This is a genomic window from Eikenella sp. HMSC071B05, from assembly GCF_001811325.1.
GTDB lineage: Bacteria > Pseudomonadota > Gammaproteobacteria > Burkholderiales > Neisseriaceae > Eikenella > Eikenella corrodens.
Window position 1 is genome coordinate 508,356 of sequence record NZ_KV804551.1, and the last position, 57,671, is coordinate 566,026.

Genomic DNA, 57,671 nt, shown 5'->3' on the forward strand with positions numbered 1-57,671 from the left:
AAAGGCTACCTGAAATCTTTCAGGTAGCCTTTCAGCTTAACCAACTACCCTCACTCTGCCTTATCTTCCCCCAAGCAATCCTCCCTAGTTGCCGCTGTGCCGTTTTTGCAGGCGTCTTGAGCCGGAGCAGTCGAGCCTTCTTGTGCTCCTGATTCCGACCCCGCCTCTTTCGATAAGGCGGCCAGCACCCGGGCGTATTCGGGCGATTGGCGCATCAGCACGCGGGCGGCTTCTTTCAGGTTGTTGATGTCCTCACGCGGCAGGTAAAAGCTGGTGGAAATATTGAGCACGTTTTTGCGCAGGGTGGAGTCGGGCAAATCGCGCAAGCTTAGGCTCACGAAATGCAGGCTGATCGGCTGGCCTCGGCGACTACCGGCCTGGCTGTTCCATTGGTCGGCCACGGCGCGGATGCGGCGTAGCGACTCTTGCGAATTTTGGTCGATGGGCACGTTGATGATGGCGCCCAACACATCGTAGAGGCCGGGCACTTTGGCACTTTGGTCGATGGTGCTGTCGAGCTGGTTTTGCGCGTTCACGCTGATCACGATGATTTTGCGCACGTTTTGATTGGCCAGCTGGCGGTGCAGAATTTGGCTGGTATAGATTTCAGTGGCTTCCAGTAGGCCGCGCAAACCGAGGTTGTCGGTGAGTCCGCCATCGAGCAAATGGACATAAGGCCGGTTTTTGCTGTCTTGATATAGCGCCAACTCTTGGCCGAACTCGCGGCGGGTTCGGGCTTGCTGCTGCTCGTCGCTGCCGTGTTCCAGCGCGTTTTGCAGGCGCGGCGGCAGGGTGTAGCCGCAGTTGCCGCCGTTGTTGTTAATCGTAATCGGGCTGAACACCACCGGCACGGCGCTGGAGGCGGCCACGGCGCGCGCCAGGCGCAAATCGGAAAGGTTGAGGCACATCATGTCGAAAAACTCTTGCGTGAAATCAAAGCGCCGCCCTATCGACATATCGGTGGCCGACACCACGGCAAACGGGCCTTTGCGACGGCTGGCCAAATCGCCGAAGGTGGCGTGGCCAAACAAAGTGGCTTCAAACTGCTCCTGCAGCAAATCGCCGCGCCCGAATTCAGGCGAGGTCAGACGCGGCAGGTTGGCCAGCGAAAACACTTGCCGGCCCACCAGTTTTTGGAAATTCTGCTTCAAGAATTGCTGTTCAAATGTGGGGATGGTATCGTGCCCGTGCAGCGAATAATAAGTAGCCAATACCGAGCCGCCGGACACGCCGTACACCAAGTCCACGCTATCGAGCAGCGATTTCTCCCGCCCTTCGATATACACCGGCTGCTTGGCCAGCTCTTCGAGTACACCATAGCCCAAAGCCGCCGCACGCGTACCGCCGCCGGAAAACAGCAGCACCACGAATACATCGTCGTTCTGCTGCGCGATGCTCTGCTCCAGCCGGTAGCCCTGCGTGGTATCTACTTTCGAAATGGTGGCCACCGGCCGATAGTTCACCAGGGAGCAGGCCGAAAGCAGCGCCAGCAAGGCAGCGGCCGAGCCGCGTTTGAATATTGTGTGGGGTGTTTTAATCCGCATCAGTCTGTTTTCCGTTTATAGTGAATTAACAAAAACCAGTACAGCGTTGGCTCGCCTTGCCGTAACGTGTGTACTGTCTGCGGCTCGCCGCCTTGTCCTGATTTTTGTTAATCCACTATATTTATTGTGCTGCAACATGACGAGGCTACCTGAAATTTCAGGTAGCCTTGATTTAGAGCGGTATTATACTCATCCCCGCCCCGTAATGACACACTCCCCGCAGCAAGGTAAGATATACGCCTGCCGCCCGGCATACCCGATAGCGGCTTCACCCTGTTTCCGCTACGGCCACAGCCCGCCTTGCCGTATTGTGATTCGGCCCACCGCCCTGTATCGAAAGTGAATTGAATCCCCATATGACCATCCCCGCCAATATGCTGGCCGCGGTAGACCTCGGCTCCAACAGTTTCCGCCTGCAAATCTGCACCAACCACAACGGGCAGCTGCAAATCGTTGACTCCATCAAAGACATAGTGCGCTTCGCCGCCGGCCTGGACGAACACAAACAACTTGACCAAGCCGCCCAAGAGCGGGCACTAGCCTGCCTGGCCAAATTCCACGAGCGCCTGCGCGGCTTCCCGCCCGAGCAGGTGCGCGCCGTGGCCACCAACACCTTCCGCGTGGCCAAAAATATTGCTCCCTTCATGCCCCGTGCCGAAGCCGCTTTGGGCTTTCCCATCGAAATCATCGCCGGGCGCGAAGAAGCCCGCCTCATTTACACCGGCGTCATCCACACCCTGCCGCCCGGCAGCGGGCAGATGCTGGTGGTCGATATTGGCGGCGGCTCTACCGAATTCGTAATCGGCAGCCTCCTGCAGCCCGACATCACCGAAAGCCTCAACCTCGGCTGCGTGAGCTACAGCCTGCGCTTCTTCCCCAAAGGCAAAGTGTCCGCCGAATCCTTCAAGCTCGCCGTCAACACCGCCCGCAGCGAAATCCAGCGCATTGCCAAGCTGTTAAAAAGCACCGGCTGGCAGTTGGCCGTGGGCACTTCCGGCACCGCCCGCACCCTGCGCGACCTCATCGCCGCCGCCAATCCCGAAGACAACCGCATCACACCAGCCGCCCTGCAAAAAATTGCCGCCCGCCTGATTGAAGCCGGCAGCGCCAAAAAAGCCAAATTCGAAGGCATGAAAGCCGACCGCATCGAAGTATTCGCCGGCGGGCTGGCCGTGATGAGCGCCGTATTCGCCGAGCTCGATATCGACAGCATGACCGTAACCGACGCAGCCCTGCGCGACGGCGTGTTCTACGACCTCATCGGCCGCCAGCTCAACGAAGACATGCGCGAGCAAACCATCGCCCATTTCCAACAGCGCTACCACGTCAGCCAAAACCAAGCCGAACGCGTGGCCACCCTCGCCGCCCAATTCTTCGACATGCTCGCCGAACGCGAATCCGAAAAAGAGCGCCACTATTGGCAACAATACCTGCGCTGGGCCGCCCTCGTGCACGAAATCGGCACCGATATCGCCTACACCGCCTACCACAAGCACTCCGCCTACATCCTCGAGCAGGCCGACATGCCCGGATTTTCCCGCCAAGAGCAGCAAATTCTTGCCACCTTGGTGCTCGGCCAACGCGGCGATTTGAGAAAAATGGCCGAACTGCCCATCAGCCCCACCATGTGGCTTGCCGTGGCCGCCCTGCGCCTGGCCGTACTATTCTGCCGCGCCCGCCTGCCGCACACCCTGCCCGCAGGCACCCGACTGAGCTACGAAAACAAAAACTACACCCTCGCCATCAGTCGTCAATGGCCGGAAGACAACCCCCTCACCGCCGGCGCGCTGGCTGATGATGCCGCCCAATGGCGCAAAATCGGTATCCGCTTCGGGCTGCTGCTGCAATAGCAATGGTATGACGCAAACTTTCAGGTAGCCTTCCTCCGCCACGCCAAACAAAGGCTACCTGAAAACCCAACCCTCCTTTTTCAGGTAGCCTCCCCCGGCCAGAGAAAGGCTACCTGAAAACTACGGTCTCAACGATAGCCAAGCAATGCTTCCTTCTCCCAAGTGTCGGACTACCAACAGCATGCGTGGTGAGCCACTGCCGCAGGAAGTAAACTCTTTAGCTGTAAAAGCAAAATTTCCCGCCACAGCTCGCCACGGCGGGTTAGAATACTGTTATCCATCTCCTAATCAAGGAATCCAAATATGAAACCCCTGATTAAACCCATCCTCGCCCTCCTGATCGCGGCCTCAATGGCCGCCTGTGGCAAAGAAGAAGTCAAACCGGCCGCCCTCAGCTGCCAAGCACCCGAAGCGCTCGAACAGCTCAAAGCCCAAATTCAGGCCACTGCCTTCCCGCCCAGCGACAGTGAACTGCCCGTCCCGCAGGTTGGTGCCGCCGAAATCCAAGCCGCACTCGACCAACTCGGCTTCGAAATCACCGACATCCGCACCACCCAAGCCGCTTCCGAAGGCAACAAACAGCTTGCCTGCGAAGCCACCTTGCGCTTTGCCCCCAAACCGGAAGCCCAGGCCCGCCTGAAACAAAGCATTTCCGACTACATGGAAATCAATGAAAGCGACGGCATCGAATACAATGAAATGATGACCGCTGGCGACCCTACCCTCAAACCGGACGGCCAAGGCGGCTACATCCGCCCGCTCAGCTACACCGTCAGCCAAACCGACAGCGGCGACAAACTCGTTATCAATGTAGACAGCAAAACCGCCTCCTCCGGTCTGCAGCCACCCCTGTCTTTCTACCTCGCTGCCCCCGATTTGGCCAAACAAGTAGCCGAAATCCGCCAGAAATCTGCTGCCGAGGAAACCCGCCAGCAAGAGCTGAACACACTCGACCAAAACCGCCTGCAAGCCCGCATTGAGCTCTTGCGCACTCAAAACAAACAGGCACACGACGAACTCAATAAAGCCTGGCAAGCCCTACCCGCCGCCGCCCGCACCCAGCTGAAAGATGCCCAAAACCAGTGGAACCGCCTGCGCGAAAGCCAATGCGCCTACCAAAGCAAGGCCGACTCCACCGAACCGCTGGAGCAGGAAGCCCTGCGTATCGAATGCGACACCCGCGAGGTGCAGCAGCGCATCCCCGCCCTCAAACAGGAAGCCGAAACTTTCACCGGCAACCAGCTCACTGAAGCCACCCAGCGCGCCCAAGCCGCCCAGCAGGAATTGCGTAATGTGTGGCAAAGCGTTCCGGCCGACGTGAAAGATATCATCGGCCAAGACTACCAATCCTGGGCCGCCAGCAGCGCAGCCAAATGTGCCCAAGCCGCCCAACAGGCCGGCGGCGGCAACAACGGTCAGCTCGCCCGCCTCGAATGTACCGCCACCGAGGCCCGCAACAAGGCCAAAGAACTGCGCGGCTACGTTTCCCAATAATCTGCTTCTAGAAAAGGCTACCTGAAAATTTCAGGTAGCCTCACCATACTGCAATGAACCTCACCGAAACCCAACTCTCTTCCGAGCCGATTTTCGACGGCAAATTCGTTACCATCGCCCGCGACACCGTACGCCTGCCCAACGGCAACCAAAGCTACCGCATCGTGATCCGCCACCCCGGTGCCGCCTGCGTGCTAGCCGTTACCGAAGCAGACGAAGTGGTGCTGGTGCGCCAGTGGCGATATGCTACCGGCCAAGCCCTGCTCGAGCTGCCCGCCGGCAAACTCGACGCCAACGAAGACCCGGCCGTGTGTGCCGCGCGCGAATTGGAAGAAGAAACGCCCTACCGCGCCCAATCCGTGCGACTGCTGCATACCTTCTACACCGCCCCCGGCTTCTGCGACGAGAAAATGTATCTCTACCTCGCCGAAGGCATCACGCCCACCAGTACCCGCAAGCCTGACCAAGACGAATTTGTCGAAACCGTATTGCTCTCGCGCCAAGCCGTGCGCGAAGCCATTATCAACAACCAGATTCAAGACGGCAAAACCCTGGTCGGCCTGCAATATTGGCTGCTCAACAGCAAATAACACTCACAACTAAGGCTACCTGAAATAAAAGGCTACCTGAAAATGCGCCAATTCACCCTCAGCACCCCCAACGGCACCCTGCTCGGTTTCCTCGTACTCATTGCCGACAACGACGATGAACCCATCTCCGGCAGCGCCATGATTCAGGCGCATACAGCCGCGCTGCCGCCGGAAGATGCCGCACCTGCCCGCGCGCTGGAAGCCCTGGCCGGCCAGCTGCTGGTTTGGCAGCCGCATGGCGACGGTATCGCCCTGTATGATGCGGAAGGCGGCCTGGCGGCCGATGTCCGCCAGCAATACCTGCATATCGGCGGCCACACCCTGCTGCTCACCGATTTGGAAGGAAACCTGTAATGGACAGCGTGTTTATCCTGATTCCCATCAGCATCGTGCTGGCCTTCGTGATCGGCTATTTCTTCTGGTGGTCCGGCCACAACGGCCAGTTTGACGATTTGGAAGGCCCCGCCCACCGCATTTTGATGGACGATGATTCCGTGCATCCCGACTCCCCACCCCCGCAGGACAAACCATGAATCCAGGCTTCAAATTTGCCGTATCGCGCCGCTTTGCCCCGCTGTTCGGCACCCAATTCCTCGGCGCGCTCAACGACAACTTATTCAAAATCGCGCTGGCCACCATGATCAGCTTTTATGGTTTGGGCAAAAACGGCTTCATCGAACCGGCGCAGATGATTAATGTGAGCGCACTTCTGTTTGTGCTGCCCTTTTTCCTGTTTTCCGCCCTCTCCGGCCAGCTGTGCAACAAATTCGACCGCAGCCGCATGGCGGTGGCGGTGAAAGTGGCCGAAGTGCTGATTATGCTGCTGGCCACGGTGGGCTTCCTCAGCCAATCGCTGCTGCTTTTGCTGCTCTGCATTTTCCTGATGGGCCTGCATTCCACGCTGTTCGGCCCGCTCAAATACGCCGTGTTGCCCGATTATTTGGACGAACACGAACTGATTGTGGGCAACAGCCTGGTGGAAGGCGGCACGTTTCTCGCCATCCTGTTCGGCCAGATTTTGGGCACCATTCTGGCCGGCATCGGCGGCACCACGGTATCCGTTTTCCTGCTCATCATTGCTGCCGGCGGCCTCGCCTCCAGCCTGTTTATGCCGCGCGTGGCACCAAAAACCCCGGAAGCAAAAATCGACTGGCACATTGTGCGCAACTCCAAAGCCATTCTGAAACAGGCCTTTGCCAACCGCGAAATCTACGCTGCCATCATCGGCATTTCCTGGTTTTGGTTTATCGGCGCGGTGTACACCACCCAACTGCCCACCTTCACCAAACTGCACCTGGGCGGCAACGATAATGTGTTCAACCTGATGCTCACCCTGTTTTCCATCGGCATCGGCAGCGGATCGGTGCTGTGCGCCAAACTCAGCCACCGCCGGCTCAACCTCGGCTGGGTGGCCGTGGGTACGGTGGGCATGGCCATATTCGGCCTGCTGCTCGTTTCCCTCGTGCATGGCACGCACTATCACGAATACAGCGGCATCGGCAGCTTCTTGTTGCGCGGCGACGCCTATGCTGTGATGCTCTGCATCGTGTTGCTCGGCTTCTGCGGCGGCTTTTTCTCCGTGCCGCTCTACACCTGGCTGCAAACCGCCAGCAGCGAAGAATTCCGCGCCCACGCCATCGCCGCCAACAACATTATCAACGGCCTCTTCATGGTGGCCGCCGCCCTGCTCTCCGCCATCCTTCTATGGCTGTTCGACAGCATCAACCTGCTTTACCTCATCGTGGCAGCGGGCAATATCGTGGTGTTGGTATACCTGCTGAAAATCGCCCCGCCAATCCGCGAAGGCTGGCAACGCTGGTTTGGCAAAGAGGAAGAATAAGCTTCGGCCTGCAAACCACAAAAAGGCTACCTGAAAAATAAAAAAGCTGTTTCAGGTAGCCTTTACCTGCCCTCCAAATCAACCGCGCCGCTTCGCATCCGAACCACCCTGGGCTATACTGCCGCCCTTTAATCGGCCACACCGAAACCCATGCTGAAAAAAATCCTCTACTCCCTGCTTACCCTTATCCTGCTGGCCGCCGCCCTGTTTGCCGGCCTGCTCTTCGCCCCCAAAGACACCCACAGCCAACGCCTACGCGTAGAGCGCGGCAGCGGCATTGGTAGCGTGAGCCGCACGCTGGCCGCCAACGACGCCATCTACAGCCGCTGGGTGTTCGTGGCCGCCGCCTACCTCTCCGGCACCCACAAACAGCTCCTGCCCGGCAACTACCGCCTCCAGCCCCGCGCTTCCTCCTGGCAAATCCTGCGCCACCTCAAAAACGGCCGCCCCGACACCATCACCGTGCGCATCATCGAAGGCATGCGTTTTGCCCAAATGCGCCGTCTAATCAACCAAACCGCTGACATCCGCCACGACACCGCCGGCTGGAGCGATCGCCAACTCCTCGCCGCCATCGCCTCCGATGCCGACGTGCAGCATCCCGAAGGCCGCTTCTTCCCCGACAGCTACGAAATCGACTACGACAGCAGCGATTTACAAATCTACCGCCTTGCCTACCGCCGTATGCAAAGCCAGCTGCAATCCGCCTGGAGCGACCGTGCCGGCAATTTGCCGTATAAAAACCCCTACGAGCTGCTCACCATGGCCAGCATCATCGAAAAAGAAACCGCGCACGAAGAAGACCGCGCCAACGTGGCCGCCGTATTCGTCAACCGCCTCAACCAAGGCATGCGCCTGCAAACCGACCCCACCGTGATTTACGGCATGGGCAGCGCCTACAACGGCCGCATCCGCCGCGCCGACCTCCAGCGCGACACCCCCTACAACACCTACACCCGCGACGGTCTGCCCCCCACTCCCATCGCCCTGCCCGGCGAAGCCGCCCTCCAGGCTGCTGCCCACCCCAGCGGCGCCGACTACCTCTATTTCGTCTCCCGCATGGATAACACCGGCAAAAGCGAATTCAGCCGCACATTAGACGAACACAACGCCAACGTCCGCCGCTATATTTTGAAAAGACCGTAACATGACCGCCCTGCTCGACCTCCTCCCCCTCATCGCTTTTTTCATCGCCTCCAAGAAATTCGGCCTCTTAGCCGGCGCAGCCGCTGTATTGGCCGCCACCCTGATTGTGTACGGCATCCACCTTATGCGGCAAAAATGGCGGCTCACCAAACAACAATGGGTGGTGCTCGTGCTCACCATCCTCTTCTGCGGCGCCACCATCCTCCTGCGCGACGACCTCTACCTGCGCTGGAAAACCCCCATCATCAACCTCAGCTTCGCCCTCGCCCTGGCCGTGAGCGCCCTTATCGGCAAACCCCTGATGCAGCCCGTAGCCAAAGACGTATTCCGCTTCAGCCCGCAAGGCTGGCAACGCCTCACCTACGCCTGGGCCGCCTTCTTCCTCCTGCTCGCCGCCCTGCACTACTGGTTCGGCCTCTACCACTACGACGCCTCCGAGCAGGCCAAAAACCTGTTTATCCACTTCAAAAGCTACGGCCAGCTCATCCTGATGGGCATCTTCCTCGCCGCCCAAGCCTTCGTATTGCGCAAACATCTTAATATTGAAAGCGACACCGCGGGCGAAAACGAAACAAGCTAACAGCCAAGCCAACAGCAGCACTGAAACAAAAGGCTACCTGAAATCCCATCCGTACATTTTTCAGGTAGCCCCATCCGACAGCCGCCATAGGAGCTTTATCATGCAAACCTTCAAAGGCATCCAAACACTCATCGCCGCCGTCGGCAGCCTGCCCGACTGCGGCTTCCTTTACATAACCGGCAATTCCGACACCGACACCCCGGCCGGACTACAAAGCTGCAGTTTCCTCCTGCCCGATACCGAAGAAGACGAGTTGTTCATTGAAGACAATTCCGACTACAACTCTTGGCTCGAAGCACCTACCTTCTCCGACATCATCGAAAACTACACCAGCAAGCATCCTAACGCCTCAGAAGCAGATCTCATCTGCGCCGTTCTGCACTATTGGGAAAAAAATGATTTTCTCGACTAAGCCACTAACACCTTTTCAGGTAGCCTCAAACTGAAAAAAGGCTACCTGAAAACGCAAATTCAACGCAGTAAAAGATGTTTTGCGAAGCAAGTCTGGGTTTCTGCAAAGCTGAAATATAAGCCTCAACGGAGTTAAAAATGACTGCCCATTTCATCACCCTCGACGGCATCGACGGCGCCGGCAAAACCACCCAACTGGCCGTGATCCGAGAATGGTTTGCCGCACAAGAGCGCCCCGTCTTGTTCACCCGCGAGCCAGGCGGCACACCCTTGGGCGAAGCCTTGCGCCGCCTGCTGCTCAACCCGAAAACCCAAGCCGGGCTGCGTGCCGAAACCCTGCTCATGTTTGCCGCCCGCGCCCAGCATATCGAAAGCGTTATACTGCCCGCGCTGGAGGACGGCATATCCGTGGTATCCGACCGTTTCACCGATGCCACCTTCGCCTACCAGGGCGGCGGCCGCGGCCTGCCTGAGGCCGATATTGCCCAGCTCGAACAATGGGTGCAAGGCAGCCTGCGCCCCAGCCTCACCATCTTGCTCGACGTGCCGTTGGAGGTTTCTCTGGCGCGCATCGAACGCAGCCGAAACAAAGACCGCTTCGAGCAGGAGGAAGCCGATTTCTTCACCCGTGTGCGCCAAAGCTACCTCGAACGCGCCGCCGCAGCGCCCGAGCGCTACACGGTAATCAACAGCAACCGCGGCAAAACCGTGGTGCGCCGCGATATTGAAGCTGCACTGGAAAAACTGTTCGCCTGATGTTTTGAACGACACGGCCAAAAGTGCGATAATTTGCGCCGCTTTGCGGCATTCGTTCACAAACAAACCGACACTCCTAAAAGCACACCATGCAACCAGCCTTCCAAGACAAAGCAAACCGCCTTTTCTCCGCCATCACCGGCGATCCGCGCTGGGATATCAACGACGAACTGCTGTTCCAAGTGGCGGGCTTCATCTTCTACGGCTACTGCTTCGGCTTCGGCCGGCTGGTGTGCCTGATGGATGCCGACGATATTGATGCCTATGTGGCCGGCAAACTCACCGGCCTCGGCGCGGGCGCGAAATACGTGCAAGGCATGATAGCGCGCGCACGGCAGGATTTTGTTACCGGCGAAAATGCCGAACCCGCCGATACGGACGACCCGTTAAGCCGGCTAATCGGCATCGGCCATGCCCATTTCTCCGCCGATGACTTTAGCCCGCTCGTCGAATCCGTTTACGAAAATTACGCCCTGTTAAGCGGCGAATAACCCGCTGCCTTTTTCAGGTAGCCTCATTACTCTTTAACCAAACCATTAGGAAACACCATGCCCTCCCAACTTGCCAACGCCATCCGCTTCCTCTCCGCCGACGCCATCCAAAAAGCCAACTCCGGCCACCCCGGCGCGCCCATGGGCATGGCGGAAATGGCGGAAGTATTGTGGACGAAATTCCTGCGCCACAACCCCGCTAACCCCAAATTCTACAACCGTGACCGCTTCATCCTCTCCAACGGCCACGCGTCCATGCTGTTGTACAGCCTGCTGCACCTGACCGGCTACAAGCTGAGCATTGAAGACCTGAAAAACTTCCGCCAACTGCACAGCAAAACCCCCGGCCATCCCGAATATGGCTACACCGACGGCGTGGAAACCACGACCGGCCCGTTGGGACAAGGCATTGCCAACGCAGTGGGTATGGCATTAGCCGAAAAAATCCTTGCCGCCGAGTTCAATAAAGACGGTTTGAACATCGTCGATCACTACACTTACGTCTTCATGGGCGACGGCTGCCTGATGGAAGGCGTATCCCACGAAGCCTGTTCGCTCGCCGGCACTTTGGGCTTGGGCAAACTGATTGTTTTATATGATGACAACAATATTTCCATCGACGGCAAAGTGGACGGCTGGTTTACCGAAAACATCCCGCAACGCTTTGAAAGCTACGGCTGGCACGTCGTTCCCAACGTAAACGGCCACGACACCGCCGCCATTCAAGCCGCCATCGAAGCCGCACGCGCCGAAACCGGCAAACCGTCCATCATCTGCTGCAAAACCTTAATCGGCAAAGGCAGTGCCAACAAAGAAGGCAGCCACAAAACCCACGGCGCACCTTTGGGCGCAGATGAAATCGAAGCCACGCGCAAACATCTGGGCTGGGCTTACCCCGCCTTTGAAATCCCGCAAGAAATTTACGCCGCATGGAGCGCGAAAGAGCAAGGCGCAAAACTGGAAGCCGAATGGAACGAACTGTTCGCACAATACCAAGCCAAATATCCTGCCGAAGCTGCAGAATTCGTGCGCCGTATGGAACACAGGCTACCTGAAAACTTCGACGCCTATATTCAGACGGCCTTGCAAGAAGTGTGCACCAAAGCCGAAACCATTGCCACCCGCAAAGCCAGCCAAAACAGCATCGAAATCCTCGCCAAAGCGCTGCCCGAACTGGTAGGCGGTTCTGCCGACCTGACCCCGTCCAACCTGACCGACTGGTCAAACAGCGTCTCCGTTACCCGCGAAAAAGGCGGCAACTACATCCACTACGGCGTGCGCGAGTTCGGCATGGGCGCCATCATGAACGGCCTTGCCCTGCACGGCGGCGTGAAACCGTTCGGCGCGACCTTCCTGATGTTCAGCGAATACGAACGCAACGCCCTGCGTATGGCGGCGCTGATGAAAATCAACCCCGTTTTCGTCTTCACCCACGATTCCATCGGCCTCGGCGAAGACGGCCCGACCCACCAACCTATCGAGCAAACCGCCACCCTGCGCCTGATTCCGAATATGGACGTATGGCGTCCGTGCGACACCGCCGAATCGCTGGTGGCCTGGGCGGAAGCGGCAAAAGCCGAAGACCATCCGTCCTGCCTGATTTTCAGCCGTCAAAACCTGAAATTCCAAGCGCGCAACGAACAACAACTGAACGACATCAAACGCGGCGGCTACGTCATCAGCGAAGCCCAAGGCAATGCCCAAGCCGTCGTCATTGCCACCGGCTCAGAAGTCGAGTTGGCTTTAGAAACGCAAAAAGCCCTCGCCGCGCAAAACATCGCCGTACGCGTTGTTTCCATGCCGTCCACCAACGTCTTCGACCGCCAAGACGCCGCCTATAAAGCCGCCGTCCTGCCCGAAGGCCTGCCGCGCGTTGCAGTAGAAGCCGGACACGCCGACGGCTGGTACAAATACGTCGGACTGAACGGCGCAGTGGTCGGCATCAACCGCTTCGGCGAATCCGCCCCTGCCGAACTGCTGTTCAAAGAATTCGGCTTTACAGTGGACAATGTGGTCGATACTGTGAAATCAGTGTTGTAGAACAGTCTGATGCTGTGTTTAGAGAGGCTACCTGAAAGCTTTCAGGTAGCCTCTTCGTACTTGAGCCAATATGGTTTCAGCTAGCTTTCACTCCTCACTTCTGCACCCTATTTGCCCGTATCTGCTGCCATCTCTGCACAACTCCTTATATTTCTTACAATCATAAAGCGTAAGAATTTGTAAAAAATTCATTACCTGCACAACACATATTTCCTGATTAATGATTTTTATACTTAATATAACAATATAATTTTTTATAAGTAAATTATCACTATTAAAGCATATAGATATTTTCATTTATAAAAAACCACCAAGTAAACTTAGCTAATTTGTAAATAAAAATTTACATTTGCAATATTTTTCTTGACATAAACCTCATATCGAAAAAGAATGCAACCTCGTTTCAACCAAAGGTAAAGAAAATGTCTCTATCCACCCATGATCCTTATGCCAATTACAGGGAGCTTACCCTGCGCGGCATGGTGTTGGGCGCGTTAATCACCGTGGTGTTTACCGCTTCCAATATCTATTTAGGGCTGAAAGTAGGCCTCACGTTTGCCTCTTCCATCCCGGCTGCCGTGATTTCCATGGCGATTCTGAAATTCGCCAAAGGCAGTAATATTCTTGAAAACAACATGGTGCAAACCCAGGCTTCTGCCGCGGGTACGCTCTCTTCCGTGATCTTCATCCTGCCCGGCCTCTTAATGAGCGGTTATTGGACAGGATTCCCGTTTTGGCAAACCACTCTGCTGTGTATGGCCGGCGGTATTTTGGGGGTGATTTTCACCATCCCGCTGCGCTATGCCATGGTGGTGAAAAGCGATTTGCCCTATCCCGAAGGCGTGGCGGCAGCCGAGATTTTGAAAGTCGGTAGCGGCGACGGCGTGGTGGGTGAGGAAAATGCAGACACCACGCAAAAAGCTGACAGCGGTATTGGTGAAATCGTTACCGGCGGTGTGATTTCCGGTATTTTCAGTTTCGCCAGCAACGGCTTGCGCGTAGTGGCCGACAGTGCCAGCCTGTGGTTTAAAGCCGGCGCGTCTATTTTCCAAATCCCGATGGGCTTCTCATTGGCTCTGCTCGGCGCCGGCTATTTGGTCGGCCTGGCCAGCGGTATTGCCATGCTGGTGGGCATTGCGATCGCCTGGGGCATCGCCATCCCCTATTTCTCTGCCACCAATCCGCAGCCGGCCGATATGGAAATGGTTGCTTTCGCCATGCGGTTGTGGAAAGAAAAAGTGCGCTTTATCGGCGCCGGCACCATCGGTATTGCTGCAATCTGGACGCTGATTACCCTGCTCAAACCCACCCTGGAAGGCATGAAAATGTCGTTCCGTGCCATCAAAGGCGGTGAAGGTGCTGCACTGGAGCGCGTTGAGCAAGACTTGTCACCCAAAGCCATGATTGCCTATGCACTAGGCATGATGCTGCTCTTGGGCTTCTCCTTCTACCACTTCGTGGCTGATGCCAACTTGCCTACCGGCACGGCTTGGCTGCTGGTAGTAGTCTGCACCTTGCTGGCTTTCGTTATCGGTTTCCTAGTAGCGGCTGCCTGCGGCTATATGGCCGGCTTGGTGGGCTCTTCTTCCAGCCCGATTTCCGGCATCGGCATTATTTCCGTGGTGGCCATTTCGCTGGTGCTGTTGGGCATCGGCAATGCCAACAACCTGTTTGCCGATGAAGGCACGCGCAACTTCCTGGTGGCGCTCACCTTGTTCTGCGGCTCTGCTGTGGTGGCCGTGGCCTCTATCTCCAACGACAACCTGCAAGACCTGAAAACTGGCTACCTGATTAAAGCCACCCCGTGGCGTCAGGAAGTGGCGCTGATTATCGGCTGCGTGGTGGGCGCGTTCGTGGTGTCTTCCGTGCTCGAGCTGCTCTACGCCGCCTACGGTTTCACCGGCGCCATGCCGCGCCCGGATATGGATCCGAGCCAGGCTCTGGCCGCACCGCAGGCCACGCTGATGACCACCATCGCCAAAGCCATCTTCTCCGATACCCTGCAATGGAACTACATCCTCACCGGCATCGGCATCGGGGTGGTGCTCATCATCATCAACGAAGTATTGAAACGCAGCGGCTCCAAACTGATGCTGCCCACCCTGGCCGTGGGTATGGGCATCTACCTGCCGCCGGCCATCAATATGCCGATTGCCATCGGTGCCATCATGGCTGCCTTCCTGAAACGCCGCATCGGCAAAGATGAGGCCAAACAGAAAGATGCCGAGCGCGTGGGCACCCTGTTTGCCGCCGGCCTGATTGTGGGCGAGAGCCTGATTGGCGTGATTATGGCGCTGATTATCGCCCTGTCCGTTACCAGCGGCGGCTCGGACTCCCCCTTGGCCTTGAACCTGGACAACTGGGGCACCATCGGCGAATTCCTCGGCCTAGCCTTCTTCATCGGCGGTATGCTGATTTTCATCCGCCGCGTGATGAAAACCAAATAAACGCGTTGCCGCAAATGCAAACCGCCCGATAGATATCGGGCGGTTTTTGTGTGTTGCTTCGTTTTAAAACTCAGGGTTGGTGGCACACATTCAGCAAAAGGCTACCTGAAAATCTAGAGCATCAGATTTTTCAGGTAGCCTTTTTAGATATATCAGCAGCGTAGGCAGCTCATTGCCCATACAGAAAGCATATCAGCTTGAATATCCCAGCAGCCCGTTAAAGCACTCCAAACAGCATTAACCATATGGCTTGGTATTCCTACCGAATCTATTTGATACGGTCAAATAAAAGGCTACCTGAAAAACCGAGCAAAACATTTTTCAGGTAGCCTCTAGCATTACTTTACTTTGCCGCCGATTCTGCCTGCCGAGCTTCCCCTTCCCGCAGCAGCTCCTCACGCACGCGCTGGCGGAAACGTCCTGCCGCAAAATGGTAGAACGGCTGTGGGCAAAACTGGCGGGCAATCACTGAAGCGGCAATCGACGATACCAACATCCAAAACAGCAGCGACTGGCTGCCTGTCATTTCCATCACCACCACACTGGCCGTGAGTGGCGCTTGCGTGGCTGCCGCTAAAAACGCAGCCATGCATAGCAAGGCCAAAATCGCTGCCGGAGCTTCCACGCCGGCAACTTGGGCGATGTGTACGCCCAAGAGCGCACCGATGGCCAGCGAAGGCGTAAAAATCCCGCCCGGAATGCCCGCCCAATAGGAAAGCATCGTGGCTGCCCACTTCGCGCCCGCCAGGCCATAAGTCAAATCCGTCTGCCCGTGCAACGCAGCGGCTGCCACATCATAGCCCGTGCCATAGGTTTGCCCATCAAACAGCACGCCCAAGGCAGCCAGCATCAAGCCGAACACGCCCGCCAGCCAAATCGGATGTCGGCGCATCCAATTGCGCCATTGCGGCAACGCCAACCAGGTTGCGCCCTTGCTTAAAAAACGCGCAAACAGCCCGCCCGCCACACCACACACTGCGGCACACAGCAACGCCCAACGCAACATATGCTCCGCCGGCTGCCCGGCATTAAACCCTTGGAAATAAGTGCTGTTGCCCTCAATCGCTACCAAAAAGAAACCGGAAGCCAGCACGCCGATAAAAATCTGCCGCTCCCAATGCAGCGACACCGAACGCCCCAACTCCTCAATCGCAAAAATAACCCCGGCCAGCGGCGCATTGAATGCCGCCGCCAAACCGCCAGCCGCACCAGCCGCCAGCAATTCCTTGTCTTGTAAGCGCTTGAATGCCAAATTGTAGCGTTTACACCAAGAACCCCAGGCCAGCATCACTGCCGCGCCCACCTGCACCGAAGGCCCTTCACGCCCAATGGAGGCACCGGCCAACATACCCAAAAACGTGAGCGGAATTTTTAAAGCAGTGCGCCACAAAGCTACCAAACGGTTGCCGCCCTTCACTTTCGGCATTGAAAGCGTGGCCAACACCTGCGGAATCCCGCTGCCCGCCGTATAAGGCGCATACCGGCGCGTGAACCACACAATCAGCATCAGCGATATTGGCAACACTGCAAACGCTGCCATCGGATATTGCTGCGACCACCTAGCGTTCAGATGCAGCGCATAATCCGCCAATTTGGCAAATCCTAGCGACACCAACGACACCAAAGCAGCCCCCATCAACAGCAAAATCACCGCCGCCGTTTTGCGCGACAGGCGCTGCGTTTGCTTGATTTTGTGCGACAGCGCCCTGCCGATACCGCTGCTGAGCTTCAAACCCAATCGTTTCATATTGATCTATCCGTTGCGGCTGGAGAATTTGCCTGTTGGCACACGCCATTCCCAAGCGCAATAGCTTGTTAAATTATCAAAACATTTCTTTGCATATTATAGCAAATAGTAATAAAGCGGTAGGCTGGTGTGCATTTATGCCGTTCATCCGTTGTAAACTGCCTGCCACCCTGCCAACTAAAAATCTTTACGCTTCAACCCTATCAAGCCAAAATGCCCGCTTTTAGCACAAAATATCTTGCCTTTTTGGCACGCTTCCTATATTATCCGCCGTTCTGAACACGGAGTAGTGGCTGAGAGGTTGAAGGCACACCCCTGCTAAGGGTGCATATGGGCTAAAACCTGTATCGAGGGTTCAAATCCCTCCTACTCCGCCAGATTAAAACTCCCCAATCCGCAAGGTTGGGGAGTTTGCTTTTGCCTGTTTGATGCGTAAGCTTTCAGGTAGCCTCCAAACAACAGGCTACCTGAAAACTGCGAAGGCTGCTTTTTCAGGTAGCCTGCTGCCCGGTCTTAAAGCCCATTTGGCAGACAATCCCATACCAAGCAAATAGACACTCACTCCAGTACGCAGCCATCCTCTCCATATAACAAAATCAGCCCCGCAACATCGAACCAAGCTATAAAAGGCTACCTGAAGACCAAATCAATCATCCGCTGCTTACTGCCAAGCCGGCAAAAAGGCTACCTGAAACTTCAGGTAGCCTTCTATTCAATCAAGGTTCAAGCTGCGGCATATTAAGCAGTTTTCTTGCCGGTGCCTTTGCTGAACACGATTTTAGTTGCCTGCCAGGCCACGCAGCAGCCGCCGGCGATAAATACCAAGTCGGAAATGGTGCGAATCCAACGCAGCATCACCAGCGAATCCTGCTGCATAAAGCCTTCGCTGCGGGCCATCCACAAGCCGTCGTGGATAGCGGCATAGATTTGAATCACACCGGCAGGCAGCAGGCTGGTGGCGATCATGCCCACCAGGCCGAGGTTCAGCATCCAGAAACCGTAGCTCATCAGTTTTTCTTCAAACTCATAATCCGGTTTCAGGTAGCGTGCCACCAGCAGCACGAAACCCAAGGCGAGGAAGCCGTATACACCGAACAAAGCGGCATGGGCGTGCACGGCGGTGGTATTCAGGCCTTGCAGGTAGAACAGGGAAATCGGCGGGTTGATCAGGAAGCCGAACACACCGGCACCGATCATATTCCAGAAAGCCACGGCCACGAAGCACATCAGCGGCCAGCGCAGGCGCTTCATCCACGGAGTGGCGTGCTGGTAGGCCCAATGCTCATGCGCTTCCTTGCCCAGCAGAATCAGCGGCACCACTTCCAAAGCGGAGAAGGAAGCGCCCACGGCCATAATCGGCGTGGTGGTACCAGCAAAATACAGGTGGTGGAACGTGCCGGGCACACCGCCGACCATAAACAGCGAAGCAGCAACCAATGAGGCCACAGTGGCCGATTTGCGGCTTACCAAACCCAAGTTGTAGAAAATAAAGGCCAGTGCCACGGTGGCGAACACTTCAAAGAAGCCTTCCACCCACAGATGCACCACCCACCAGCGCCAGTAGTCCATCACGGTGAGGCTGTCGTGCTCGCCGTAGAGCAAGCCGGGTGCGTAGAACACGCCCACGCCCACCATGGAGGCCACAAAAATGGCCAGCAGGTTTTTATCGGCATTTTTGTCTTTAAACGCAGACACGGTGCAGCGCAACATCAGGAACAGCCACAGCAAGAGGCCGACCATCAGCAGAATCTGCCAGAAGCGGCCCAAATCCAAGTATTCGTAGCCTTGGTGGCCGAACCAGAAATTCAGATGCGCAGGCATGGCGTGGCTCAAGGCCAGGAAGTTGCCGCCGTAAGAGCCGCCCACCACAATAAACAGCGCCACGAACAGCGCGTTCACGCCGAGCGCCTGGAATTTCGGGTCTTTGCCGCCGTTTACCACCGGAGCCAAGAACAGGCCGGCAGTGAGGAAGCCGGTGGCAATCCAGAAGATGGCAGATTGCAAGTGCCAAGTGCGCACCAGCGCATAGGGGAACCAGTCAGACAGCGGAATGCCGAAGAAACGCTGGCCTTCCACGGTGTAGTGCGCGGTGAGGCCGCCGAGCAGAATCTGCACAATAAACAGCGCCACGGTGAGGAACACATATTTGCCCAGCGCTCGTTGCGAAGGCGTGAGCTGCACTTTGCTGATCGGATCGGTATCCGGCAGCTGCGGCTCGATTTCGTGTTTGTGCAGGAAAGACCAGCCCCACACCAAGAGGCCGATACCGGCCAGCAGGAACACGATACTGGCCACAGACCACATCACGTTTTCCGTAGTCGGCACGTTGTTGATCAAAGGTTCGTGCGGCCAGTTGTTGGTGTAGGTGGCGTCGTGGTTCGGGCGGTTGGTGGCGGCGGCCCAAGACGTCCAGAAGAAGAAATTGGTCAGGCGCTGGCGGCGGGTTTCATCCGGCAGCGTGTTGTTTTTCATCGCGAAGTGCTCGCGGATTTTCTCCATAGACGGATCATTGCCGTACAGCGTGATGTAGTACGGGGCAACCGCTTCAATGGCTTTGATGCGGGTGTCGCTCAACACCACTTTGCCGTCGGCGCCCACGCGGCTGCCGTTCCGGTATTCTTCCGTGAGCGCGGCTTTCAGCGCAGCCTGTTGGTCGGCATTGAGCTCGTCGAACATCTTGCCGTGCTGCTCTTGCGCACTGATGTTCAACCAAGCCACCAATTCGCGGTGCAGCCAGTCGGCCGTCCAGTCGGGAGCTTGGTAAGCGCCGTGGCCGAGAATCGAGCCCAGCTCCATACCGCCAGTACTCTGCCAGGCAGACTGGCCGGCCAGCACGTCGTCTTTGCTGATTACGGTTTTGCCGTCGGCCGATACATAGGCTTCCGGGAACGGAGGCGCCTGACGGTATACCTCCACGCCCAAATAGCCCAATATTGAAAAGGTTATCGTTAAAACTACAATTAGCGACAACCATAATTTCTTATATTGTCCCATTATTAATTCCTCTAAAATTATTGTGGTGATTTCAAACCGATGCCGCCGCCTGCAAAGCGTTGCCGCCCCCCAATGCAGAGACACCGGTTCCCATGCTCACTATAGCCATTTCTTGTCATGAAATATCTAGCTAAAAAGTATTAATTTGCGTCAACAGGGCTGGCGGCAAAACAAAAAACCGTATTCTTGGGAATACGGTTTTTCAGGTAGCCTTCGTTTTTCAAACAACCCGCTCACGGGTGTGCGCAATCCCGCAATTCCTTCGCGCGGCAGGGATTGTGTTTCAGCAATACCGCCGCGCAGGCGGCCTCGTCGGCACAGTCTTCCCAGCCTTCGGCATCCCGCACATAGATACCTGCCGTCCGATGGCATTCCAGCTTGGCTTCAAGCATGGCGTGCAGGCTGTCGTAGCACAGGATGGCGCCGTGGAAGTCGAACCACACCGGGGCGCGGGGCTGCTCCGTATCGCCGCATTCGACGCAGTAAAACTCGCCCTCAAACTCGAACACCGGCAGCAACCGCGGCTCGAACACAGGGAAATCCGGCTCGTGGCGGTTGGTTTCCATGCGCCATGCCCACTCGGCCAGCGCCGCTTCCACAGGAAGGAAGCAATGGTAATGGAACAGCGGTGTGTCCAAAGGCTGTTTGTCCAGCTGCACGCTGCCGTTGTGCCAGCCGTAGAGCGCAAACCATTCCTGCGGCGGGCGGTGGGCGAAACCGGCGGTATCGAGTTTAGCCTGCAAATCCGCACGGCTCAAACCGGCCTGCAGGCTGGCCGGAAAGTGCGGGTCGTGTTGGGCGACAATGGCGGTAAGTTCGGTGAGGGTATGGTGAAGCTGCATGGGGCTACCTGAAAAATGGATGCGGGTTAAAATGTGTTGCCGTTTGCTGCTTCGGGCAGCCTTTCCAGCATTTCGTATGCCGATAGGCTACCTGAAAATAGGCTACCTGAAAAGTGGATAAACCGTTTTCAGGTAGCCTCATTTGCACCCGGGCCACCTGAAATTTGCCGCCGCTACATCTCGCCGTAGTTCGGCCCGCCGCCGCCTTCTGGGCAGGTCCAGGTGATGTTGGCGGCGGGGTCTTTGATGTCGCAGGTTTTGCAGTGGATGCAGTCGGCGGCGTGAATTTGCAGGTGCGGCCGGCCGTTTTCCTGCACGATTTCATACACGCCGGCGGGGCAGTAGCGCGTTTCGGGCGCGGCAAAGCGGCCATAGCCCACCTCGATGGCAACCTGTTCGCTAGCAAGCTTCAAATGCGCCGGCTGGTTTTCTTCGTGGTGGGTGTTGGCCAGATACACGCTGCTGGCACGGTCGAATGACACTTGGCCGTCCGGTTTGGGGTATTCGATGGGGCGGCACGCGTCGGCAGGCTTCAAGCTCTCGCGGTCGCTGCCGTGATGGCCGATGGTCCACGGGGCGCGGCCGCGGAACAAATACGCATCCAGCGCGTTGAGCCCCATGGCCGGCCAAAAGCCCCATTTGAAGGCGGGGCGGATATTGCGGGCACGGTAGAGCTCGTCGTGCAACCAAGATTGGCGGAAGGCTTCGGCATAGGCCGCGGCTTCGGCGCCCTCTTCCGCCGCACTGTTTTGCAGCACGCCAAACACGGCTTCGGCGGCCAGCATGGCCGATTTCATGGCGGTATGCGCGCCTTTGATGCTGGACACATTAAGGAAACCCGCCGCATCGCCCACCAGCACGCCGCCGGGGAAAGTGAGCTTGGGCAGGCTCTGCAAGCCGCCCTCGGTGAGTGCGCGTGCGCCATAGGCAATGCGCCGCCCGCCTTCAAACACGGGGCGGATGGCGGGATGGGTTTTAAACCGTTGAAACTCTTCAAACGGCGAGAGATAGGGATTTTGATAGTCCAGTCCCACCACGAAGCCGACTGCCACCTTGTTGTCGGCCAAATGGTAGAGGAAAGAGCCGCCGTAGGTGCGGGTATCCAGCGGCCAGCCCACGGTGTGCATCACGTTGCCGGGCTGCGACTGTTCGGGCCGCACTTCCCAAATTTCCTTCACACCCAGGCCGTAGGTTTGCGGCTGGCTGTGGCGGTCTAATTGGAATTTGGCAATCAGCTGTTCGGAGAGCGAACCGCGGCAGCCTTCGGCAAACACCGTCTGCCGCCCCCACAGCTCCATGCCGGGCTGGTAGCTGTCGGTGGGCTGGCCGTCTTTGCCGATGCCCATATCGCCGGTGGCAATGCCTTTCACGCTGCCGTCTGCCCGATACAGCACTTCGGCGGCAGCAAAGCCAGGATAAATCTCCACGCCCAAGCCTTCGGCCTGCCCGGCCAGCCAGCGGCAGAGCACACCCAAGCTGATGATGTAGTTGCCCTGATTGTGGAAGCTGGGCGGCAAGGGCAGCGGCAGCGCGGATTGGCTCGTGAGATACATCAGCCGCTCGCCTCTCACCGGCTGCTTGAGCGGCGCACCGCGCTCGCGCCAATCGGGCAGCAGCTCGCTCAGCGCCTTGGGGTTAAACACCGCGCCGGACAAAATATGCGCGCCCACTTCCGAGCCTTTTTCCACCACGCACACGCTGATGTCATTGCCCGCCTCGACCGAGAGCTGCTTGAGTCGTATCGCCGCCGACAGCCCGGCCACGCCTGCACCCACAATCACCACGTCATATTGCATACTCTCGCGTGTTGTTTGTTCTGTCATATCTGCCAAACTTTCCTGATTACGGGCCGTTTTTGCCCGTTTCCATACTAAAAACCGAAGGCTGGATTTTACCACTTCGGCGCTATTCCTGCCCCGCTTATCAGGCTACCTGAAAAGTTTCAGGTAGCCTTGATGCAGATTGGCCGAACTTAATGTCTACTTGCAGTGAGACTACCTGAAAACTAAAAAAGGCTACCTGAAACTTTCAGGTAGCCTTTGTTCACAATCGGCTGCTTACTCCTGTCCGCTGCCGTGGTCTTCCGGCAACCGCATGATCGACACGATCAAGCCGCCCCAAATCACCACCAGCGCCACCACCATCATCACAATCGCAATCGTGCTCATTGTCCGTCTCCTTCGGTTTCAACAGGGGTTTCTTGCAGCTTGTCTTCGTGTTTCCACGGCAGGCCGGAGAGCAGGAAGGCAAACACCACCACCCCGATGGCCGTGCCCCAGCCGTAGATGTTCACAAACCAAGCCGGGTAGCCGCCGTAGCCTTCGGTGAGCAGCGAGCGCGTGTCGGTGAAGAGCATGGTGCCCAGCACCAAGGGCGTTACCGCGCCCACAAACAGCAGCCAGGTTTTGCCCACTTTCAGCGAAGAAGTCTTGTTGATGTGGCGGGAGAGCACGCCCAGATGGCGGCTCAGCACCACGCACAACACATACAGGAAGCCGGCAGCCACAATGCCGTAGGTGTTCACGAATTTATCCAGCACATCCAACACCGGCAGGCCGGTAGTGGTGCCGAACAGCAGCACGGAAGCCGTCATCATCGGCACGCCCACCGTCAAAGTGGCGGCCACGCGGCCGATTTTCAGTTTGTCCTGTACCGCTGCAATCACCACTTCCAGCACGGAAATCAGCGAAGTGAGACCGGCAAACACCAGCGAGCCGAAAAACAGCAGGCCGATCAGCGCGCCGGCCGGCGCCTGGTTGATGATGGTGGGAAACGCGATAAAGGCCAGGCCGATGCCGCCGGCGGCCACATCGCCCACCTGCTGCCCGTTGGCCGTAGCAATAAAGCCCAGCGCGGCAAACACGCCGATACCGGCCAGCAATTCGAAGCTGCTGTTGGCAAACGCCACCACCATGCCCGTGCCGGTTAAGTCTGAATCACGCTTCATGTAGGAAGAATAAGTGATCATGATGCCGAAGCACACCGAGAGCGAGAAGAAAATCTGCCCATAAGCCGCCACCCATACTTCCGAGCTGGCCAGCTTGCTCCAATCCGGGGTAAACAACACGTCCAAACCCTTGGCCGCGCCCGGCAAAAACAGCGCAATCCCCACCAAGAGCACAAACATCACCACCAACAGCGGCATAAAGAAAGTGGACGCGCGCGCCACGCCTTTTTGCACGCCGAAGGCCAAAATCAGCAGCGTAGCCAGCCACACCAGCACCAGCGGCACGGCTACCTGCGCCACAAACTGCATCTGCGCCGACACATCCGAAGCCACCTGCAAATAGTCTTTAAAGAAGAAATCGGCAGGATTTGCGCCCCAGGCTGCATTGAGCGAATAATAGGTGTAGCTGGCCGCCCAACCCAAAATCACCGCGTAGTAAAGCCCGATGAGCACGTTTACCAACACATTCCACCAGCCGATGGTTTCAAACCGGCGGTCAAGGCGGCGGAACGCCAAAGGCGGCGAGCCGCGGTAGCGGTGGCCCACCGCATAATCGAGAAACAAAAGCGGAATGCCCGCTGTGAGTAGCGCCACCAAATACGGCAGGATAAACGCCCCGCCGCCATTTTTATACGCCACATAGGGAAAGCGCCAAATATTGCCCAACCCCACCGCCGAGCCGATGGCGGCAAACATAAACGCCCGCCGGCTGGAGAAGGTTTCGCGCTTGGGATTTTGCGGATTAGACACGTTTGAATACCTCTTAAAATGTGAATGGCGGCCATTTGCCAAAGCTCAGCGGCCGCCGCAACTTACATCAATAACGATTTTGCAAGCAATCGTAAAGAATCGCCTCCATCCGGTCAAGCACCATATCGCCAAATATCGGCAATTTTATTTATTTAAACCAAAATTTAAAGCAATAAAACACCACACATACGCCATAAAACAAGGCTACCTGAAAACCAAATGCCATGCATCGGCAGGAATATGGCTTTAATCGACCAAGCAGGTTTTTACTTCGCAGAAACCCGCCACATGCATTTTCAGGTAGCCTCAAGCCGTGTTTTTCTTCAGCGAACCCAAATAAATCGCCGCCAAAGTCAGCGCCGCTCCAACCCACTGCCAGCCGTTAATCGGCTTGCTCAGCAGAAAATAATCAATCAGCAGCGCCGCTACCGGCTCGGAAAGCAGCAGCAGCCCGGTGAGCGAGAGCGACAGCAGCGGAATCGCATAAGCAATCAAACCCCAAGCAAAACACTGCATCACCACTCCATACACCAGCACCAGCCCCACATCGCGCCAGTTTGCCGGATACAGCGTCCCGCTGTCGAACAATAGCGCCGGCACCACCAATGCCAGCGCCCCGCCCGCGCTGAGCACCATCATCATCGGAAACAGCGCCACCCGCTCTACCTCATGCATTTTGCGCACAAACACCATCGACAGCGCCAACATCGCCCCCGAAGCCGTACCGCTCACAAAACCCCACACCGCCCGGCCGTTGTGCCCGAACTCCGGGCTGCCGATAAGCGCCACTCCGGCCACCGCCAACAGCAGGCTCGCCAGCTGCAATTTGCCCAAGCGTTCACTGTAAAAAATCACGCCGATGGCCGACAAGAAGAAAATCTGCAAGCTGTTGAGCAGCGTAGAAATACCCGGCCCCACCGCATGGATGCTCTCGTGCCACAACGCCAAATCGACAGCCAGGAACACCCCCGCCAACGCAGCAAAGCGCAACGCCCGCCGGCTGTGCGGCAGCTTCTGCCCGAAATGGCGCATCAACAGCCAAAACCCCACCGCCGCCACAGCCAGCCGCCAAAACGCCACCGCATACGAGCCCACCTGCACAAATTTCACAATCAGGCTGCCCAGCCCGAACACCACGCAGCCCAACACCAACAGCGGCGCGGCATAAGAAATAGTTTGTTGTTTCATCTGATTTTTCCAAAGACAAAGGCTACCTGAAAACTTAGCTTCGGTTTTCAGGTAGCCTTTATGGCAACCACCCGGCGCGCCTACACAATCCTCGCTTTGAGCAAATCATGCATATTCAACGCGCCCAACAGCCTGCCCGCCTCATCGCACACCGGCAAGCCGTTTACGCGGTTTTGCTGCATGGTTTTCAGCGCCTCGGTAGCCAGGCGGTTCGGCGTGATGGTTTTCGGATGCGCCCCCATCACAGCTTGGGCGGTGAGGCCGGAGAGGTCACGCTGCTGCTGGAACAGGCGGCGCAAATCGCCGTCGGTAAAAATGCCTTTCAGGTAGCCTGCCTCGTCGGCCACGGCCACCATGCCCAAGCCTTTTTCGCTCATGCATACAATCAGGTCGGCAAAAGGCGTATCCAGGCGCACCACGGGCAATTCGTCACCCGTGTGCATCACGTCGGCCACTTGCAGCAGCAGGCGTTTGCCCAGGCTGCCGGCAGGGTGGCTCAGCGCAAAATCATCGGGCGTAAAGGAGCGGGCACGCAGCAGCGCCACAGCCAGCGCGTCGCCCAAAGCCAATGCGGCGGTAGTGCTGCTGGTGGGTGCGAGGCCGAGCGGGCAGGCTTCCTGCGGCACAGCCACGGTGAGGTGGATGTCGGCATGGCGCGCCAGCGTGGATTCGGGGCGGCCGGTCATACCGATCAGCGTGATGTTCTTGCGCTTGAGCGCGGGCAGGATCACGGCAATTTCGTCGCTCTCGCCGGAGTTGGAAATGGCCAGCACCACGTCGCCATCCACAATCATGCCCAAATCGCCGTGCGCGGCTTCGGCCGGGTGCACGAAAAAGGCGGGCGTGCCGGTAGAGGCCAGTGTGGCAGCGATTTTGCGCCCGATATGTCCGCTCTTGCCGATGCCGCTCACCACCACGCGGCCTTCGCAGGCCAGCACGGCTTCGCAGGCGCGGGAAAAACTGCTGTCCAACGAGTCGGACAGGGCACGCAATGCATCGGCTTCTATCGCCAGCACTTCGCGGGCGTGGGCGAGATATTGTTGTTCACTCATCATTCTTCTTTCTTCATTCCGGCTTGCAGCGGCCGCCGGAATCGGGTAATTTCCAAAATTTACACATTCAGCAGAGGCTCAAAATATGGCTATTTTGCAGGAAGTCAAACAGCTCGGCCAGCAAATTTGGCTCGACAACCTTTCCCGTTCGCTCGTGCGATCCGGCACACTGGCCAAATGGCAGCAAAGCGGCGTGAGCGGGGTTACCTCCAATCCGGCCATCTTCCGCCAAGCGCTGGCCGGCGACGCATTATACACAGCCGAAATCGCCCAATTAAAGCAGCAGCCGCTTTCTGCCAAGGCGCGCTACGAAACCTTGGCCGTGGCCGACGTGCAAGCCGCCTGCGATGTATTTGCCGCGCAGTTTGCCGCAGAAGGCAACAGCGGCTTGGTGAGCCTGGAGTGCGACCCTGCGCTTTCGCACGACACCGATGGCACCATCGCCGAAGCGCGCCGCCTGTGGCGTTTGATCGGCCGCCCCAACGCCATGATTAAAATCCCCGCCACCGATGCCGGCCTCGCCGCCCTGCCCGCCTTAGTGGCCGACGGCATCAACATCAACCTCACCCTGCTGTTTTCCCGCGCCCAAACCGTGCGTGCCTACCAAGCCTATCAACAAGGCTTGGCGCAACGCGCCGGCCAGGCCGCGCCGCAGCTGGTGGCCAGCTTTTTCATCTCCCGTATCGACACCGCGCTCGATCCCCAGCTGCCGCCGCAGCTGCAAGGCAAAACCGCGCTGGCTCTGGCTCAGGCCGCTTATCAGGATTGGCAGCAATTCTTCAGCCAACCAAGCAGTGCCGTACCCACCGCCCGCCTGCTCTGGGCCAGCACCGGTGTGAAAAACCCTGCCTACCCCGACACCCTGTATGTGGATAATCTCATTGCCCCGCACACCGTCAACACCCTGCCCGATGCCGTGCTGCAAGCCTTTACCGACCACGGCCGTGCTGCCGATGCTCTTTCCCACCCCGCCGTGCCCGCGCAGCCGATTCTGGACGAAGTTACCGCCCTCGGCATCGACCTCGAAGCCTTGGCCGCCAAGCTCCAGCAAGACGGTCTCGCCCAGTTTGAGCAAGCTTTCGCCCAAATGCTCGCCCCGCTGGCCGATTAGGCGAAAGGCTACCTGAAACCGCCACTCCGTTTTTCAGGTAGCCTTCCTCCAATCATAAATACATCACACGCATGAATAACCCGATCGAAATCTACCAAAGCGCAGACGGGCAAACCCAAGTGGAAGTCCGCTTCGACACCGACACCGTATGGCTGTCGCAAGCGCAGATGGTTACCCTGTTCGGGCGTAACCAATCCGTCATTTCCCGCCACATAAACAACGCAATAGCCGAAGGGGAAATCAACGAAAAAAGCAATATGCAAAAAATGCATATTGCTTCCGCCGACCGTCCCGTTACCTTCTACGACCTGGAAACCATTATTTCCGTAGGCTATCGCATCAAATCAGCACAAGGTATCGCCTTCCGCCGCTGGGCCACCGCCCGCCTGAAAGACTACCTGCTCAAAGGCTACGCGCTCAACCAACAACGCCTGCAACAAAACGCCGACGAGCTCACACATGCCTTGCAGCTGATTCAAACCACCGCCGCCTCACCCGCCCTCACACTGGAAGCCGGCCGCGGCTTGGTTGATATCGTCAGCCGCTACACCCACACCTTCCTCTGGCTGCAACAATACGATGAAGGCCTGCTGCAAGAGCCGGCGGGCGAAAACGGCGGCAGCCTGCCCACGCCCGAAGCTGCACGCCGCGCCCTAAGCCAACTCAAAGCCGAACTCATTGCCCGCGGCGAAGCCAGCGACCTGTTTGCCCGCGAACGCGAAGACGGCTTAGCCGCCATTCTCGGCAACCTCGCGCAAAGCGTATTCGGCGCGCCCGCCTACCCCAGCATCGAAAGCAAAGCCGCCCATCTGCTCTACTTTATCGTGAAAAACCATCCCTTTGCCGACGGCAATAAGCGCAGCGGTGCCTTTCTGTTTGTTGATTTCCTGCACCAAAACCGCCGCCTGTTCCGAGCAGACGGCCGCGCTATTATCAACGACACCGGCCTGGCCGCGCTCACCCTATTGGTGGCCGAATCCGCGCCCGCACAAAAAGACACCCTTATTCGACTTATCATGCACATGTTGCAACACTACCCCAACCCGTAACCTTACCATCATCATTATGAATAACCATCTCCTCCCCGACCCCCGCCCCTATCCCGCCGATCCGGTAAAAAACGAACTGCTGCTGCACGCTGCCGCCGTGGCCGCCAACCGCTCCCGCGCCCAAAGCAAACTTTCCGGCGACACCTTGCACAGCCTGATTTTCCAAATGCTGCAATCGCGCCACCTCACTTCCCTTTCCGTGGCGCTGAGCATGGCGCCGAGCGATGCCGTTTACCGCGTCCTGTGGCAGGCCATGGAGCAAACCCTGCGCCCTGCCGCTGCCGAAGAAACCGGCTGGCTCGCCCTGCCCGTGGTACTCGTGGCCGGTTGCAACCAGGCCGCATCCCTGCCAACCGCTCTCGATGCTGCCGCACTTAATGCCAAACTGGCTGAATTCGAGCCCACCCGACATCTGGCGCAAACCATGTGGCTGCCCATGCTGCTCACTGCCGAACAAATCAGCCGCATCAAGTTGGAACAATGGTTTGCCGCCAAACAAAGCCGTGCTGCTGCCGAACAGTTTGCCGCCGCGCAAACCGGCTCGGCAGAAATCGCGATCCCCGCCGGGCAGAGCGTGCACGTGGTGTACGCCTTGGGCTACAACGCGCCCGAAGCCCCCGGCAAACTCGGCCAGGCCGCCCTGCCCCTGATGCAGTATTGGCAGGAACGTTTCGCCATGCCCGGCCTCACCCTGTTTGCCAACCCGCTCGACCCGACCGCCCCGCTCGAGGCCATCCGCAACGGCAGCCATACCCGCCAGCGCATGGCGCTGGATGTATTCGCCGCCAACGCCATCCGCGCCGTGCGCCTGCAAAGCCCGCGCGTCGGCGTGGCCATGGCCGCCCAAGAAGGCGGGCAGATCGTGTTCAGCTTCAGCGCCACCGACCACAGCTACGGCTTGGTGCCGCAAACCTTCCGCTGGCAGCTCGCGCCTACAGACTCCATAGATACCGTAGTGCAAAACTTCCTCGATCTGATGGCCGAATGCCAAGTGGAACACATCCGCCTGCTGCGCGACATCCTGCCTGAAAACGCCGCCATGCCTGATTATCCCCAAGCGCTGGAGTTAAACGGCTTCAACCCGCTGTTTAGCGAAGCGCCGCAATAAGCCCTTCCATTTTTCAGGTAGCCTCTATTCCCAATAAAGGCTACCTGAAAAACTATAGCGAATGAGCCGAACTCCCACAGCGGCCTTGGCCTGCCACCTTGCAGCAAAAGCGAGTTCATCCGCCATCCGCGCTATCTGCCCACCCCGCTGTTCAACAGGCTACCTGAAAATGCTAAAATCGCGCTTCGTCATCCCAACCAGATAAATAAGGAAGTAATATGGCCGGCCACAGCAAATGGGCGAATATCCAACACAAAAAAGCCCGCGTTGATGCCCAACGCGGCAAAATCTTCACCAAACTGATCAAAGAAATCACCGTAGCCGCCCGCCTCGGCGGCGGCGACCCTGCCTCCAATCCCCGCCTGCGCCTGGCCATGGACAAAGCCTGGGATGCCAACATGCCCAAAGACAACGTCCAGCGCGCCATCGACAAAGGCACCGGCAACCTCGAAGGCGTGGAATACATCGAACTGCGCTACGAAGGTTACGGCATCGGCGGCGCCGCCCTGATGGTGGACTGCCTCACCGACAACAAAACCCGCACCGTGGCCGACGTGCGCCACGCCTTCAGCAAACACGGCGGCAACCTCGGCACCGACGGCTGCGTTGCCTTCAACTTCAAACACCAAGGCTACCTCCTGTTCGGCCCAGACACCGAAGAAGACGCCCTGATGGAAGCCGCCCTCGAAGCCGGCGCCGAAGACGTCGTTGCCCACGACGACGGCTCGTTCGAAGTCATCACCGCCCCCAACGACTGGGCAGGCATCAAAGCCGCCCTCGAAAACGCCGGCTTCAAAGCCGAAGACGGCGACGTCACCATGCGTGCCCAAAACGAAACCGTGCTCACCGGCGAAGACGCCGCCAAAATGCAGCGCCTGATCGACGCCCTGGAAGCGCTGGACGACGTGCAGGACGTGTACACCTCCGCCGTGCTCGAGCTCGAGTAAACAAGCAAAGGCTGCCTGAAAGCGAGCAATCATTGCTTTCAGGTAGCCTCATCCCATGCCTTATCGGTTTTCAGATAGCCTCTCAAGCACATAGTTTGGGCATGAATGCCCGACACTGCCGCACCAAACCGCTGCCCAAAATGATGTTTCGGCGCATTCGAAGCAGAGTTTCTACAGAACGAACCAATGTTCCCACACACCGATTCGAGCAAACACCCATGACCTGGCTTCCCCTCTCCCAGCTCAACGAAACCGAACACAGCTGGCGCATCCAAGGCAACACCGTCCAATTCGGCGGCACCGGCACCTACCGCAAACTGCGCGGCTGCGACCCCGCCACCTTCGAAGTATTCGCCGAACCGGGCAGCCTGATTGCCCGCGACCGCAACCACGTCTACCATGGCGCCGAACTGCTTTCCGCCGTGCAGCGCGACAGCTTCGCCCATCTCGGCGAGGGCTATTGGCGCGACGCCAATGCCATATATTGCGAATACGAAACCGCCCTTCGCCCGCTCAAAGGCAGCGATGCCGCCACTTTCCGCCATCTCGGCGAAGGCTACGCCGCCGATCGCGCACAAGCCTACTACGGCGGCAGCAAAATCCAGTCCGCCAATCCCCTGGCACTCCGCCTGCTTCACGGCCTCTACGCCACCGACGGCAACACCGTCTTCTTTGACGGCAAACCCCTGAAAGGCAGCGACCCGCAAACCTGGCGCGAAGCAGCGGGCGAGGCTGGCAAACACAGCTTTTCTCACGACGCCAAACACGTCTACAAAACCAACCGCATCCTACCCGATGCAGACCCCGCCGAATGGGATACCGCCAAAGCCGCCGCCCACGCCGCCGAAGAAGCAGCCCGCCATGCCGAAAATTCCGCCAAAATAAGCGAACTGCTGAAAACCCTTTGGCAAAACGGGCAAACCGACTAAGCCAAAGGCTACCTGAAAACAAACAAAGCACTTTCTCACCAAGCTATAGTGGATTAAATTTAAATCAGGACAAGGCGGCGAGCCGCAGACAGTACAGATAGTACGGCAAGGCGAGCCAACGCTGTACCGGTTTAAATTTAATTCGCTATAAAATACAGCCGCAAACCAGCATCCTGTCCAACTGCCCCACCTACCCATATGTTCAGGTAGCCTCTAAAGAGCCCTTCCCATGACCCAGCTAAAAGACCCCACCCTCCTGCGCACCCGGTGCTACATCAACGGCCAATGGCTTGATGCCGATAGCGGCCGCACCATTGCCGTATCCAACCCCGCCACCGGCGAAACCATCGGCAGCGTGCCCGATATGGGCGCGGCGGAAGCCGAACGCGCGGTGGCTGACGCCCAAACCGCCCTGCCCGCCTGGCGTGCGCTCACAGCCAAACAGCGCAGCCAAATCCTGCGCCGTTGGTTTGATTTGATGATGGAGGCGCAGGAAGACCTCGCCACCCTGCTCACGCTGGAGCAAGGCAAGCCGCTGGCCGAAGCGCGCGGCGAAATTGCCTATGGCGCGTCCTACATCGAGTGGTATGCCGAAGAGGCCAAACGCGTGTATGGCGACACCATCCCCGGCCCCGCGCCCGATAAGCGTATTTTGGTGCTCAAGCAGCCTATCGGCGTGTGTGCTGCGATTACACCGTGGAACTTCCCCAACGCTATGATCACGCGCAAAGCCGCGCCTGCGCTGGCTGCCGGCTGCACCTTCATCATCCGCCCCGCTTCGCAAACGCCGTTTTCCGCGCTGGCCATCGCCGCCCTGGCCGAGCGCGCCGGCATTCCGGCGGGTGTGTTCAATGTGATCACCGGCTCGTCACGCGAAATCGGCCGTGTGCTCACCGAAAGCGATGCGGTGAAAAAATTCAGTTTCACCGGCTCCACCGCCATCGGCCGCCAGTTGCAGGCGCAATGTGCTTCCACCATCAAAAAAACCTCGATGGAGCTGGGCGGTAACGCGCCGTTTATCGTGTTCGACGATGCCGACATCGATGCCGCAGTCTCCGGCGCGATTGCCTGCAAATTCCGCAACGCAGGCCAAACCTGCGTGTGCGCCAACCGCATCTATGTGCAAAGCGGCGTGTATGACGAATTTGTCCGCAAATTCGCCCAGGCGGCAGGCTACCTGAAAGTGGGCAACGGTTTGGAAAGCGGCACGGAATGCGGCCCGCTGATTGATGAGGCCGCGCTGGCCAAAGTGGAAGAACACCTGGCCGACGCGCTCGCCCGAGGCGGCGAAGTAGTTGCCGGCGGCGCGCGCCACCCGGCAGGCAGACTCTTCTTCCAGCCCACCGTTATCCGCCACGCCCATGCCGGCATGAAAGTGGCGCGCGAAGAAACCTTCGGCCCGCTCGCCCCCGTGTTCCGTTTCGAGAGCGAAGCAGACGTATTGCAACAGGCCAACGCCACCGAATACGGCCTGGCCGCCTATTGCTACACACGCAGCCTCGGCACGGCCACGCACATGATGGAAGGCTTGGAATACGGCATGGTCGGCATCAACACCGGCGTGATTTCCAACGAAGCCGCCCCATTCGGCGGCGTGAAGCAGTCGGGCATCGGCCGCGAAGGCGGCAAATACGGGCTGGACGAATATTTGGCAACCAAATACGTAATGCTGTCGGTTTAATACAGCAGGCTACCTGAAAAGCGTCCGCTGCAACACAGTGAAACGATGATTGGCGCAGCCAAGGCTCAGTTTCTGCAAAACGAAAACATGGCACAAATTTTCAGGTAGCCTTTGCGCCAGTCCTTTATAATGTGCGCATTTGCTCGGCGGGTTAAACCAAAATTCGGCGCACTGCCACACCAATTCCGGCTGCAAGCATCATCCCAATAACGAATTAAGATTTTCAGGTAGCCCCAAAGAGGCTACCTGAAAACGGAAAGCACACAAATGAAATTTATCGACGAAGCCAAAATCGAAGTTGCCGCCGGACGCGGCGGCAACGGCGCTGTCAGCTTCCGCCGCGAAAAATACGTTCCGCGCGGCGGCCCAGACGGCGGCGACGGCGGGCGCGGCGGCAGCGTGTTCGCCCTAGCCAGCGAAAACGTAAACACCTTGGTGGAATACCGTTTCGTGAAACGCTATCAGGCGCAAAACGGCGAAAAAGGCCACGGCTCCGACCGCTACGGCGCCGGTGCCGACGATATCGAGCTGCAAATGCCCGTGGGCACACTGATCCGCGATGCCGATACCGGCGAAATCGTGGCCGACCTCACGCAACACGGCCAGCGCGTTTGCCTGGCACGCGGCGGCAAAGGCGGCTTGGGCAACATCCATTTCAAATCTTCGGTTAACCGTGCACCCAAACAAGCCACGCCCGGCGAACCCGGCGAAGCGCGCCGCCTGCTGTTGGAATTGAAAGTGCTGGCCGATGTCGGCCTGTTGGGCATGCCCAATGCCGGCAAATCCACCCTGATCCGCGCCGTATCTGCCGCCCGCCCCAAAGTGGCTGATTATCCCTTCACCACACTGCACCCCAACCTAGGTGTGGTGCGCGTGGACGAAGGCCAAAGCTTTGTGATGGCCGACATCCCCGGCCTGATTGAAGGCGCGGCCGAAGGCGCCGGACTGGGACACCGCTTTTTGAAACACCTTTCGCGCACCGGCCTCTTGCTGCACGTGGTAGACTTAGCCCCGTTCGACGAAGCCGTCAGCCCCGCCGCCGAAGCACTAGCCATCATCAACGAGCTGAAAAAATATGATGACGAACTGTTCGACAAACCGCGCTGGTTAGTACTGAACAAACTGGACATGCTCACGCCGGAAGAGGCTGCCGAACGCAAAGCCGAATTCCTCGAAGCCATCGGTTGGGATTATCCCGCCCCCGGCGAGCCTGGCTTCAATTGGCAAACCCCGCGCCTGTTTGAAATCAGCGCACTCGCCCATCAGGGCACACAGGAATTGGTGCGGCAAATCGGGCAGTATCTGGCCGAGAAGAAACAACTGGCTGCAGCAGAGGCTAACCAACAGACCAATGCTGCACCGCAAATCTCAGAAACCAACGATTATTCGGTGTTGCAGCCGGAATAATTTCATGTAAAGGAAATATCATGATTGTAGGAAAACTTATCAACTGGGTTATCGTAATCGGTGTGGCATACGGCTCATATCAATACCTAAGCACCGGGGATGTTACCTTTGGCGGCCCACCCAAAGAAACTGTGCTCAAATTGGCCAATCAGGCCAACCGAAACTTAGGTCCTAAAGAACACCTAACCACAGGCCATGCTTGTGTGAGAAAAGGTGGCGGCATGATCAAACAAGGTATTTTTCACTGCGAAATCAGGCTATTCAATGGCTTAGCCTCCTACGACACCCCTCCAAAAGCAACCTATACAATCTCTCTCACCAAACGAAACCGCCAATGGCAAGTTATTCACCAATCGCCGTATAAACCCTTTACCAACACGCTGTAAGCATACGGCATCCTCGTGCTGGTTTGCCACACTGCTTATCACAACAAAAGGACAGCCCATGAAACCTCTAGCCTACCTCCCCGCCCTATTGCTGCTGGCCGCCTGCGCCCCGCAAGAGAATACCACGCCAGCCTCTGCCCCGGCTGCCGCTTCCACAGTTGCTGCCTCCCAGCCTACCGCATCAGCTGCTTCCACCGCTGCACAACCCGACACCCAATGGGTCGGCCGCTACTACGGCGTGCTGCCCTGCGCCTCTTGCGAAGGCATCGAAACCACCTTGATATTGCAAGAAGACGGCAGTTACCAACTCACCGAAACTTACAAGCAACGCCAGCCGTTTACCGAAGAAACTGCCGGCCGCCTCACTTGGCGCAAACCGCAAGAAATATTCCAGCTCGACAAAGCCGGCGGCGAGCGGCTCTACCAAATCGGCAACGGCCAGATTTGGGCGCTGGATGCCGACGGCAAACAAGTGGAAGGCGAACTGGCCAACCTCTACATCCTGAAGCAGACCGCAAGCCAGCCTTGATCTTAGAGAAATCCAGCTTTGGCCTAGCCAAACCATTTCAGGTAGCCTTTATGCCTGCCAGTGCATAAAGGCTACCTGAAATTTTCACCATACAGAACCAAACACCGCACCAAACGCCCATGCCTCAGATCACCACCCACAGCACCCGCTTCACCCTGCAGGAAGGTGAAACCCTACTCGAAGCTTTGGAGCGTACCGGCCACGCAGTCGAATACCAATGCCGCAGCGGCTATTGCGGCTCCTGTCGCGTTAAACTCCTATCCGGCAGCGTTACATACCGAGAGTGCCCGCTGGCTCTGATTCTGCCCAACGAAATCCTCACCTGCTGCTGCACAGTAATAGAAGACATCCATATCGACTGCCACCAAAGCGAAAACCAGCCAGATTTATTCGAACCAGATCTGTTCGCCGACAACAGCAGCAAATAACACTAGCCTCGCCATTCATTATCCACATCCAACAAAAGGCTACCTGAAAACTTCAACCAAGTTTTCAGGTAGCCTTTAATTTCGTATCAACAACGGCCTTCGATTTGGCCAGATACTTGATGCTTAACGCCCGGTCTGTGCCGCCAGGCATTGCTCTTGCCGCTGCAGGAAGGCTTCGCTGCCGCCGAGTTTGTCCAGCTGCTGTTGCGGCGAGAGTTTGGGCAGGCTGCGGATGTCTTCCGTGCTGAGTTTTTGCACCGGCTCTTCCCACAGGCAGCGGCAGTAGGGTTCGAGTACACGATCGCTTTGGCCAGCGAGGCCGTGTTTGGCCAGATCGGCCTGCCATTGCGGCACGGCAGGCATATTTTGGATGCAGGCCTCCACGATACGGCGGCTGATGTCGGCATTATCCGGCGCATACAGGCGCGGCACGAGGGCAAAAGCGAGCACCAGCACCGCCGTTACCGACAGCCAGCCGATAAGGGTTCGGCGACGTTTACGGCGGGTGGCTTCATCTGTTTTCATCTCAGCCATGCAGGCTTTCCATACGCAGCATCATCACAGGCTTGAACACGTGCTCCAGCTCTTCGATTTGGGCAATGGCGGCCTTGATGTGCTTTTCTTTAGCCTGATGAGTGAGAATCACGATTTCGGCGTTTTCGTGGTTGATCACACCTTTTTGCAACAGGGCTTCGATGGAGATGCTTTGTTCGGCAAGGATACGGCCGATATTGGCCACCACGCCGGGTTTGTCTTGTGCCGATACGCGCAGGTAGTAGCTGCTGGTGATTTCATCGATTGGCAACACGGGCAGTTCTTCGTTGCTGCGGAAAGCCAACGGCGGCACGCGCTGCTCGCTGGCGGCGTTCATCAAGCGGGCGGTGTCGATGATGTCGGCCACCACGGCGCTGGCAGTGGGGGCAGCACCGGCACCGGCACCGTAATACAAGGTTTCGCCCACCATATTGGATTGCACCAGCACAGCGTTCATCACGCCTTCCACCTGCGCCAACAGGCGGCACTCCGGCACGAGCGTGGGGTGTACGCGCAGTTCGATACCCTCATCGGTTTTACGGGTGATGCCCAGCAGTTTGATGCGGTAGCCCAGCTCTTCAGCGTAGCGGATGTCTTGGCTTTCCAGCTTACTGATGCCTTCCAGGTAGCAGTGTTGGAAATTAATCGGCGTGCCGAACGCAAGCGCGGACATAATGCTCAGTTTGTGCGCCGCATCGTGGCCTTCGATATCGAAAGTCGGATCGGCTTCGGCATAGCCCAGCTCCTGTGCCTGCTTGAGCACGTCGGCAAACGGGCTGCCGTGGGAGCGCATATTGCTCAGGATGAAGTTGCTGGTGCCGTTGATGATGCCGGCCACCGATTTGATGCGGTTGGCAGCCAGGCCTTCGCGCAGGGCTTTGATGATCGGGATGCCGCCGGCCACCGCCGCTTCAAACATCACCATCACATTTTTTTCCGACGCCAGCGCGAAAATTTCGTTGCCGTATTCGGCCAAGAGTTTTTTGTTGGCGGTGACCACGTGTTTGCCGTTTTCGATGGCGCACAACACCACTTCGCGTGCCGTATCCGTACCGCCGATCAGCTCCACCACGATATCCACATCCGCGCTGCGGGCTACCTGAAACACATCGTCCGACACCACCGTGTCACTCGGGCATAGTTTGCGGATACGGTCGGTGTTGTGGCTGGCGGCCATACTGATGCGCACTTCGCGCCCCAGGCGGCGCGTGATTTCCTGCGCGTTTTCCGACAACAATTTGGCCGTACCGCCACCGACGGTACCCATCCCCAAGATGCCAATTCTAATTGGTTGCATGCTGACTCCTTGTTATGATTACGGCTGCGCCGAGCGCCAATTTGCCGTTTTGCTCTAAAATATGCCGGCCTGCCATGCGGGCGGCCAAGCTAATAAACAGTAAAATAAAATCCGAAAGCGGACAGAAAGCCGCTATCTTAGCTGAAAACCACGCTTTTTACACCTTTTAATAGAAACACTTACACTTTTAACCACACTGCCTCGAAGCCAAGCTTTGCAATCTCCTTGCAGCCTATGCTTTTAGGTAGCCTCCAACCCATTCAAACACAAACAAATTATGCTGATTCAAGAACACCAGCCCACTTCCGCCTGCCACATTGGCCACTATCAACGCGGCCAAATCGAAATTGATGGCCATATCTACCGCCAAGCCATATTGCTTGACGGCAGCGGCAGCGTGCAAACCGTTACCCTGGCCTCTGCAGCCGAGCTACAAGCTGCAGACCTAGCCCGCGCCGCTGCAAGCCGGCCCGAAGTAATCCTCATCGGTACTGGCGAGCGGCAACAGTTTTTACACCCGCGCATTGCCGCCGCTGCAAGCGGCATCGGCGTGGAATGCATGCACACCGCTGCCGCCGTGCGCACCTACCTGTTGCTGCAAAGCGAAGGCCGACGTGTGTGGGCATGGTTGTGGCCGTAATGCAGCAGGTAAGATGGCGCAGAATTTTCAGGTAGCCGCTGCAACAGGCTACTTGAAAATGTGGGTTTAAATAAAGAATGAGACAAGGCGGCAAGCCGCAGACAGTACACGCGTTACGGCCAGGCAAGCCAACGCCGTAGCATTCTTATGCTAACCCACTATAATAAAGGCTACCTGAAAACATATCGCCGTTTTCAGGTAGCCTTTTTGCCGTACGCGTTCCTATTGCGGGTCTAAGCCTTGCAAGATACGCTGTGCTTCGGCCGCACTGAGGTTGTAGCGGTAGTAGCGGCGGTAGAAATCTTGGGTTTTGGCTGTCATGTCCACATCGCTAAACCGTTGCGGATGCAGCATCTTGGCTGCCCACAATACTTGCAGGGCGGCTTCGGTACTGTAGCGGTCCCAGCCGAATGTGCCGATCGGGTTGGCGTGCAAGCGGTTGTTCTGTACAGCTTTGATGCTTTGCCAGGCCGGGTCTTGTTTGATGCGGGCGATGGCCTGCGCGGCGTTGCGCCCACCCACGATGATCACGTCGGGATTAGCCTGAACAATGGCTTCCATCGACACTTCGCTCAAGTTGGCCTGTTCGGGCAACGCGGGGCGACCGCCTGCAATGCGTATCCATTCGCCGATGATCGAACGACCGCCGTCAATGCGGCGCAGGTTGGCACCGCCGGTGAGGTGCAGCACGGTGGGTTTCTGCGCGTCGCTCAGATTGGCCAGCCGGCTGCGTACGAACCGCAGGTTGCCGTCTAATTCGGCGTTGTATTGGCGGGCGATTTGCGGGGCGTTGCCGCCAATCACGTCGGCAGTGATGCGTACGGTTTGCTTGAGGCCGTTAAAGTCTTGGAAGCGCACCAGCACGGGCTTCATCCCGGCGCGCCGCACCTGCTGCTGCATGGCGGGCTGGGAAAGCAGCACCACATCAGGGCGCACGCCGAGCAGCGCTTCGCTCTGCACAGTTTGGCCGTTGCTCAAGGCAGGCACGTTTTGAATACGCGGATACACTTTGGCAAACCACGGCAGGTTGCGGACGGCTTCGGTGGTGGCCACCAGTTTGTCGGCACCGCCGAGCATCAGCACCACTTGGTTGTTGGCCGGCCACAGGTCGGCAATGCGGTTTACCTGTTGCGGCAGTTCTACACTTTGGTTGTTGATGTCGCGCACGGTACGAGCGTGCACGGGCTGGAAGGCGAGCAGTAGGCCGGTAAACAGGGCGGCGCTGAGTTTGCTTGGTGTTGAAAACATGGTTTTTCCTTTTTGCTTGAGAGCTTGGGGTGGAATTGAAGGCTACCTGAAAGCATTAGCATCAACGGAGTTAAAACAAGTTTTTGGTTTCAGGTAGCCTGAAATTTGGCCGTTCACAATTGCGCCACGGCGCACACGCGGCGCGGCCAATCGGGCACGTCGAGCAGGCGCAGGCCGACGCCGTAGAGTTGTTCCAGCCTTTCGTTACTCAAAATATCGGCGGTGTTGCCGGCCTGCAGCGTGCCGTCACGACCCAGGATGGCGGTTTGGCTGTGCGGCAGGCGGCCGTGCAGGAGCAGCGGATGTTCGGGATTGTGCGAGGTCATGATGATGGTGTAGCCGCGTTCGGACAAATCCGCCACCAGCCGCAGGGTTTGCACGGCGTTGCCGTAATCGAGTGCAGAAGTGGGCTCGTCAAATAAAATCAATTCAGGCTGCTGCACCAGCACTTTGGCGATATTGGCCAGCTGCTTCTCACCGCCGCTGGTTTCCATATATATATGCCCGGCCAGGTGGGCGATATTCAGCGTTTCCAAAGCCTGCATGGCGGCAGCGTAGTCTTCATCTTTCGGCTTGGCAGCCAAACTCAAATGAGCGGCGCGCCCCAGCACCACATAATCCAACACGCTGTAGCGGTAGGTTTGCGGCGCGGCCTGCGACACATAGCCCACCAGCCGCGCAATCTGGCGCGGCCGCATAGCCTGCACGTTTTGCCCGTTCAGCAGAACGCGCCCCTGCTGCGGGGCAAGTAGGCCGGCGATGCAGTTGAGCAGGGTGGATTTGCCCGCGCCGTTGCGGCCGAGCAGTGTGAGCAGCGTGCCGCGTTCGATGTGCAGATTGACGCCGTTGAGCACGGGGCGGCCGCGGTAGGCGTAATGCAGGTTTTCGATGTTCAGCATGGTTTGTTTGGGTTATTTCTAATCCGGGCTTGGGCTACCTGAAAGCAGGATTCTGCGCGGCACAAACAAGTAAAACAGGTTTGCCGGAATCGGGCGGGCAGATTTTAACTTCGTTGAAGCTCACGCTTTCAGGTAGCCTGCAATGCAGCCTGTGTACAGCCGCCCAAATCAAAAGGTTGGCTGGCTGCGACTAATCCGCCACTTTCTGCCGCACCAGCACCCAGGCGAAAAACGGTGCGCCGATGAAACCAGTGATGATGCCCAGCGGAATTTCCTGTTCATACAGATTGCGCGCCAGTGTGTCGGTGCACAGCAGAAACAGTGCGCCGGCCAAGATGGAGAGCGGCAGCGTGCGCAGGTTGTTGTCGCCCGCCGCCAGCCGCGCCAAGTGCGGCACCACCAAGCCCAGCCAGCCGATGGTGCCGCTCAGGCACACCGCCGAGGCAGTCAGCAGCGTGGCGCACACCACCATAATCGTGCGTTCGCGCCGGATTTCCGCCCCCACCAGCCGCGCTTCCCTATCGCCCAGCGACAACACATTGATGCGCCAACGCATCGCCACCAGCACGCCGGCGGCCAGCAGCATTACCGGCACCAGCGCCGCCAGATTGCCGTATTCCGATTTTGCCAGGCTGCCCATCTGCCAATACACGATTTCCGCCAGCTCGGTTTCCGGATCGGCCAGATATTTCATCAACCCCAGCGTGGCCGACATAAAGCCCGACACCACAATCCCCGCCAGCACCAAAATCACTGCCGAATCGCGCCCTATCAGCCGAGGTAGCGCTAAAGTCATCACCACAGCCAACAACCCGCCGGCAAAGGCCGCTGCTTGAGTGCCCCAAATGCTCCAGCCGAGCAGAATCGACAACGCCGCGCCTACGCAAGCACCAGAAGACACGCCAAGCAAATCGGGCGACACCAGCGGGTTGCGGAAAATTCCCTGATAAGTTGCGCCCGAAGCCGCCAGCGCCGCGCCCACCAGCATGGCTGCCAAAATACGCGGCAGGCGCAAATTCAACACAATATTGGCCTGCACCTCGTCGGCCTGAATCTGCGGCAGGCTTGCTGCAAAGGGCAAATGCCACTCAGATGCCAGCTGCACCGTCCCCTGCATCAGGCTGCGCCACACCCCGCCCGGTGGCACGGGATAGCGCCCCCACGACAGGGAAAACAACACCGCCAGCAGCAACAGGCAGGCAAGAGTGGCCATCAGCAGCAGATAGCCGGCAGAACGTTTGGGCGGCGGCACAGACATAAGGCATCGGAAACAGGCAGGGAAAACTGCCGCATTCTATCTGCAAGGCAAACCTCGTTTTATCGTACGAAAGGAGTATGCCCCGCCTTCCCCTTCCGGCGGATGCGGCGTGCGAGTGCCAGCATGGCTGCAGGCCGCCAATTTCCGCTCCACCACCCAGCCTGCCGCATAGCCGATAGGACTAGTCCTTCCGCCTGATGGTTTCCACCGCGCCAAAAACCGATTATCCGCCCCCGCAAAACTCGGCAACCATGCCGCGCCTGCCGAAACAATATTTTCAGGTAGCCTCTGATGCACAGCAGGCTACCTGAAAACTATCTCTCTACTTACTTTTGAACAAACCGCTCACAAGGACTCACGCCAAATGCAAACCAAGTTGTTCCGCCTCACCGTGCTCAACGCACTCCTTCTCTCTGGTTTCGCCACTGCCGAAACCGCACCTGCTGCCAGCGAACCTATTGCCGACAGTGCCGAGCTGGAAACCATCTATATCACTGCCGAAGCCCAAGTTAAACAGCAGCTTGGTTCCTCGCTAATCACCAAGCAAGACCTGCAGCGCACGCCGGTGAGCAACGACATTTCCGAAATCGTCAGCAAAATGCCCGGCGTTACCCTCAGCACCAACTCGCCCGGCGGCACACGCGGCAACAAACGCCAAATCGACATCCGCGCCATGGGCCCGGAAAACACACTGATTCTGATCGACGGCAAACCCGTGCGCTCGCGCAATGCCGAACGCTACGGCCGCGGCGGCGTGCGCAACACGCGCGGTGATTCCAACTGGGTACCGCCCGAAATGATTGAAAAAATCGAAGTGTTGCGCGGCCCCGCCGCTGCCCGCTACGGCTCCGGCGCCATGGGCGGCGTGGTAAACATCCGCACCAAATCCATCACCCGCGAATTCCACGGCAGCGTAGGCACCTATATCGAACAGCCGCAGAGCGGTACCGGCCAAGGCGCTACCCGCCGTGCCAACTTCATCGTATCCGGCCCCATCGTGCAAGACACCCTCGGCTTCCGCCTCTACGGTAGCCTCAACAAAACCAGCCCCGATGATTTCGACATCAACAACAGCGTAAACACCGGCACGGCTCTGAGCGCCGGCCGCGAAGGCGTGCGCAACCGCGACATCGCCGGCCGCCTGCAATGGGACATCAGCCCCACCCAACGCCTTACCTTCGATGCCTCCTACAGCCGCCAAGGCAATATCTACAACGGCGACACTCAAAGCAGCAACGTACTCGTTCCGGCCGTGCGCAACGTTGCCTTCCCGCTTATCGGCACAGAAACCGCCCGCCTCTACCGCCAAAGCTACACCCTTACCCACCGCGGCAACTGGGAATGGGGCGACTTGGAAAGCTACATCAGCTTCGACAAAACCGTAAACAGCCGCCTGCCCGAAGGCCTGCTCGGCAGCACCGAGGGTGCCTACAACAGCACCACCGGCTTTTCCGACAGTATCCTGAAAAACTACCGCTTCGGCAGCCGTGCCGATTTGCCTTTGGGGCGCCATACCCTCACCGTGGGCGCGGAAGGCGGCCGCTCCGTGCTCGACGATTCCGCCTCCATGAAGCAAACCATGCAAACCTACGGCAACATCCCCTGGCTCGCCAGCACCGGCCGCAGCGGCAAAGGCAGCCAGAATGATTTTGCCATCTATGTGGAAGACAATATTTCCCTCAACCAAGGCCGCACCTTCCTGACCCCTGGCCTGCGCTGGGACTACAACACCGCCTTCGGCTCCACCTTCTCCCCCTCGTTCAACTTCTCCCACGCCCTGAACGACAACTGGCGGATTAAAGGCGGCATCGCCCGCGCCTTCAAAGCGCCCAACTTATACCAAACCCAGCCCAACTACATGCTGACCAATGCCAGCCACGGCTGCCCCATCGACGAACACAACCGCTGGGACAACCCCAACGCACAAAATAACAGTGCCACCGGCGGCACCGGCGCAGGCAACGATCAGCGCCCCACCGACCCCTATCTCAACAACCGCCCAGGCGGCTTCGACTGGGGCCGTGCCTGCTACTTTGTCGGCAATAAAGACATCAAACCCGAAACCAGTATCAATAAAGAAATCGGTTTCGAGTTCAACAAAGACGGCTACCTCGCCTCGCTGGCCTATTTCCACAACGACTACCGCAACCGCATCGTCGACAACGGCGAATTCGTAACCACTATTGATGCCCCGCCCGGCGGCTATAACCGCGACGTGCGCCGCAGCAATAACCGCGCCGGCATCAACATCTGGCGCAACTACACCGCCACCAACGTGTACCAATGGGGCAACCGCGGCAAAGCCGTACTCGCCGGCTTCGAAGGCAACGTAACCCTGCCGCTGATTCGCGACAAACTGAACTTCAGCACCAACTTCACTTATTTTCAGCGTAACGAAGAGAAGTTCTACGGTAATCCCGTATCGATTGTGCCCAAATACACCATCAACAGCGCACTCAATTGGCAAATCACTCCCGAATGGGACTTAAACGCCACCTACACCTACTACGGCCGCCAAAAAACCGGCTCTCGGCCCACCCGCTTCATCGACGTGTACTATGAAGACGGCGGCAGCAAGCTGAAAGAGCATGAACTGGGCAGCTACGGCGTGTTCGGACTCAACGTCGGCTACAACTGGAAAGACACCGTCAGCCTGCGTGCCGGCGTGAACAACCTGTTCGACAAAACCATCCTGCGTACCGCCGGCACCGCCCGCACCTACAACGAACGCCGCCGCAGCTTCTTCTTTAACGCCCGCTATTCGTTTTAAAGGCGGATAGCCAAACCCGCGGTCTAACATAAAAAAGGCTACCTGAAACCTGGCAGCAGCTCTGCTGCACCACGTTTTCAGGTAACCTTTTCTAGCACTACTCTCTCGCTATAAATTGATACAAAACAACCTATCCAGCCAAAACATCCCCATCCTCCGCCAATTCCCGCATCCACCCGTTTGCCACAAACGACACTGCCCGATTACCCGCCACGATAAAGTGATCCAACAACCGCACATCCAGCAGCGCCAATGCCTGTTGCAGGCGACGGGTGAAGGCTAAATCTGCTGGCGAAGGCTCGGTCGAGCCGCCAGGGTGATTGTGCGCGATAATCAGCGAAGCGGCATGATGGCTCAGGGCAAGCTTTGCCACCTCGCGGATATACACCGTGTTTTCCGCCACCGTGCCGCGCGACAATTCCTGAAATGCAATCAACTTATGACTGCTGCTCAACAGCATCGCCACGCTCACTTCCACCGGCTCATGCGCCAATTGCAGCACCAGATAATTGGCCACTGCGTCTGGCGAGTTGAAAGCGGGTGTATCGCGCATTTCCTCGGCCAGCAGGCGCCGCCCGATTTCTCGTACCACGGCAAACTGGCAATACGCCGCTTCGCCCATGCCCTTGTGCATCGTCAGTTCGGCGGCAGGTGCGGAAAGCAGTCGGTTGAGTGAGCCAAATTCCTGTAACAGATAACGTGCCAAATCCACCGCACTCATCCCCTGCGTGCCTACCCGCAACAGGATGGCCAACAGTTCCGCATCGCTTAATGCTCCCGCGCCGCGATGCAACAGTTTCTCGCGCGGCCGTTCGTTTTCTGGCCAATGTTTAATGCCCATCTTAATTTCCCTTTATGCGTATCGCGTTAACTAGCGGATTATACAAGAGCAACACAATTCCAACGCTTATAAACAATCCTGACAAAGCAAGCCTGCCGCGCATACGGTTTGACCTGCCTCATAAAAAGAACTTTACTCATCGATAGCTTGCGTAAAAAGGTTGGAAAAAGCTGCGCCAAACGGCTACAATTCGCCATCTTTTTTCAGTTTTCACCCACCCTGTATGGGAAGTATCCCGCCAGGAGGAGGCTACCTGAAAAAGTTTGAACAAAAATAATCGGAGTAAAATAAACTATGGCAACTAAAGGACAAATGTTACAAGATCCTTTTCTAAACGCACTGCGCAAAGAACATGTGCCGGTATCCATTTATTTGGTGAACGGTATCAAACTACAAGGACAGGTAGAGTCGTTTGACCAATATGTGGTGTTGCTGCGCAACACCTCGGTAACGCAAATGGTGTACAAACACGCGATTTCCACCATTGTTCCGGCACGCGCCGTGAGCCTGCAGCCGCCCGCCGAGCAGAAACCTGCCGCCGACGCCGAGCAATAAACAGGCATCCCCAGCGCACTGGCTGTTGCTTACAGGCAGTGCGTTTTGCTTATTCATACGCCGCCCGCATCCATTGCCTGTGCGGGCGGTTTGAAAGAATCCAACCATGTCCCAAACCATCGCACTCATCGGCGCCATGCCGCCGGAAATCGCTCTGCTCAAAGAAAATCTACAAAATCTGCGCAGCGAACATGTGGCCGATTTCGATATCTACTGCGGCGAGTACGCCGGCAAAAATGTTGTGTTGGCTTTAAGTGGTATTGGCAAAGTCAATGCCGCACTCAGCACCGCCCTGGTGCTGCAACGCCATCAACCCGATTTTGTCATCAACACCGGTAGTGCTGGCGGCTTGGGTAGCGAGCTAAAAGTGGGCGATGTAGTAATCGGCACGCAAACCGCGCATCATGATGTGGATGTTACTGCTTTCGGTTACGCCATCGGTCATGTACCGCGTATGCCTGCACGCTTCGAGTCCGATTCTGCCCTATGCGCCGCTGCCGAAAAAGCCGCCGCCGCATTCGAGCACGCTGCCGTGCACCGTGGACTGATTGTGAGTGGTGACCAATTCGTGCATAGCAGCGAATCCGTGGCTGAAGTGCGCCGCTATTTTACCGATGTACAGGCAGTGGAAATGGAAGCCGCCGCCATCGCCCAAAGCTGCCACCGCTTCGGCGTGCCGTTTGTAGTGATCCGCGCCATTTCCGACCTCGCCGATGAAGAAGCCGATACCAGCTTTGAAACCTTTTTGAAAACAGCCTCCGTGCATTCAGCCCAAATGGTATTGCAGCTGATTGAAGCGCTTTGAGGCTACCTGAAAAACTAAACCGGCATAAAAACAAACAGCTACCCGTTCAGTGCGGCACGGTCATGCTGCCCGCCTGCCGCCAAGAGGCTACCTGAAAATGCACCCGCCCTATAGCCAGCCAGCACTGATTGCTATCGGCGCCACTCTCGGCGCCTTGTTGCGCTGGCAACTGGGTTTGCGTTTCAATCCGCTGTTTGCCCAGTTCGCTGTCGGCACCTGGCTGGCCAACCTGATCGGCTGCCTGCTGGCCGGCATAATATTGGGCTTGCTGTTAGTCGGCAAGCCGCTTACCCAGCCGCTGCAAAATGCACTGATAATGGGCTTTCTCGGCAGTCTCACCACCTTTTCCGCACTTTCCAGCGAGGTGTCCGACCGCCTGCTGCACAAAGACTGGCTGCATGCCGGCCTGATTCTGTCGCTGCACACCATATGCGGCATCGCCGCCACCTTGCTGGCCGCTGCTGCCGTGCAGCGCTTAATCCGAAGCTAAATTACAGATTTTTATTGTTTATCTACCGAAACTGAAAACATCATGAACTTATCTCATCTCCTCAACCACGAAGCCGAACAAGCCTTTGCCGCTGCCGGTATCGAAGGCGCGCCGGTAGTGTTGCAGCCGGCTAAAAACCCCGAATTCGGCGATTTCCAAATTAACGGCGTGATGGGCGCTGCCAAACAGCGCAAGCAAAACCCGCGCGAGCTGGCGCAGAAAGTGGTCGACGCGCTGGGCGGCAACGAGCTGATTGCCTCCTCCGAAGTAGCCGGCCCCGGCTTCATCAACCTGCGCCTGAACCCGCAATTTTTGGCCAAACAAGTACACGCCGCCCTGCAAAGCGGCCGCCTCGGCGTGGCACAGGCTGCCGCACCGCAAACCATCGTTATCGACTACTCCTCACCCAACCTGGCCAAAGAAATGCATGTCGGCCACCTGCGCTCCAGCATCATCGGCGACAGCCTCAACCGCGTCCACTCCTTCCTCGGCCACCATGTGATTGCGCAAAACCACGTGGGCGACTGGGGCACCCAATTCGGCATGTTAGTGGCCTATTTGGTAGAACAGCAGGCGCAGAACGAACATTTCGAACTGGCCGACTTAGAACAGTTCTACCGCAACGCCAAAGTGCGTTTCGACGAAGACCCGGCCTTTGCCGACACCGCGCGCGAATACGTGGTGAAACTGCAAAGCGGCGACGAAGCCGTGCTCGCCCTGTGGCGGCAGTTTGTGGCCATGTCGCTCAAACACGCGCAGAACGTATACAACCGGCTCGGCGTGCTGCTCAAACCCGAAGACGTGCGCGGCGAGTCTTCCTACAATGCCGACTTGCAGCCCGTGGTAGACGAACTCTTGGCCAGCGGCTTAGCCGTGAACGACGGCGGCACCAAAGTAGTCTTCCTCGACGAATTCAAAAACAAAGAAGGCGACCCCGCCGCCTTCATCATCCAGAAGCAAGGCGGTGGCTTCCTCTACGCCACCACCGATTTGGCCTGCATCCGCTACCGCGTGCGCGAACTCAAAGCCGACCACATCATCTATGTAGTGGACACCCGCCAAAGCCTGCATTTTGCCCAGCTTTTCGCCGCCTCGCGCAAAGCCGGCTGGCTACCTGAAAACGTGAAAGCCGAATTCATCGGCTTCGGCACTATGATGGGCAAAGACGGCAAGCCCTTCAAAACCCGCAGCGGCGACACCGTGAAGCTGGTTGAACTGCTCGATGAAGCCGTAGAGCGCGCCACCGCCCTGGTGAAAGAGAAAAACCCTGAGCTGGATGATGCCACCGCCGCCCAAATCGGCCGCAGCGTGGGCATCGGCGCCGTGAAATACGCCGATTTGAGCAAAAACCGCACCAGCGACTACATCTTCGATTGGGACAACATGCTCTCCTTCGAAGGCAACACCGCCCCCTACCTGCAATACGCCTACACCCGCGTGCAAAGCGTGTTGAAAAAAGCCGGCGAATGGAACCGAACCGAACAGCCCGTATTCACCGAACCTTTGGAATGCCAGCTTGCCGCCGAACTTTTGAAGTTTGAAGACGTGCTGCAAACCGTGGCCGACAGTTCCTACCCGCACTATCTCGCCGCCTACCTCTACCAAGTGGCCAGCCTGTTCTCCCGCTTCTACGAAGCCTGCCCCATCCTCAAAGCCGAGGGCAGCGTCCGCAACACCCGCCTGCAGCTGGCGGCCCTCACCGGCCAGACCCTGCAAACCGGCCTCAGCCTCTTGGGCATCGACACGCTAGAAGTGATGTAAGCCTTTATCGCTGCATAATAAACAGGCTACCTGAAATTTTTCAGGTAGCCTGTTCTTTTGTTTTGCACCCATTTATTTTCAGGTAGCCTTTCCCCCGCGCCAAGCGATAAAATGCCACCCGTTTTCCACCCTAATCAACCCAAGGACCAACATGCAATTCCATCTCCACTCCGCCACCCTGCCCGCCGACCAAGCTGCCCGCCTGTTTTTGTGCACCGCCGCCCCGGCCGATGAAACCGCCGCCCTGCTCTACGGCACGCTCACCGAAAGCGAACCCTTCGCCGTCGCCCGCACGCCCGCCAACGGCAGCTTTGCCGACACCGCCGTACTCAAACTCGACAACACGGGGCACGATACGCTGGCCAAAGCCTTCCGCCATGCCGCCGGTTGGGCACAGAAACAGCCTGCGCTTGCCATCGATTTGAGCACCTTCTCCGCTGACGAATTGAGCGATGCCCTCAGCGTGCTCACCACCGCGCTGGGCGAAGCCGTATACCGTTTCGACCGCTTCAAAAAAACCGCCAAACCCGCCGCCCTGCAACAAAGCCGATTTCTACTCCCCCGCAGCCGACCAATCCGCCCAAGATGCACTCAGCCGCGCCCAAGCCCTGCTGCACGGTATCAATTTATGCAAAGACCTCGGCAACACCGCCGGCAACATCTGCACGCCCGCCTATTTGGCCGATACCGCCCGCGCCGAAGCCCAAGCCGCCGGAGCATCTGCCAAAATCCTCGGCGCCGACTACATCCGAGAACACATGGGCTCGTTTTGGTCGGTAGCCAAAGGCAGCGCCCAAGAGCCGCGCTTAATCGAGCTTTCCTACTTCGGTGCACCCGATAAGAACGCCGCGCCCGTCGTGCTGGTGGGCAAAGGCGTAACCTTCGACAGCGGCGGCATCTCCCTCAAGCCCGGTGCCGAAATGGACGAAATGAAATTCGATATGTGCGGCGCTGCCAGCGTAATCGGCACATTCATTGCCGCCGCCCGCGCCAAACTGCCCGTCAACCTCATTGCCGTCGCCCCCGCCTGCGAAAACATGCCCGATGCCGCCGCCAACAAGCCCGGCGACATCGTAACCGCCATGGACGGCACCACCATCGAAATCCTCAACACCGATGCCGAAGGCCGCCTAATCCTGTGCGACGCCCTCACCTATGCCGCCCAATTCAAGCCCGCCGCCCTCATCGACGTGGCCACCCTCACCGGCGCCTGCGTCATCGCGCTGGGCAGTGCCGCCAGCGGCCTGGTGGCCAACAATCAGGAACTGGCCGACAGCCTGCTCGCAGCAGCCCGCCAAAGCGGTGACAAAGCCTGGCAGCTACCCTTGTTTGAAGAATACAGTGAGCAGCTCAAATCCAACTTTGCCGACCTGCAAAATATCGGCGGCCGCCCCGCCGGCACCCTCACCGCCGCCGCCTTCCTCGCCCACTTCACCCAAGAGCAAACCTGGGCGCACCTCGACATCGCCGGCACTGCCTGGAAATCCGGCAAAGAAAAAGGCGCCACCGGCCGCCCCGTGCCGCTCTTATGGCAATACCTCTGCAACCTAGCCGGCGTGTAAGGCGGCAGCCGTCAATTTCAGGTAGCCTGTGGCAAGAAGCAGGCTACCTGAAACCTAACTTCCACCAAACCAACCTATCTGCACCAGAACCATTATGAAAAAACTCACTCCCATCCTTATCCTCACCGCTACCATCAGCGCCGCTCATGCTGCGCCTCTCAACGAAGCCCAACTTGCCGGCCAATGGCGTTGCACCACAGAATACCCCAGCATCTATGCCACCGTTACCGACAGCCTCACCCTCCGCCCCAACCACTACGCCAACAGTATTGGCGACTATACCTTCCGCCGCCAAGGCCTTGACTTCCGTTTCCAGCAAAGCGCCACTGGCACCTGGCAACTATCCAACGATACCCTGATCCTCGTCTGGAACAGCAATCGTGCCCGCCCGCAGCATGATGCTGCTACCCGCCAAACCATCGGCAACAATCTAGAACTCCGTAACATAGAGCACCACATCGCCACCATCCTCGATAGTGATCGCCAGGCCAAAACAATCACCCTGCGCATCGACAGCCTCGATGCCAGCACCATGCGTCAAACCCAAATCGACGACCAAACCGGTCAAGAAATGGCACAAAGCATCTGCCGCCGTTTGCCGAACTGAAGCTTGAGCAAAACCAACCAGCTGGGTATCGGCTCACCCATACTAGGCAAACGCCCAACCCTTTCATTCACACCTGCTCTGTTTTATTTTCCATTTTTCAGGTAGCATCCCGCCCTCGAAAAGGCTACCTGAAATACAACTTCCATTCCAACTCAAGGATTTTAATGAAAAAACTACTTCCCCTCTTGCTTGCCCTCTCAGCCCTGCCCACTGCACTCTATGCCGCGCCGGCCGACGATGCCGCGCGCATTAGTACGCTGGAGCGGCGCATTGCCGATTTGGAAGCACGCATTGCCGTGTTGGAGCGCAATCAGTCTGCGCACAACGGCAATGTGCGCGAAGTCATCATTGAGCACCGCTCAGGCCGCAATCCTACTTATGTGTGCAGCATTACCCCGTTCCGCAAAACCTATGAAGCCACCAGCCACAACGAAGGCCTCGCCCGCACCCAAGTCCGCCGCGCCTGCCAAGCCTCGGAAAATGCGATTTTCTGCGAGGATTCAGATATTAAATGCCGCCGTTATGATTGATTCTGGCAAGTGTGGCCATCGCTAATCAAATGGCAATCAATATAAGGCGAGCCAACGCTGTCGCAGAAGTTAAATGGATTGGCTATAAGGCAAGGCTCAATAAAAATAGGCTACCTGAAAACATAGCTCCAATCGAGCTAAACCTTTCAGGTAGCCTTTTTATCTTGAATGGCAAACTTGCCATCCGCCGAATCAAGCCAGCGCATCCACAACGGGCGTAAGCCATACTTTACGGTTAAAGCCGCCAGCAAACCCACCAGCAGCGCCCCGGCCATATCCAGCGGCCAATGCACGCCCAGATACACCCGCGACCACGCCACGCTCATTGCCACCATCAAACCGGCCACGCCCACCAGCCGCGTTGTGGCAAACAGGCACATGCTCATCAGCGGGGCAGTCAGCGAAGTCATGTGTTTGCTGGGGAAAGACGAGGTTGCGCTGTGCGCCAGAAAATTAGTGCCCAACTGCATATCAAACGGCCGCGGCACATGCCAGCCCTTACGGATCAGATAGGTTGCCGCCATGCCCAACAGCAGGCTGCACAGCACATTCAACCAAACAACTCGCCGACGCCGATGTTTCCAAACCAAATAAACCGCCACCGCAACCAGCGTGATGGCGGTTAAATACTCTGCTATCAGCAAAGCCATCACTATGGCGCCGGGATGGTCATCATGATCGGCATTAATAAACAGAAACAAGGATTGGTTGATCGCGTGCAAAAACTCCATGCCCAGCCCTCTCAAGATCATTCAGATAAATCGAACTATACTTATCTATAATTAGCAAAGAATTAGGGAATATTTAAGCTTATTTAACCCGACAACCATGTATAACCATATTCCACCTTTATACTGCCATGGATAGCAGCTGACGCAACAAGCTGCCGCTAAGCCATGTTCCACAGAATTTTGCTGCGTTTTTCAAATATCTGAACTATTCCTATTGAACCACCCCATATTCTCATTTCTGCCACACATACCAAAAGGCTACCTGAAAACTTTCGGGTAGCCTTTTTCTCTCTGCTATTTAAACGTGCCTTATGCGCCCAAGAACCAGAATTTCAATGCCCACAACACAGCCACGCCCCACACCATGGGCGGTACGTCGCGAGATCGGCCACAACACAGTTTCACCAAGGCATAGCTGATGAAGCCCATGGCGATACCGTCGGCAATCGAATAGGAAAACGGCATAAACACCATGGTGAGAAAGGCGGGTGCGGCTTCAGTCATGTCGTTCCAGTCGATTTCCGTGGCCGAACGCATCATGTGGATGCCGATATACAACAGCGCAGGCGCAGTGGCGAAGGCAGGCACGGCTTCGGCCAGCGGTGAAAACCACAGGCAGGCGAGCATCAGCACGCCCACGGTAACGGCAGTGAGCCCGGTACGGCCGCCCGCAGCCACGCCGGAGGCGCTTTCCACATAAGGCGTGGTAGAGGAAGTGCCCAGCGCCGCCCCAGCCACGATGGCCACGGAATCGGCAAACAGGGCTTTTTTCAAGCGCGGCAGTTTGCCGTTTTCCAACAGGCCGGCACGGTGCGCCACGCCCACCAGCGTGCCGGTGCTGTCGAACAAGTCCACCAGGAAAAATACGAAAATCACCGCAATCAGGCTACCTGAAAACAGATGGTTGAAATCCATTTGCATAAAGGTGGGCGCCATGCTGGGAATGGCCGATACCACACGCTCGAAGCGGGTAAGCCCCAGCGGCACCGCCAGCAGGGTAACGCCCAAAATGCCGATGATGATGGCGCCGCGCACGCGGAAATAATCCAGCACCACGATGATGAAAAAGCCCAGCAGCGCCAAGAGCATCGGCCAATTCGGCGTATACATGCCTGGCTGTCCTTCCACCGGCAGGCGGAATTCGCCCATGTGCACCAGCGTGGCCTCATTGCCCACCACCACGCCCGAGCCTTTGAGCGCAATCAGTGCCAAAAACAGGCCGATACCGGCGGCAATCGCCATTTTCAGACTCATCGGCAGCGCGTTCACCAACATTTCGCGCACTTTCAAAAAGCTGAACAAAATAAAGATAATGCCAGACACAAACACCGCCGCCAGCGCCACCTGCCACGGCACGCCCATACCTTTAACCACGCTGAAGGTGAAATAGGCATTCAGCCCCATGCCGGGCGCCAATGCAATCGGATAATTGGCCAGCGCGCCCATAATCAGGCAGCCGATGGCAGCGGAAATGCATGTGGCCACGAACACCGCACCAAAATCCATCCCCGCCTGCGACAGGGTGTGCGGATTCACCACGACGATATAGCACATGGTGAGGAAGGTGGTGAGCCCCGCCATCAGCTCAGTGCGGATGGTGGTTTTGTTTTCGGAAAGTTTGAAATAATGGTCTAGAAAGGATTGCATGATGTTTCGGGTTGGGTTGGGAAAGGGTTGATATAAAGGGTTCTTACGAGATTAAGCTCCGGTTTTATTTTCAGGTAGCCTCTGTCTCTTTTGCTTTGTGTTTGACGCGTTATAAAGGCTACCTGAAAACGTCTGCCGAACATTTTTCAGGTAGCCTCAGTAATTAGCCGTGCGGCCGGCGTACGGTTTTATCCATCCAATCAAACAGCTCGTCTAAGTCGTAATCGCCGCTGTGCGGTACGTCCCACGGCAATGCGAAGTCCACCCGTTTACCGCTGTTTTGCAGCTTGGCGGTGAGGATGGCGGCTATGGCCAGCGAGGTATCGCTATCGGCCGTGCCAACGCGGATACGCCAATGCTGTGGTGCGGTGTGGCGGCTAATGTAGTGCATCGGGTTCATCAGCTTCACCGTCTGCGGGTCGGCCAAGGTGGCTTGCGCATTGGCACGGTGTTGGTAGGAGAAGGCGGTGAAGTGCTGTTTGTCGGTGGTGGCGGTGCCGAACAGTTGATTTTCGCCGCTGCTCAAATCCAACGCATCGAAAGCGGGCGGGGTTTTCTGGCGGCCGGCGGCGCGGGCATAGGCGGCAAAGTCCACGGCACTCACTTTACCGTTGCGGATAGTGAGCCAGTTGCGGCTGCTCAAGTCTTTGCCTGCATCCAGCTGGCTTTGGGCCGAGCGGCGCAGGAAGGAGGCAATATAGTTTTTAAAGCTGCCGTTACCCTGCGCATCTAACCGCAGTGCCCGGCCTTGCGGATCACGCAGGCGCAGGCTGTTCACATAGGCTGGGAATTGGGTTTTAAGGCTACCTGAAATTTGGATTTGCTCGTTGGTGAGCGTACCGTTTACCAATTTGCGTTCAACATGGTAATCGATCATGGAAATATCCATTTTTTGGTAGTCATTCACACCATTAAACTGCCATTCATAGGCAGCATCGGCATGATCTAAAATGGAAATCGGGCAATAGGCGGAAACGGCGAAAATATGGTCTTTGGCCGGAGCGGCACCAAGCTGTTGCAGATAGGGCTCGTAGTCGGCCTGATTACTGCTGGCACCGAGCAACACAGATAGGGCACCGCCCGCGCTGGTGCCGTTAGAGATAATTTTTTCGGCATCACCGGCCATCACCGCATCGTTGAAACGCAAATAACGCACGGCTGCTTTCAAATCAACAATCGCGGCAGGCGCTTTGCCGGTGGCGGCGGTGCGGCCGCGCGCGCCGGGCGAGGCCACCACATAGCCTCTGGCCAAAGCAACCTGCATGGCGTCAACCTGCCCTTCTTTGCTTGGGCCGAAACCACCCTGCCCCGGCACACCGGCTTTGGCCGGCATATAGCCGCCGATTTGGTTGGGCAGGAAAATGGGTGCGGTTTGTGCGGTGTAGCCGTTGATGCTGCCGCCGTTGAAATAGGCTTCGGGGATGTAGATATTGATGGCCTGATGAACACTGTCGGCCGGATTAGCCACATACACGATATTTTCATAGGCACGATAGGCTACGGTTTGGCCGTTTACTACGGTGCTTTGGCGGGTGTAGTTTTGAGTGCGGAAATCGAGGCCGTACCCTTGGCTGACTTCGATGGTTTTTGCCGCACTGCTGCCGCAAGCCAGCGCCAAGATACCGGCCAACAGGGTGGTTTTGAATTTTATCATGTTGTTCCTTTCTGCATACCCGAAAAGCACGATTGTACGCCTAAAATGCTGACAGGCTACCTGAAAACATGCACCTCGAATCCGTGGCAAGAAAATACCGAAGCGCACTGCTTTACAAACCCGCCTCATGAACTATCGCAGCTATTTCAGCCGAAGCCTGCTCCGACAAACGGGGGTTCTGCCGTATCCAGGCGCGGGTTTGCGCATTGAGCGGCACAACCCGCTGCCGATCACCAGCTTGTTTCATAACAAATTCAAATATTTGATGGAAATAGATATCGCGATAGGCGCACAATCTAGCTGCATTGCCGGCATAACAGCGATTCATATAGGCAGGCCAGGTTTGCATAAGCTGGCGCCGAGCTCTTTGATTAAACACATTTTCTGCCTGTTTACTCGTATTCAGCCGCCGCTCTTGTTCGGGCGACATCACGGCCAAATTCGCCAGCACGATATTACTCAGCTCGTTTTCAATATATTCGCTTGTTAGCTGAACCTGCTGATAGATTTCATCCTGGTCGAAACCCTGCTGATTTTCGGCATAGGCAGGGGCAAGCAACAAACCCAATAGCGCGGTTATCGCGATTTTCTTCATGCTTATCCTTCCTAGTAAATTTTCAGGTAGCCTGTTGTTTACTTCACCAACTCGCCGCGTAACGAGAAGGTAAAAGCTTCGGTGATTTCAATCTCCACCATTTGGTTGATGAGCGACACATCGCCGGTAAAGTTCACCACGCGGTTGTTGGCAGTGCGGGCTTGGAGCTGGTCGGGATCTTTTTTGGAGATGCCTTCCACCAAACAGCGCTGCACTGTGCCGAGCATGGTTTGGTTGATGCGGGCGGTTTCCGCTTCAATCACTTCGTTCAGCGCTTCGAGGCGGCGCACTTTTTCTTCGTGCGGCGTGTCGTCGGGCAGGTTGGCCGCGGGCGTGCCGGGGCGCGGGCTGTAAATAAAGACGAAGCTCAAATCGAAGGCGATGTCTTTCACCAGCTTCAGTGTTTGCTCGAACTCGCGCTCGGTTTCGCCGGGGAAGCCGACGATGAAGTCGCTGCTCAGGCACAAATCGGGGCGGATGGCGCGCAGTTTGCGGATGATGGATTTGTATTCCAAGGCGGTGTAACCGCGTTTCATCGCGCTCAATACGCGGTCGGAACCGCTTTGAATCGGCAGGTGCAGGTGCGACACCAGCTTGGGCAGGTCGCGGTAGCATTCGATGATGGCATCGGAAAATTCGCGCGGGTGACTGGTGGTGAAGCGCAGGCGTTCGATGCCGGGGATTTCGTGGACGATGCGCAGCAGTGTGGCAAAGTCGCAGATTTCGCCGTTGTCCATTTCGCCGCGATAGGCGTTCACGTTCTGCCCCAATAAGTTGATTTCTTTAACACCTTGCTGCGCCAGGCCGGCGATTTCAGTCAGCACATCGCCCAGCGGGCGGGAGAATTCTTCGCCGCGCGTATAGGGCACCACACAAAAGCTGCAATATTTGGAGCAGCCTTCCATGATGGAGATGAACGCGCTGCCGCCGTCCACACGGGCAGGAGGTAGGTGGTCGAATTTT

Annotated in this window: 51 protein-coding genes, 1 tRNA gene and 1 pseudogene (1 of these 53 only partly in view); 33 read left to right on the plus strand and 20 right to left on the minus strand. The window is 57.4% G+C overall.

Annotated features, from left to right (window positions below):
* Positions 1-50 precede the first annotated feature (50 nt).
* Positions 51-1,544, minus strand: coding sequence for a patatin-like phospholipase family protein (locus HMPREF2796_RS08550; protein ID WP_070632874.1), 1,494 nt, complete (start codon positions 1,542-1,544; stop codon positions 51-53).
* Positions 1,545-1,900: 356 nt separating this feature from the next.
* Here HMPREF2796_RS08550 and ppx point away from each other — a divergent pair, with 356 nt between their 5' ends.
* From ppx to HMPREF2796_RS08615, 13 genes are all read left to right on the plus strand, one after another.
* Complete coding sequence (ppx, locus tag HMPREF2796_RS08555) at positions 1,901-3,394, plus strand: exopolyphosphatase (RefSeq protein ID WP_070632876.1); 1,494 nt, start codon at positions 1,901-1,903, stop codon at positions 3,392-3,394.
* A gap of 303 nt (positions 3,395-3,697) precedes the next feature.
* Positions 3,698-4,888, plus strand: a complete 1,191-nt coding sequence (locus HMPREF2796_RS08560; RefSeq protein WP_070632878.1) for a lysozyme inhibitor LprI family protein — start codon at positions 3,698-3,700, stop codon at positions 4,886-4,888.
* A gap of 53 nt (positions 4,889-4,941) precedes the next feature.
* Complete coding sequence (locus HMPREF2796_RS08565) at positions 4,942-5,478, plus strand: NUDIX hydrolase (RefSeq protein ID WP_070632881.1); 537 nt, start codon at positions 4,942-4,944, stop codon at positions 5,476-5,478.
* A gap of 42 nt (positions 5,479-5,520) precedes the next feature.
* Entirely contained in the window at positions 5,521-5,832 is a 312-nt protein-coding gene (locus HMPREF2796_RS08570; protein ID WP_070632883.1) for an HLGFF motif protein, read from the plus strand.
* Entirely contained in the window at positions 5,832-6,011 is a 180-nt protein-coding gene (ccoS, locus tag HMPREF2796_RS08575) for a cbb3-type cytochrome oxidase assembly protein CcoS (RefSeq protein WP_003822854.1), read from the plus strand. Before HMPREF2796_RS08570 ends, ccoS begins: the two co-directional genes overlap by 1 nt.
* Positions 6,008-7,318: an MFS transporter gene (locus HMPREF2796_RS08580; RefSeq protein ID WP_067446573.1), complete on the plus strand. Its 1,311-nt coding sequence runs from the start codon at positions 6,008-6,010 to the stop codon at positions 7,316-7,318. Before ccoS ends, HMPREF2796_RS08580 begins: the two co-directional genes overlap by 4 nt.
* A gap of 150 nt (positions 7,319-7,468) precedes the next feature.
* Positions 7,469-8,464 (plus strand): endolytic transglycosylase MltG, encoded by a 996-nt coding sequence (gene mltG / locus HMPREF2796_RS08585; protein WP_070632885.1) that lies wholly within the window; start codon positions 7,469-7,471, stop codon positions 8,462-8,464.
* Between the two features lies 1 nt (position 8,465).
* A complete protein-coding gene (locus HMPREF2796_RS08590) occupies positions 8,466-9,044 on the plus strand; it encodes an inner membrane-spanning protein YciB (RefSeq protein ID WP_070632887.1) in 579 nt (192 codons plus the stop codon).
* 100 nt (positions 9,045-9,144) lie between these two features.
* Positions 9,145-9,456: a DUF7716 domain-containing protein gene (locus HMPREF2796_RS08595; protein WP_083308685.1), complete on the plus strand. Its 312-nt coding sequence runs from the start codon at positions 9,145-9,147 to the stop codon at positions 9,454-9,456.
* Between the two features lie 137 nt (positions 9,457-9,593).
* Positions 9,594-10,211 (plus strand): dTMP kinase, encoded by a 618-nt coding sequence (tmk, locus tag HMPREF2796_RS08600; protein ID WP_070632889.1) that lies wholly within the window; start codon positions 9,594-9,596, stop codon positions 10,209-10,211.
* Between the two features lie 89 nt (positions 10,212-10,300).
* Positions 10,301-10,702 carry a hypothetical protein gene (locus HMPREF2796_RS08605; RefSeq protein ID WP_070632891.1) on the plus strand — a complete coding sequence of 134 codons (402 nt, stop codon included), beginning with the start codon at positions 10,301-10,303 and terminating at the stop codon, positions 10,700-10,702.
* Between the two features lie 57 nt (positions 10,703-10,759).
* Entirely contained in the window at positions 10,760-12,742 is a 1,983-nt protein-coding gene (gene tkt, locus HMPREF2796_RS08610; protein WP_070632893.1) for a transketolase, read from the plus strand.
* A 422-nt stretch (positions 12,743-13,164) separates the two neighbouring features.
* Positions 13,165-15,189, plus strand: coding sequence for an OPT family oligopeptide transporter (locus tag HMPREF2796_RS08615; RefSeq protein WP_070632896.1), 2,025 nt, complete (start codon positions 13,165-13,167; stop codon positions 15,187-15,189).
* 343 nt (positions 15,190-15,532) lie between these two features.
* On the opposite strand, the gene HMPREF2796_RS08620 is transcribed toward HMPREF2796_RS08615, so the two are convergent.
* Positions 15,533-16,936 (minus strand): chloride channel protein, encoded by a 1,404-nt coding sequence (locus HMPREF2796_RS08620; RefSeq protein WP_070632899.1) that lies wholly within the window; start codon positions 16,934-16,936, stop codon positions 15,533-15,535.
* A 283-nt stretch (positions 16,937-17,219) separates the two neighbouring features.
* Here HMPREF2796_RS08620 and HMPREF2796_RS08625 point away from each other — a divergent pair.
* A tRNA-Ser gene (locus HMPREF2796_RS08625) sits at positions 17,220-17,313 on the plus strand.
* Between the two features lie 361 nt (positions 17,314-17,674).
* Here HMPREF2796_RS08625 and HMPREF2796_RS08630 read toward each other — a convergent pair.
* The 7 genes from HMPREF2796_RS08630 to HMPREF2796_RS08655 form a co-directional block, all read right to left on the minus strand.
* Positions 17,675-19,930 carry a nitric-oxide reductase large subunit gene (locus tag HMPREF2796_RS08630; protein WP_070632901.1) on the minus strand — a complete coding sequence of 752 codons (2,256 nt, stop codon included), beginning with the start codon at positions 19,928-19,930 and terminating at the stop codon, positions 17,675-17,677.
* Positions 19,931-20,163: 233 nt separating this feature from the next.
* Complete coding sequence (locus HMPREF2796_RS08635; protein ID WP_070632903.1) at positions 20,164-20,772, minus strand: SMI1/KNR4 family protein; 609 nt, start codon at positions 20,770-20,772, stop codon at positions 20,164-20,166.
* 173 nt (positions 20,773-20,945) lie between these two features.
* Positions 20,946-22,595 (minus strand): electron transfer flavoprotein-ubiquinone oxidoreductase, encoded by a 1,650-nt coding sequence (locus HMPREF2796_RS08640; protein WP_070632905.1) that lies wholly within the window; start codon positions 22,593-22,595, stop codon positions 20,946-20,948.
* Positions 22,596-22,829: 234 nt separating this feature from the next.
* Positions 22,830-22,940, minus strand: a complete 111-nt coding sequence (locus tag HMPREF2796_RS10865) for a methionine/alanine import family NSS transporter small subunit (RefSeq protein WP_035580098.1) — start codon at positions 22,938-22,940, stop codon at positions 22,830-22,832.
* Positions 22,937-24,469 carry a sodium-dependent transporter gene (locus HMPREF2796_RS08645; protein ID WP_070632907.1) on the minus strand — a complete coding sequence of 511 codons (1,533 nt, stop codon included), beginning with the start codon at positions 24,467-24,469 and terminating at the stop codon, positions 22,937-22,939. Before HMPREF2796_RS08645 ends, HMPREF2796_RS10865 begins: the two co-directional genes overlap by 4 nt.
* 306 nt (positions 24,470-24,775) lie before the next feature.
* Entirely contained in the window at positions 24,776-25,657 is an 882-nt protein-coding gene (locus tag HMPREF2796_RS08650) for a DMT family transporter (RefSeq protein ID WP_070632909.1), read from the minus strand.
* 80 nt (positions 25,658-25,737) lie between these two features.
* Positions 25,738-26,712, minus strand: a complete 975-nt coding sequence (locus tag HMPREF2796_RS08655) for a KpsF/GutQ family sugar-phosphate isomerase (RefSeq protein ID WP_070632911.1) — start codon at positions 26,710-26,712, stop codon at positions 25,738-25,740.
* An 82-nt stretch (positions 26,713-26,794) separates the two neighbouring features.
* Between HMPREF2796_RS08655 and tal the strand changes: the two genes are divergently transcribed.
* The 10 genes from tal to yfaE all read left to right on the plus strand — a co-directional run bounded on the left by tal (position 26,795) and on the right by yfaE (position 36,284).
* Positions 26,795-27,820 carry a transaldolase gene (tal, locus tag HMPREF2796_RS08660; protein WP_070632913.1) on the plus strand — a complete coding sequence of 342 codons (1,026 nt, stop codon included), beginning with the start codon at positions 26,795-26,797 and terminating at the stop codon, positions 27,818-27,820.
* A 71-nt stretch (positions 27,821-27,891) separates the two neighbouring features.
* Positions 27,892-28,869, plus strand: coding sequence for a virulence RhuM family protein/type II toxin-antitoxin system death-on-curing family toxin (rhuM, locus tag HMPREF2796_RS08665; protein WP_070632915.1), 978 nt, complete (start codon positions 27,892-27,894; stop codon positions 28,867-28,869).
* A gap of 16 nt (positions 28,870-28,885) precedes the next feature.
* A complete protein-coding gene (locus tag HMPREF2796_RS08670; RefSeq protein ID WP_070632917.1) occupies positions 28,886-29,977 on the plus strand; it encodes a conjugal transfer protein in 1,092 nt (363 codons plus the stop codon).
* A gap of 218 nt (positions 29,978-30,195) precedes the next feature.
* A complete protein-coding gene (locus tag HMPREF2796_RS08675; protein WP_070632919.1) occupies positions 30,196-30,924 on the plus strand; it encodes a YebC/PmpR family DNA-binding transcriptional regulator in 729 nt (242 codons plus the stop codon).
* A gap of 218 nt (positions 30,925-31,142) precedes the next feature.
* Entirely contained in the window at positions 31,143-31,853 is a 711-nt protein-coding gene (locus tag HMPREF2796_RS08680; RefSeq protein WP_070632922.1) for a DKNYY domain-containing protein, read from the plus strand.
* 229 nt (positions 31,854-32,082) lie between these two features.
* The gene (locus HMPREF2796_RS08685; protein ID WP_070632925.1) at positions 32,083-33,534 is read left to right on the plus strand and encodes an NAD-dependent succinate-semialdehyde dehydrogenase; all 1,452 of its coding nucleotides are present in this window, start codon (positions 32,083-32,085) and stop codon (positions 33,532-33,534) included.
* Positions 33,535-33,801: 267 nt separating this feature from the next.
* On the plus strand, positions 33,802-34,941 hold the full coding sequence (obgE, locus tag HMPREF2796_RS08690; protein WP_070632927.1) for a GTPase ObgE: 1,140 nt from the start codon (positions 33,802-33,804) through the stop codon (positions 34,939-34,941).
* 20 nt (positions 34,942-34,961) lie between these two features.
* A complete protein-coding gene (locus HMPREF2796_RS08695) occupies positions 34,962-35,327 on the plus strand; it encodes a hypothetical protein (protein WP_070632929.1) in 366 nt (121 codons plus the stop codon).
* A gap of 58 nt (positions 35,328-35,385) precedes the next feature.
* Positions 35,386-35,856: a copper resistance protein NlpE gene (locus HMPREF2796_RS08700; protein ID WP_070632932.1), complete on the plus strand. Its 471-nt coding sequence runs from the start codon at positions 35,386-35,388 to the stop codon at positions 35,854-35,856.
* 119 nt (positions 35,857-35,975) lie between these two features.
* Positions 35,976-36,284, plus strand: a complete 309-nt coding sequence (gene yfaE / locus HMPREF2796_RS08705) for a class I ribonucleotide reductase maintenance protein YfaE (RefSeq protein ID WP_070632935.1) — start codon at positions 35,976-35,978, stop codon at positions 36,282-36,284.
* 123 nt (positions 36,285-36,407) lie between these two features.
* Here the strand turns inward: yfaE and HMPREF2796_RS08710 are convergent, their stop codons facing one another.
* Both HMPREF2796_RS08710 and HMPREF2796_RS08715 read right to left on the minus strand, forming a co-directional pair.
* Complete coding sequence (locus HMPREF2796_RS08710; protein ID WP_070632937.1) at positions 36,408-36,818, minus strand: hypothetical protein; 411 nt, start codon at positions 36,816-36,818, stop codon at positions 36,408-36,410.
* On the minus strand, positions 36,811-38,115 hold the full coding sequence (locus tag HMPREF2796_RS08715) for a homoserine dehydrogenase (RefSeq protein ID WP_070632939.1): 1,305 nt from the start codon (positions 38,113-38,115) through the stop codon (positions 36,811-36,813). Before HMPREF2796_RS08715 ends, HMPREF2796_RS08710 begins: the two co-directional genes overlap by 8 nt.
* A 277-nt stretch (positions 38,116-38,392) precedes the next feature.
* Between HMPREF2796_RS08715 and HMPREF2796_RS08720 the strand changes: the two genes are divergently transcribed.
* Positions 38,393-38,755: an Mth938-like domain-containing protein gene (locus HMPREF2796_RS08720; protein WP_070632941.1), complete on the plus strand. Its 363-nt coding sequence runs from the start codon at positions 38,393-38,395 to the stop codon at positions 38,753-38,755.
* A 222-nt stretch (positions 38,756-38,977) separates the two neighbouring features.
* Here HMPREF2796_RS08720 and HMPREF2796_RS08725 read toward each other — a convergent pair whose 3' ends face one another.
* The 3 genes from HMPREF2796_RS08725 to HMPREF2796_RS08735 all read right to left on the minus strand — a co-directional run bounded on the left by HMPREF2796_RS08725 (position 38,978) and on the right by HMPREF2796_RS08735 (position 42,160).
* Positions 38,978-40,003 carry an ABC transporter substrate-binding protein gene (locus HMPREF2796_RS08725; RefSeq protein ID WP_070632943.1) on the minus strand — a complete coding sequence of 342 codons (1,026 nt, stop codon included), beginning with the start codon at positions 40,001-40,003 and terminating at the stop codon, positions 38,978-38,980.
* Positions 40,004-40,116: 113 nt separating this feature from the next.
* The gene (locus tag HMPREF2796_RS08730) at positions 40,117-40,902 is read right to left on the minus strand and encodes an ABC transporter ATP-binding protein (RefSeq protein WP_070632945.1); all 786 of its coding nucleotides are present in this window, start codon (positions 40,900-40,902) and stop codon (positions 40,117-40,119) included.
* 190 nt (positions 40,903-41,092) lie between these two features.
* Entirely contained in the window at positions 41,093-42,160 is a 1,068-nt protein-coding gene (locus HMPREF2796_RS08735) for a FecCD family ABC transporter permease (protein WP_083308688.1), read from the minus strand.
* A gap of 364 nt (positions 42,161-42,524) precedes the next feature.
* Between HMPREF2796_RS08735 and HMPREF2796_RS08740 the strand changes: the two genes are divergently transcribed.
* Positions 42,525-44,930, plus strand: a complete 2,406-nt coding sequence (locus HMPREF2796_RS08740; protein ID WP_083308689.1) for a FepA family TonB-dependent siderophore receptor — start codon at positions 42,525-42,527, stop codon at positions 44,928-44,930.
* Positions 44,931-45,060: 130 nt separating this feature from the next.
* Here the strand turns inward: HMPREF2796_RS08740 and radC are convergent, their stop codons facing one another.
* Positions 45,061-45,771, minus strand: coding sequence for a RadC family protein (gene radC / locus HMPREF2796_RS08745; RefSeq protein WP_070632947.1), 711 nt, complete (start codon positions 45,769-45,771; stop codon positions 45,061-45,063).
* A gap of 294 nt (positions 45,772-46,065) precedes the next feature.
* Here radC and hfq point away from each other — a divergent pair, with 294 nt between their 5' ends.
* From hfq to HMPREF2796_RS08780, 7 genes and pseudogenes are all read left to right on the plus strand, one after another.
* Positions 46,066-46,326, plus strand: a complete 261-nt coding sequence (hfq, locus tag HMPREF2796_RS08750) for an RNA chaperone Hfq (RefSeq protein WP_003822900.1) — start codon at positions 46,066-46,068, stop codon at positions 46,324-46,326.
* 106 nt (positions 46,327-46,432) lie between these two features.
* Positions 46,433-47,131 carry a 5'-methylthioadenosine/adenosylhomocysteine nucleosidase gene (locus HMPREF2796_RS08755; protein ID WP_070632949.1) on the plus strand — a complete coding sequence of 233 codons (699 nt, stop codon included), beginning with the start codon at positions 46,433-46,435 and terminating at the stop codon, positions 47,129-47,131.
* A gap of 97 nt (positions 47,132-47,228) precedes the next feature.
* Entirely contained in the window at positions 47,229-47,621 is a 393-nt protein-coding gene (locus HMPREF2796_RS08760) for a fluoride efflux transporter FluC (protein WP_070632951.1), read from the plus strand.
* A gap of 42 nt (positions 47,622-47,663) precedes the next feature.
* Positions 47,664-49,382, plus strand: coding sequence for an arginine--tRNA ligase (gene argS / locus HMPREF2796_RS08765; protein WP_070632954.1), 1,719 nt, complete (start codon positions 47,664-47,666; stop codon positions 49,380-49,382).
* Positions 49,383-49,533: 151 nt separating this feature from the next.
* Positions 49,534-50,944, plus strand: a pseudogene (locus HMPREF2796_RS08770) (leucyl aminopeptidase).
* A gap of 94 nt (positions 50,945-51,038) precedes the next feature.
* Complete coding sequence (locus tag HMPREF2796_RS08775) at positions 51,039-51,551, plus strand: hypothetical protein (RefSeq protein WP_070632956.1); 513 nt, start codon at positions 51,039-51,041, stop codon at positions 51,549-51,551.
* 164 nt (positions 51,552-51,715) lie between these two features.
* Positions 51,716-52,081: a hypothetical protein gene (locus HMPREF2796_RS08780; RefSeq protein WP_070632958.1), complete on the plus strand. Its 366-nt coding sequence runs from the start codon at positions 51,716-51,718 to the stop codon at positions 52,079-52,081.
* Positions 52,082-52,227: 146 nt separating this feature from the next.
* On the opposite strand, the gene HMPREF2796_RS08785 is transcribed toward HMPREF2796_RS08780, so the two are convergent.
* From HMPREF2796_RS08785 to miaB, 5 genes are all read right to left on the minus strand, one after another.
* Positions 52,228-52,812, minus strand: a complete 585-nt coding sequence (locus HMPREF2796_RS08785) for a phosphatase PAP2 family protein (RefSeq protein ID WP_246826847.1) — start codon at positions 52,810-52,812, stop codon at positions 52,228-52,230.
* A gap of 309 nt (positions 52,813-53,121) precedes the next feature.
* Positions 53,122-54,459 carry an NCS2 family permease gene (locus HMPREF2796_RS08790; protein ID WP_070632962.1) on the minus strand — a complete coding sequence of 446 codons (1,338 nt, stop codon included), beginning with the start codon at positions 54,457-54,459 and terminating at the stop codon, positions 53,122-53,124.
* A 163-nt stretch (positions 54,460-54,622) separates the two neighbouring features.
* Positions 54,623-56,113: a subtype B tannase gene (locus HMPREF2796_RS08795; protein ID WP_070632964.1), complete on the minus strand. Its 1,491-nt coding sequence runs from the start codon at positions 56,111-56,113 to the stop codon at positions 54,623-54,625.
* 112 nt (positions 56,114-56,225) lie between these two features.
* Complete coding sequence (locus tag HMPREF2796_RS08800) at positions 56,226-56,708, minus strand: hypothetical protein (RefSeq protein WP_070632967.1); 483 nt, start codon at positions 56,706-56,708, stop codon at positions 56,226-56,228.
* A 38-nt stretch (positions 56,709-56,746) separates the two neighbouring features.
* Positions 56,747-57,671, minus strand: the 3' portion of a protein-coding gene (miaB, locus tag HMPREF2796_RS08805; protein ID WP_070632969.1) for a tRNA (N6-isopentenyl adenosine(37)-C2)-methylthiotransferase MiaB. It continues 401 nt past the right edge of the window; 925 of the gene's 1,326 nt are visible here — the last part of the coding sequence; its start codon lies off the right edge, out of view — the gene reads right to left on this strand; its stop codon occupies positions 56,747-56,749.

Coding starts and splice junctions, on each gene's coding strand:
- yfaE (WP_070632935.1), top strand. CDS start 35,976: ATGCCTCAGATCACCACCCACAGCACCCGCTTCACCCTGCAGGAAGGT.
- HMPREF2796_RS08775 (WP_070632956.1), top strand. CDS start 51,039: ATGAAAAAACTCACTCCCATCCTTATCCTCACCGCTACCATCAGCGCC.
- HMPREF2796_RS08605 (WP_070632891.1), top strand. CDS start 10,301: ATGCAACCAGCCTTCCAAGACAAAGCAAACCGCCTTTTCTCCGCCATC.
- HMPREF2796_RS08715 (WP_070632939.1), bottom strand. CDS start 38,115: ATGCAACCAATTAGAATTGGCATCTTGGGGATGGGTACCGTCGGTGGC.
- HMPREF2796_RS08680 (WP_070632922.1), top strand. CDS start 31,143: ATGACCTGGCTTCCCCTCTCCCAGCTCAACGAAACCGAACACAGCTGG.
- obgE (WP_070632927.1), top strand. CDS start 33,802: ATGAAATTTATCGACGAAGCCAAAATCGAAGTTGCCGCCGGACGCGGC.
- HMPREF2796_RS08615 (WP_070632896.1), top strand. CDS start 13,165: ATGTCTCTATCCACCCATGATCCTTATGCCAATTACAGGGAGCTTACC.
- HMPREF2796_RS08700 (WP_070632932.1), top strand. CDS start 35,386: ATGAAACCTCTAGCCTACCTCCCCGCCCTATTGCTGCTGGCCGCCTGC.
- HMPREF2796_RS08670 (WP_070632917.1), top strand. CDS start 28,886: ATGAATAACCATCTCCTCCCCGACCCCCGCCCCTATCCCGCCGATCCG.
- ccoS (WP_003822854.1), top strand. CDS start 5,832: ATGGACAGCGTGTTTATCCTGATTCCCATCAGCATCGTGCTGGCCTTC.
- HMPREF2796_RS08655 (WP_070632911.1), bottom strand. CDS start 26,712: ATGATGAGTGAACAACAATATCTCGCCCACGCCCGCGAAGTGCTGGCG.
- ppx (WP_070632876.1), top strand. CDS start 1,901: ATGACCATCCCCGCCAATATGCTGGCCGCGGTAGACCTCGGCTCCAAC.
- HMPREF2796_RS08800 (WP_070632967.1), bottom strand. CDS start 56,708: ATGAAGAAAATCGCGATAACCGCGCTATTGGGTTTGTTGCTTGCCCCT.
- HMPREF2796_RS08570 (WP_070632883.1), top strand. CDS start 5,521: ATGCGCCAATTCACCCTCAGCACCCCCAACGGCACCCTGCTCGGTTTC.
- hfq (WP_003822900.1), top strand. CDS start 46,066: ATGGCAACTAAAGGACAAATGTTACAAGATCCTTTTCTAAACGCACTG.
- HMPREF2796_RS08695 (WP_070632929.1), top strand. CDS start 34,962: ATGATTGTAGGAAAACTTATCAACTGGGTTATCGTAATCGGTGTGGCA.
- HMPREF2796_RS08760 (WP_070632951.1), top strand. CDS start 47,229: ATGCACCCGCCCTATAGCCAGCCAGCACTGATTGCTATCGGCGCCACT.
- HMPREF2796_RS08560 (WP_070632878.1), top strand. CDS start 3,698: ATGAAACCCCTGATTAAACCCATCCTCGCCCTCCTGATCGCGGCCTCA.
- argS (WP_070632954.1), top strand. CDS start 47,664: ATGAACTTATCTCATCTCCTCAACCACGAAGCCGAACAAGCCTTTGCC.
- HMPREF2796_RS08755 (WP_070632949.1), top strand. CDS start 46,433: ATGTCCCAAACCATCGCACTCATCGGCGCCATGCCGCCGGAAATCGCT.
- HMPREF2796_RS08565 (WP_070632881.1), top strand. CDS start 4,942: ATGAACCTCACCGAAACCCAACTCTCTTCCGAGCCGATTTTCGACGGC.
- HMPREF2796_RS08580 (WP_067446573.1), top strand. CDS start 6,008: ATGAATCCAGGCTTCAAATTTGCCGTATCGCGCCGCTTTGCCCCGCTG.
- tkt (WP_070632893.1), top strand. CDS start 10,760: ATGCCCTCCCAACTTGCCAACGCCATCCGCTTCCTCTCCGCCGACGCC.
- HMPREF2796_RS08735 (WP_083308688.1), bottom strand. CDS start 42,160: ATGTCTGTGCCGCCGCCCAAACGTTCTGCCGGCTATCTGCTGCTGATG.
- rhuM (WP_070632915.1), top strand. CDS start 27,892: ATGAATAACCCGATCGAAATCTACCAAAGCGCAGACGGGCAAACCCAA.
- HMPREF2796_RS08685 (WP_070632925.1), top strand. CDS start 32,083: ATGACCCAGCTAAAAGACCCCACCCTCCTGCGCACCCGGTGCTACATC.
- HMPREF2796_RS08620 (WP_070632899.1), bottom strand. CDS start 16,936: ATGAAACGATTGGGTTTGAAGCTCAGCAGCGGTATCGGCAGGGCGCTG.
- HMPREF2796_RS08720 (WP_070632941.1), top strand. CDS start 38,393: ATGCTGATTCAAGAACACCAGCCCACTTCCGCCTGCCACATTGGCCAC.
- HMPREF2796_RS08630 (WP_070632901.1), bottom strand. CDS start 19,930: ATGGGACAATATAAGAAATTATGGTTGTCGCTAATTGTAGTTTTAACG.
- HMPREF2796_RS08740 (WP_083308689.1), top strand. CDS start 42,525: ATGCAAACCAAGTTGTTCCGCCTCACCGTGCTCAACGCACTCCTTCTC.
- HMPREF2796_RS08595 (WP_083308685.1), top strand. CDS start 9,145: ATGCAAACCTTCAAAGGCATCCAAACACTCATCGCCGCCGTCGGCAGC.
- HMPREF2796_RS08780 (WP_070632958.1), top strand. CDS start 51,716: ATGAAAAAACTACTTCCCCTCTTGCTTGCCCTCTCAGCCCTGCCCACT.
- HMPREF2796_RS08650 (WP_070632909.1), bottom strand. CDS start 25,657: ATGAAACAACAAACTATTTCTTATGCCGCGCCGCTGTTGGTGTTGGGC.
- HMPREF2796_RS08730 (WP_070632945.1), bottom strand. CDS start 40,902: ATGCTGAACATCGAAAACCTGCATTACGCCTACCGCGGCCGCCCCGTG.
- tal (WP_070632913.1), top strand. CDS start 26,795: ATGGCTATTTTGCAGGAAGTCAAACAGCTCGGCCAGCAAATTTGGCTC.
- HMPREF2796_RS08635 (WP_070632903.1), bottom strand. CDS start 20,772: ATGCAGCTTCACCATACCCTCACCGAACTTACCGCCATTGTCGCCCAA.
- tmk (WP_070632889.1), top strand. CDS start 9,594: ATGACTGCCCATTTCATCACCCTCGACGGCATCGACGGCGCCGGCAAA.
- HMPREF2796_RS08790 (WP_070632962.1), bottom strand. CDS start 54,459: ATGCAATCCTTTCTAGACCATTATTTCAAACTTTCCGAAAACAAAACC.
- HMPREF2796_RS08640 (WP_070632905.1), bottom strand. CDS start 22,595: ATGACAGAACAAACAACACGCGAGAGTATGCAATATGACGTGGTGATT.
- HMPREF2796_RS08710 (WP_070632937.1), bottom strand. CDS start 36,818: ATGGCTGAGATGAAAACAGATGAAGCCACCCGCCGTAAACGTCGCCGA.
- HMPREF2796_RS08795 (WP_070632964.1), bottom strand. CDS start 56,113: ATGATAAAATTCAAAACCACCCTGTTGGCCGGTATCTTGGCGCTGGCT.
- HMPREF2796_RS08785 (WP_246826847.1), bottom strand. CDS start 52,812: ATGGAGTTTTTGCACGCGATCAACCAATCCTTGTTTCTGTTTATTAAT.
- HMPREF2796_RS08590 (WP_070632887.1), top strand. CDS start 8,466: ATGACCGCCCTGCTCGACCTCCTCCCCCTCATCGCTTTTTTCATCGCC.
- HMPREF2796_RS08725 (WP_070632943.1), bottom strand. CDS start 40,003: ATGTTTTCAACACCAAGCAAACTCAGCGCCGCCCTGTTTACCGGCCTA.
- mltG (WP_070632885.1), top strand. CDS start 7,469: ATGCTGAAAAAAATCCTCTACTCCCTGCTTACCCTTATCCTGCTGGCC.
- HMPREF2796_RS08675 (WP_070632919.1), top strand. CDS start 30,196: ATGGCCGGCCACAGCAAATGGGCGAATATCCAACACAAAAAAGCCCGC.
- HMPREF2796_RS08550 (WP_070632874.1), bottom strand. CDS start 1,544: ATGCGGATTAAAACACCCCACACAATATTCAAACGCGGCTCGGCCGCT.
- HMPREF2796_RS10865 (WP_035580098.1), bottom strand. CDS start 22,940: ATGAGCACGATTGCGATTGTGATGATGGTGGTGGCGCTGGTGGTGATT.
- radC (WP_070632947.1), bottom strand. CDS start 45,771: ATGGGCATTAAACATTGGCCAGAAAACGAACGGCCGCGCGAGAAACTG.